Source organism: Streptomyces sp. MS06 (genome assembly GCF_047200655.1).
In the GTDB taxonomy this organism is placed as follows: Bacteria; Actinomycetota; Actinomycetes; order Streptomycetales; family Streptomycetaceae; genus Streptomyces.
Window position 1 is genome coordinate 1 of the sequence record NZ_JBJZOJ010000035.1, and the last position, 55,707, is coordinate 55,707.

Below are 55,707 nucleotides of genomic sequence, written 5' to 3' on the forward strand. Positions count from 1 at the left end.
ACAGAGGACAGGTTCTCCTTCCCTTCCCCTGGGGGACGGACCACGAGGGCCAGGACGAGGAGCATCCGGGCGGCCGTTCCGGCGGCCCCTACCTCTAGGCCCTGCGGGAAGTGCCCCTGCGGCTCTGCGGCCCTACGGCTCTGCGGAAGCCCTCTGCAGCCCCCTGCGGAGGTACCTGCATGCAGGCCCTCAGCGGAAGCCGCCCGATGCGGAAGGACCCGGCGCCGGACGCGAGCCGGCTTGGGTTCTAACGGTCCTCGCAACACCCGCGATCCGTGGGAGTTGCGAGGACCGTGGTCGTTGGACGCGGGCCGGGGTACGTCGGCGTGCCGGGCGTGAGCGTCCCGGTGTCCGTAGCGCGTGCGGGTGCCTGCCCGCGGGTGGTTGGACCGGTCGGTCAGGAGGGCGGGTTGCCCGTGGACACGCCGAGCTGGATCTTGACGTACTTGGGGTCGACCTCGGTGCCCGGGCTCGGGTACTGGTTGATGACGGCGCCGTCGCCGTAGGTGTTCTCGTCGACGTCCTTGACGTCGACCGTCCAGCCCGCGGCGTTCGCGCAGGCCTTGACGGACATCACGTACTTGAAACGGAAGTCCGGGACCTGGATCTTGTCGGGGTCGTTGTACCCCTCCTGGGGCTCGGTGCAGTCGCCGGTGTCGATGGTCCGCGTGGTGTCCGGTCCGCGGTAGCCGGACATGTGCCTCGCCGACGGGGACCCGCTGGCGGCGGTGTCCTGCGGGGTGTCGTTGCCGTTCTGGTTCGCGAGCAGTGCCGCGACGAGGACGATCACGGCGAGTGCGGACACCGCGACCGATCCGATGATCACGGGCTTGTTGCCCTTGCCGCCGCCGCTGCTGCCGGCCGTCGCGGGCTGCGGGCCGGGGTGGTACGGAGGAGGCGTGGACGCGCCGTGCTGCTGCGCGCCGTACGCGGCCGGGCCCGGGGTGGGGTAGCCGCCCTGCTGCGGGTAGCCGTAGGTGGGCTGCGGCGCGGCCGGGGCCGGTGCGGGAGCCGGGGCGGGCGGCGGCGCGGGGGTGCCGTACGGGTTCGGTGCCGGGTGGGGCTGGTAGGGCGTCTGGACGGCGTGCTGCTGGGGCGGGGCGGTCCGCGGGCCGGCCTGGTCGACCGGCGGGAACACCGCGGAGCCCACGCCGGAACCGCTGGCCGCCCGGTTGTCCGCGACGATGCTCGGCGGGGCGGCCTGGAAGGAAGCGGCGACCCGCAGGCACTCGTCGCGCATGGACTCGGCGGTCGGGAACCGCTCGTTCGGGTTCTTCTTCAGCGCGCGGGCGACGAGAGCGTCCACGGCCGGCGGCAGGGACCGGTTGATCGAGGAGGGCGCCGGCGGCTCCTCCTGAACGTGCGCGTACGCAATGGCCAGCGGCGAGTCGGCCTCGAACGGCAACCGGCCGGTGACCAGTTGGAACAGCATGATGCCGACCGAGTACAGGTCGGACCGGGCGTCGACAGCGCGGCCGAGCGCCTGCTCCGGCGACAGGTACTGCGGGGTGCCGACGACCATGCCGGTCTGCGTCATGGACGTCACGCCCGACTGCATGGCGCGGGCGATGCCGAAGTCCATCACCTTCACGACGCCGCGCTTGGTCGTCATCACGTTGCCGGGCTTGATGTCGCGGTGGACCAGGCCCATTTCGTGGCTGATCTCCAGCGCCGCGAGCACGTCCGCGGTGATCTTGAGTGCCTTGTCGGCGGGCATCGCGCCGTACTGCCGCACGTCCTCGTCGAGCACCGACCCGAGCGGGCGGCCCTCGACGTACTCCATGACGATGTACGGCATCGTCGCGCCGTCGACCTCGTCCTCACCGGTGTCGAACACCGAGACGATGTTGGTGTGGGTGAGCTTTGCCACGGCCTGCGCCTCGCGGCGGAACCGCTCGCGGAAGGCCTGCTCGCGGCCGAGTTCGGTGTGCAGCGTCTTGACGGCTACCTGGCGGTCGAGCACGGAGTCGTAGGCGAGGTGAACCGACGCCATGCCGCCTTGGCCGAGCAGGTCGCGCAGTTGGTAGCGGCCCGCGGCGACCGCCCGTCCCGCGTACCGGCCTTGTCCGCCGTCCTGGCTCATGTTCTGCGTCCCCCATCAGCGCCGGCGACAGTGAGCGGAAGCCGGTGATCCATGTGATCCAATGTGCTATTCCCGGCCAAGTCTGCCCCAGGGCCCCGAGACGTCAAGTTCGGTGCCCGTTCCGTGACCGTACGCGAAAGAAGCGTCGCGGAAGCGTTACGGCGGGCAGGAGACCGGTGTGGGACCACGCGCACCGGGGGTTTCCCCGGCGGTCGGCGGGCAGGTCCGTACCGTGACGGACCCGGTATCCGTCTCGGGTCGGCTGCCTGTCCGGAGGCTGTAGCGTGGCCGACGGAGACCGTGACAACACCGCGCGCACCGCGGGCAGAAACGACGGCGAGGACTGATGGCACAGCAGCAGCGCGCTCCGGGCCCGTCCGATCCGGAGGCCACCGGCGGCGGTACGTCGGACGCGCCGGAGTCGTGGGGCAACGGCGGGCTCGTCGGGGACGGCCGGTACCGGCTGACCCGCCGGCTCGGCCGGGGTGGCATGGCGGAGGTGTTCGCCGCCGAGGACGTGCGCCTCGGGCGCACCGTCGCGGTGAAGCTTCTGCGCTCCGACCTCGCCGAGGACCCGGTGTCCAAGGCCCGTTTCACCCGCGAGGCCCAGTCGGTGGCCGGGCTGAACCATCATGCGATCGTCGCCGTGTACGACTCGGGCGAGGACGTGGTGGGCGGTCAGAGCGTGCCGTACATCGTGATGGAGCTGGTCGAGGGCCGTACGATCCGCGATCTGCTGCTGAACGCGGAGGCGCCCGGGCCGGAGCAGGCGCTGATCATCGTGTCGGGTGTCCTGGAGGCGCTGGCCTACTCGCACCAGCACGGGATCGTGCACCGCGACATCAAGCCCGCGAACGTCATCATCACCCACAACGGTGCGGTGAAGGTGATGGACTTCGGCATCGCCCGCGCCCTGCACGGGGCGTCCACCACGATGACCCAGACCGGCATGGTGATGGGCACCCCGCAGTACCTCTCCCCGGAGCAGGCGCTCGGCAAGGCCGTCGACCACCGTTCCGACCTGTACGCGACGGGCTGCCTGCTGTACGAACTCCTGGCGTTGCGGCCCCCCTTCACGGGGGAGACGCCGCTGTCTGTGGTGTACCAGCATGTGCAGGACATCCCGACGCCCCCGTCCCATGCGGCCGGTGCCTGTCCGCCGGAACTGGACGGGCTGGTGATGCGTTCACTGGCAAAGGAGCCGGACGACCGCTTCCAGACGGCCGAGGAGATGCGCGGCCTCGTCCAGTACGCGCTCCAGATGCTCTACGAGGCGGGCGGGCACAGCGGCACCTGGAACACCGGCCCGGTCGCACACGAGGTGCGGCCCGCGGCGGCCGCGGGTTTCGCCGGCACCCAGGTGCTGCCGCATCCGCACGACGCTTCCGGCACCACGCAGATCCCGCAGCCGATCCTGCCGGCCGGCTACGGGGGCGGCGACGACGGCGGCTTCGAGGGGCACGGCAACCAGGGCGGCGGCCGGGGCAAGCTGTGGCTGCTGGCCGTCCTCGCGGTGATCGCCGTCGCGGCGGGTGTGGCGCTGGCGCTGAACAACGCCCGCTCGCCCGGCGGCAGTGGTCCGGGCACCACGACCTCGCCTTCGGCCACGCCGTCCCAGACCACGGAATCCCCGAGCGAGCAGCCGAGCGAGCAGCCGAGCGAGCAGCAGACGGACCGGTCGACGGACACCACGTCGGGTTCGGGCTCCGGCACGTACCCCAGCCCCTCGTACACGCCGTCGTACAGCCCGTCCCCGACCCCCACGGACCAGCCGAGCGACGCGCCGACCGGTCAGCCGAGCGACACCGGAGCCCCGTCGGGTGAGTCGTCGCCGTCGCAGCCGCAGCCGTCGGGCACCGGCGAGCCGACGAGCGGCGGTGGTGGCGGCGACGCGGGCAACGGCGGCCCGACGGCGACGCCGACGCCCTGACGCGCTCCCGCCCGCTTCCGCCCGCTCCGGCTGTGCGGGGCGGTCGGCGCCGCAGCTTCTGCCGCGTCCCGCACCTCCGTGCGCGGGAAGTGCGGGGCGCTCAGGCCGTGAACGCCCCGCACACCGCGTCGTACTCGCGGGTCCACCACACCGCCAGCGCCGAGGCGGCCGGGAACTGGCAGTCCGCGCGGGTGTCGCCGCGCTCGTAGTGCCAGCGCAGCATCCAGAAGTCGTTCAGCCGTTCCCACCACACGCGGTGCACGGCCGCGGCGAGCTCCGCGGGTGCGGCGCCGGCCGCGCGCCGGTACGCGCGGGCGTACGCCCGTACCTTCGGCAGGTCCAGCGTCCCCGAGGGGCGTACGAAGAAGATCGCTGCGCCCCGTACCGCCTCCTCGGCGCGGGGCTGCACGCCCAGGCGGTCCCAGTCGACGATGGCGGCGGGGGCGTCGTCGCGGTAGAGCAGGTTGAACGGGTGGAAGTCGCCGTGCACCCAGCCGACCGGCCCTCCGCGCGGCGGGCGCCGGTCCGCGTGCCGTTCCAGCAGCGCGCGGCGCTCCAGCAGCCGGTGCCGGGCCAGGTCGTCGAAGGCGTCGGCGGGGCGGTGGCGGCGCACCCGGGCGAGCAGGTCGTCGATGAGCGCCTGGGTGTCGGCCGGGTCGGCGCTCTCCACGGGATGGGGGCTTACGGCAGGGCGGGCGCGCCCCTTGGGCGGCATCACGCGTTCCAGGCAGGCGTGCACGGCGCCCAGCAGGGCGCCCAGGTGGGCGCACTCCCCCCGGGTGAGCTGTCCGCCGTGGCGGTGGCGGCCGTCGATCCACGGATGGAGGGCGTAGGCGTGGCCGCCGATGACGGCGACGGTGCGGCCGTCGCGGCCGGCCAGCGGCGGGACGACCGGGACTCCGAGCTCGGCGAGCCGCTGGGTGGCGCGGTTGCGGCGCTCGATCGCGGCCGGGTCGGCGGTGTCGGGGTCGAAATGGTGCTTGAGGAAGTAGCGGCCGCGGGTCGTGCGGAGGCGGTAGCCGCGGTTCAGCAGCCCCTGGTCGACCGGTTCGCAGGTGAGCGCGGAACCGGCGGTGTACCGGCGGAGAAGGGCACCTAACGGGGGCGCGTGAGATGCAGGGGGTGGTACACACTGTCGCGGCACGCGCCCGATGCTAGGGCACTGCGCCCGCCCCTGAACTGGGCGTTGTCACAGGCAGTCATAACCGGTCACAGAAAGTGCGCGAAGTGCCTCCCGTAGTGCCGTTCCCGTAGTCCGCTCCGTTTCCGGCGGCGCGAGATCCCCTGCCGGCGATTTCGGCGCGGACCGTCGCCTGGTGCGGCGTCCGGGCCGTTCGGGCAGGTCGGGGCGCCCGCACGGCCGCCTGGATCACTTGGGGTGATTTGCCCGATGCGGCGCGCGGACCCGGTCTCCGCCCGCAAACCCTTCCCGTGACCTGGGTGGCCGGGATAACGTGCCGTAGCTCCGGCCTCCTGCAAGGCTGTGACCAGCATGCTTCCCGCGCTGACCGATTTACTTGGAAATCCAAGCAAAATCGCAGGTCAGGAGGGGTTTCACAGAAATGTGGAGCACTGGGTACCGTGATTGTTGCAGGGCGCTCGCCGGGGCACCTGTCCCGCCTGTTCCCGGCCGAGTGGCACCCACCCCGTGCCCGGTGGTCGGAAACAGGTGAGCCGCACTGGCCCACCGGCAACCCCGGGGGCCGGACCGACGGAGGAGCACACGTGACCGTGGAGAGCACTGCCGCGCGCCAGCCGCGACGCAGCGCCGGAAGCAAGGCCGGGACCACCGGCGCGAAGGCCGCCGGCACCAAGGGCGCCACCGGCGCCGCCAAGAAGGGCGCTTCCCGGAGCAAGGCGGGCAGCACCGAGCCGGAGCTCGTGCAGCTGCTGACGCCCGAGGGCAAGCGCGTCAAGCACGCCGAGTACGACGCCTTCGTCGACGGCATCACCCCGGAGGAGCTCCGCGGCCTGTACCGCGACATGGTGCTCACCCGGCGCTTCGACGCCGAGGCGACCGCGCTGCAGCGCCAGGGCGAGCTGGGTCTGTGGGCCTCGCTGCTCGGCCAGGAGGCCGCGCAGATCGGCTCCGGCCGGGCCACCAGGGAGGACGACTACGTCTTCCCCACCTACCGCGAGCACGGCGTGGCCTGGTGCCGAGGCGTCGACCCGGCCAACCTGCTGGGCATGTTCCGCGGCGTGAACAACGGCGGCTGGGACCCCAACAGCAACAACTTCCACCTGTACACGATCGTCATCGGCTCCCAGGCGCTGCACGCCACCGGGTACGCCATGGGCGTGGCCAAGGACGGCGCGGACAGCGGCGTCATCGCCTACTTCGGCGACGGCGCGTCCAGCCAGGGCGACGTCAGCGAGGCGTTCAACTTCGCCGCGGTCTACAACGCCCCGGTGGTGTTCTTCTGCCAGAACAACCAGTGGGCTATCTCGGAGTCCAACGAGAAGCAGACCCGCGTGCCGCTGTACCAGCGCGCCCAGGGCTTCGGCTTCCCCGGCGTCCGCGTGGACGGCAACGACGTCCTGGCGTCCCTGGCGGTCACCCGCTGGGCGCTGGAGCGGGCCCGCCGCGGCGAGGGCCCGGCGCTGATCGAGGCCTGGACGTACCGCATGGGCGCCCACACCACCTCCGACGACCCCACCCGCTACCGCCACGACGACGAGCGGGCGGCCTGGGAGGCGAAGGACCCGATCCTGCGCCTGCGCCGCTTCCTGGAGGCCTCAAACCACGCGGACGAGGGATTCTTCGCGGAACTCGAGACCGAGTCCGAGGCGTTGGGAAGGCGAGTGCGTGAAGCGGTCCGTGCCATGCCGGACCCGGACCACTTCGCCATCTTCGAGAACGTGTACGCGGACGGGCACGCGCTCGTCGACGAGGAGCGCGCCCAGTTCGCCGCCTACCAGGCGTCGTTCGCGGACGTAGAGGGGGCCTGATCATGGCAGCGGAGAAGATGGCTCTGGCCAAGGCGATCAACGAGTCGCTGCGCCGCGCCCTGGACGCGGACCCGAAGGTCCTCGTCATGGGCGAGGACGTCGGGAAACTGGGCGGCGTCTTCCGCGTCACCGACGGCCTGCAGAAGGACTTCGGCGAGAGCCGGGTGATCGACACCCCGCTCGCGGAGTCCGGCATCGTCGGCACCGCGATCGGCCTGGCCCTGCGCGGCTACCGCCCCGTCGTCGAGATCCAGTTCGACGGCTTCGTCTTCCCGGCGTACGACCAGATCGTCACGCAGCTCGCGAAGATGCACGCCCGCTCGCTGGGCAAGGTCAAACTGCCGGTCGTGGTGCGCATCCCCTACGGCGGCGGCATCGGCGCGGTCGAGCACCACTCGGAGTCCCCCGAGTCGCTGTTCGCGCACGTCGCGGGCCTGAAGGTGGTGTCGCCGTCGAACGCCGCGGACGCCTACTGGATGATGCAGCAGGCCATCCAGAGCGACGACCCGGTGATCTTCTTCGAGCCGAAGCGGCGCTACTGGGACAAGGCCGAGGTCAACACCGAGGCGATCCCCGGCCCGCTGCACAGGGCGCAGGTGGTCCGCTCCGGCACCGACCTCACCCTCGCCGCCTACGGGCCGATGGTGAAGCTGTGCCAGGAGGTGGCGGACGCCGCCGCCGAGGAGGGCAGGTCCCTGGAGGTCCTCGACCTGCGGTCGGTGTCCCCGCTGGACTTCGACGCGATCCAGGCGTCGGTGGAGAGGACACGCCGACTTGTGGTGGTCCACGAGGCACCGGTGTTCTTCGGTTCGGGCGCGGAGATCGCCGCCCGCATCACGGAGCGCTGCTTCTACCACCTGGAGGCCCCGGTGCTGAGGGTCGGCGGCTACCACGCGCCGTACCCGCCGGCCCGCCTGGAGGAGGAGTACCTGCCCGGCCTGGACAGGGTGCTCGACGCCGTCGACCGCGCTCTGGCGTACTGAGGAGAGGGTCGTGACGACGATGACGGAAGCGTCCGTACGCGAGTTCAAGATGCCGGACGTCGGCGAGGGCCTGACCGAGGCGGAGATCCTCAAGTGGTACGTCCAGCCCGGCGACACGGTCACCGACGGGCAGGTGGTGTGCGAGGTCGAGACCGCCAAGGCGGCGGTGGAGCTGCCCATCCCCTATGACGGGGTGGTCCGCGAACTGCACTTCGACGAGGGCACCACGGTCGACGTGGGCACCGCGATCATCGCGGTGGCGGTGGGCGACGGCGAGGCCGCCGCCGCACCGCAGCAGGAGGTCCCGGCTGCCGCGGTACCGGCCCCCGCGGCCGCCCCGGAGCCGCGGCAGGCGGAGCAGTCCGCGGGCTCGGGCCGCCAGCCCGTCCTGGTGGGCTACGGCGTCGCCGCCTCGTCCACCAAGCGCCGCCCGCGCAAGGGCCCGCAGGTGGCGGTCCCGTCCGCCTCGGCCGCGCTCCAGTCGGAGCTCAACGGCCACGCCCCCGCCCCGGCGGCCGCACCCGCACCGGCCCCGGCGGCCGCCGCGGCTCCGACCGGCGAGCTGTCCCGCCCGCTGGCCAAGCCGCCGGTGCGCAAGCTCGCCAAGGACCTCGGCGTCGACCTCGCGACGGTGGTGCCGACCGGCCCGGACGGCATCATCACCCGCGACGACGTGCACGCGGCGGCCGCACCGCAGGCCCCCGCCGAGCAGCCGGCACCGCAGGCACCCGCCGCTCCGGCGCCGGTCGCGGCGGCACCCGCGCAGCAGGCGGCCCCCGCGGCGGTGTCCTTCGACGCCGCCCGGGAGACCCGCATCCCGGTGAAGGGGGTGCGCAAGGCGACGGCGGCGGCGATGGTCGGCTCGGCGTTCACCGCACCGCACGTCACCGAGTTCGTCACCGTCGACGTGACGCGCACGATGAAGCTGGTGGAGGAGCTCAAGCAGGACAAGGAGTTCGCGGGGCGCCGCGTCAACCCCCTGCTGCTCATCGCCAAGGCGTTCCTGGTCGCCATCAAGCGCAACCCGGACGTCAACGCCTCCTGGGACGAGGCCGCCCAGGAGATCGTGCGCAAGCACTACGTCAACCTGGGCATCGCGGCCGCCACCCCGCGCGGCCTGATCGTGCCGAACATCAAGGAGGCCCACGCCCAGACGCTGCCGCAGCTCGCCGACTCGCTCAGCGAGCTGGTGTCGACGGCCCGCGAGGGCAAGACGTCACCGGCCGCGATGCAGAACGGCACGGTGACCATCACCAACGTCGGCGTCTTCGGCGTCGACACCGGCACGCCCATTCTCAACCCGGGCGAGTCCGCGATCCTCGCGGTCGGCGCCATCAAGCTGCAGCCGTGGGTCCACAAGGGCAAGGTGAAGCCGCGCCACGTCACCACCCTCGCGCTGAGCTTCGACCACCGCCTGGTCGACGGGGAGCTGGGCTCCAAGGTCCTCGCCGACATCGCGGCGGTACTGGAGCAGCCAAAGCGGCTCATGACCTGGGCCTGAGCGGTCGCGCCGACAGGCGTGCCGGAGTCCCCGGCAGCAGAACGGGCACAGGTTCCAGTGATCACGGAGTTGCGACGCTCTGTGATCACTGGAGCACCTGTGCCCACGCGGCCAGCCGGCATTTTCAACACCGGGCAACGGCCCGGCGACGGCACTCGGCGCACGGACGACCGGCACCGATCACCTGGGAACATCAGTCGGCGAACATCGCACTTGCCGCACAACGGCATGAACAGGTGCCCGTCTCTTCTCTCGGGCGCGCGTCCCGTCGAATACAGCTCGTGACGATTGTTCAGATGTGTCTATGTGGCAGTCATGTTCGCTGTCACCGTGTCACGGCCACTCACCGTTGCCGACGGGGTTGCCACATGCGCGGCATGGACGTCTTGTGCGGCGTCCGTCCGTCCCTCGCCGAAGTCGACCCCCAGGCCCCTACTACTCCCTGGCGCTGGTCGGCGGCCGGCGGTATCCGGCCGGTACTGCCGGCACGCGGCTCGAGTGACCGTACACCGACGGACGTCGGGAGTGGCCGGGCGACCAGCCCGTCGAGCTGATCCGGCCGGTCGCGGTCGACACGCGCTGCCGTGAACGACGGCGCCCCGCTGGCGGGTGCCGCGGACAAGAGGGTCGTGCGGGATAGGTGGTCGACGGGGGTGGCGGATTCGGGCGCCTGCCGGGTGACCGCGCCCCGAAACCCTTGTGGCTCCGGTCCCGTGGCGGTGGGGGATGCCGGTGTGCCGGTTCCGCGACCGTGTCGACGGCGGCCGCCCGAGCGGGCGCGTGCCGGTCATCCGCCGGCAGCCGGTGCCTGCGCGGAGGGAACGGGGTCAGGAGGAGACGCGCAGCACGAGCTTGCCTCGGGTGCGGCCGGTTTCGCCCCGGGTGTGTGCCCGGGCGGCCTGCTCCAGCGGGTGGACGTCCTCCACCTCCGCACTCACCTCTCCCGAGTCGATGAGGCGAGCGATGCGGGCCAGGGCCGGGCCGTCGGGCTCGACCAGGAAAGGGCTGGTGCGCAGGTTCCTGGACCGGGCCGCCTGCTGGAGTTCGGGCGAGACGCCGGCCGGGACTGCGACGAGGAGTCCGCCGGGGCGCAGCACGTCGAGCGAGCGGGTGCCGGTGCTGTCGTGCGCGTCGCCGACGAGGTCGATGACGACGTCGATGTCCTCGGCGGCGTCCTCGAAGCGCACGGCGGTGTAGTCGATGAGTTCGTCGGCGCCGAGTGCGGTGAGCCAGTCGTGGCGGGGGCGGCTGGCGGTGCCGGTGACATGGGCGCCCAGGTGCTTGGCGAACTGGACGGCGAAGTGTCCGACGCCTCCGGCGGCGGCATGGACGAGCACCCGCTGGCCGGGGCGGACGCCAGCGGTGTCCACCAGGGCCTGCCAGGCGGTGAGTGCCGCCAGCGGTACGGCTGCGGCCTGCTCGTGACCGACGCTGGAGGGCTTGCGGGCGAACTGGCGGGCGGGGGCGGTCACGTACTCGGCGTAGCCGCCGGCCGCTCGGGGGAACCACGGCATCCCGTACACCTCGTCACCGGGCCCGAGGGTGGTCACACCGAAGCCGACTTCCTCCACGACCCCGGAGACGTCCCAGCCCAGGGTGAACGGCGGCTCACCCAGCACTCCCGCCATGCCGCCGCCGGCCCGGGTCTTCCAGTCGACCGGATTGATCCCCGCGGCATGGACCCGCACCAGGACCTCCGTCGGCAGCGGCACGGGCCTGGGCACCTCCTCCACCCGCAGAACGTCGGGGCCACCGAAGGCGTGCTGCACCACCGCGCGCATCGAAGACATACGTCAACTCCATGGCAAATACCTCGAAAGGCCGCTTATCGGCCGTCCATCCAGTGCGAGTGACCGTACGTGCAGGGAGGTGGTTACCATCAAGGGGACTTACTTCCCAATGGGAAGCATGCAGTTGAGGAGCGTTCCCGTGAGCACCGAATGCCGGACCGGCCAGCACGGCCGCCACGACGTCTACGCGGCCCAGTGCCCCTGCCGCGGCATGCTCGACCTGTTGGCCAACAAGTGGTCGGCCCTGGCCATCGGAGCCCTGGAGGGCGGCCCGCAGCGGTTCGGCGCTCTGCAGCGGCACCTGCAAGGGGTGAGCACCAAGGTGCTCACCCAGACCCTGCGACGCCTGGAGGGCGCCGGGCTCGTCGACCGCACCGTCTACCCCGCGGTACCCCTGCACGTCGAGTACGAGCTGACCGCCCTCGGCCGCAGCGCGGCCGTGCCGTTGCGTCTCCTGCGGACCTGGGTCGAGGAGAACGTCGACGACACCGCGCAAGGCAGGCCGAATCCGAATCCCCGCGGGTAGGGCACCCCGTCGGCCACCTGCGCGCGTTGTCCCGCTCCTCCTCCTCGGTCCGTGCCCGCTCCCCGGGATTCCCTCACCTTGATCGAGCCCATCCGCGAGGAGCTGTGAGCCGTGCCGTACCTCGAGTTCGCCAGGTCCAGTCACGGCAGCGGCAGCGGCAGCGGCAACGGGGAGGCGTGCGGGGTGCGCTGAGGTGGCGCCGGCACCTGACGGGGAGTAGTCGCGCAGGGCCGGTCCGTCCGGATGGCGGACGGGTCCCCTTATGCGTACGTGTTGTATCTATCCTGTCGGCATGCCGTCCGCCCCGCTTGCCCCCGACCGTCCCGCCGCCAAGCAACCGCCCGCCGCCGACCGCGTCTACACCCACGTCAAGCAGGGTGTCCTGGACCGCCGTTACGAGGGCGGCACGCTGCTCACCGAGGGCGAACTCGCCGAAGCGGTGGGGGTCTCCCGCACGCCGGTGCGGGAAGCGCTGCTGCGGCTGGAGGCCGAGGGGCTGATCAGGCTCTACCCGAAGAAGGGCGCGCTGGTCCTGCCGGTCTCCGCGCAGGAGATCGCGGACGTGGTCGAGACCCGGCTGCTGGTGGAGGAGCACGCCGCCCGCAAGGCGGTGCCCGCACCCGCCGGGCTCATCGCGCGGCTGGAGCAACTGCTGGCGAAGCAGAAGGCGCAGGCCGCCTCCGGTGATTTCGCCGCGGCGGCGGTCACCGACCGCTGCTTCCACGCCGAGATCGTGCGCAGCGGCGGCAACGAGATCCTGTCCCGGCTGTACGACCAGCTTCGCGACCGCCAGTTGCGGATGGGTGTCGCGGTGATGCACTCCCACCCCGACCGCATCGCCAAGACGCTCGCCGAGCACGGGGAGATCCTGGGGGCGCTGCGCTCCGGGGACGCGGAGGCCGCGGTGGCGGTCGTGCACCGGCACGTCGGCTGGTTCTCCCACCTGGCGCGGGGCGAGGTCCGATGAGTGCGCCGACCTCCTCCTCCACGTCACCGTGCGGGGCGCTGCCCGGGGATCCGCCCGGCGGGCGGCGGGCGGTGGCCGTCTGGGGCATCGGCGTCTCGGTCTACTTCGTGGCCGTCATCTTCCGCACCTCCCTGGGAGTGGCGGGTCTCGACGCGGCCGACCGGTTCCACGTCAACGCCTCCGCCCTGTCCACCTTCTCCATCCTCCAACTGCTGGTGTACGCCGGCATGCAGATACCCGTCGGCCTGCTCGTCGACCGGTTCGGCACCAAGAAGGTGCTGTCCATGGGCGTGGTGCTGTTCACGGCCGGGCAGCTCGGCTTCGCGTTCTCGCCCACGTACGGCATGGCGCTCGCCTCCCGGGCGCTGCTCGGCTGCGGTGACGCCATGACGTTCATCAGCGTGCTGCGGCTGGGCACCCGCTGGTTCCCGGTGCGCCGCGGACCGCTGGTGGCGCAGTTCGCCGGGCTGGTCGGGATGGCGGGCAACCTGGTCTCCACGCTGGTGCTGGCGCGGCTGCTGCACGGGCTCGGCTGGACGGCCGCCTTCGGCGGCAGCGCGCTCGCCGGCGTGCTGGTGCTGGTGCTGCTGCTCCTGTTCCTCAAGGACCACCCCGAGGGGTTCGAGCCCGAGCCCGTCCCGCACCGGGGTGCCGCCTACGTGCGGGGGCAGATCGCCGCCGCGTGGCGGGAGCCGGGGACGCGACTGGGGCTGTGGGTGCACTTCACCACCCAGTTCCCGGCGATGGTGTTCCTGCTGCTGTGGGGGCTGCCGTTCCTGGTCGAGGCGCAGGGACTGGACCGTGCCACGGCCGGTGAGCTGCTGACCCTGGTGGTGCTCTCCAACATGGTGGTCGGGCTGGTCTACGGGCAGATCATCGCCCGGCACCACGGCGCCCGGCTGCCGCTGGCGCTCGGCACGGTGGGGACGACGGCTCTGCTGTGGGCGACCACTCTCGCCTGGTCGGCGCTGGCCCCGGCGGGCCGGGCACCGATGGGGTTGCTGGTCGTGCTGTGCACGGTGCTGGGCGCCTGCGGCCCGGCCTCGATGATCGGCTTCGACTTCGCGCGGCCCGCCAATCCGCCGGAGCGGCAGGGCACGGCGTCCGGGATCACCAACATGGGCGGGTTCATCGCGTCGATGACCACTCTGTTCGCGGTCGGGGTGCTGCTGGACGCGACCGGCGGCGACTACACGGTCGCCTTCTGCGCGGTGTTCGTGCTCCAGGCCCTGGGCGTCGGCCAGATCCTGCGCCTGCGCCGGAGGGCGGCCCGCCGGGAGCGGGAGCGGCTGGTGGCCAGCCGGGTGGAGACGGTGCACGTGCCCGCCTGACGGGAGTACGCCCCGGGGCGTGGCCGCGGCGTGGCGGGGACGCGGCGTGGATGTGACGCGGTGACCGTGACACGGTGACCGTGACGCGGTGTGGATGGGACGCGCACGTGCCGCGGCGTGGAGTGACGCGGCGGCGGCGCGGGCAGTTGCGCCCGCGCGCCCGCGTCGCCCGTGTCCGCGGGAAGCCGCGCCGCTAGGGAGTCACCGTGAAGTTCTCCAGGATCGCCGCGGTCAGCTCCGCGTCCCCCTCCAGTTTGATCCGGTCCGCCACGGACTCCTGCGTCACCCGGCCGCAGGCCAGCCGGAAGTAGCTCTCCCAGTCGAGGCTGATGGTCGCGGCGGGGCCGAGCGCCGGAGCCGTCTCGACCGTCCCCCGGCCCTGGATGTCGACGCGGACCGTGCGCAGGAACTCCACCGGGCCGTGCACGTCGAAGACGACCGCCGAGCTGCGGGGTGCGTTCGCCCGGTCGGCGACGACCTCGGGCAGCAAGGAGAGCAGCACGTCCCGGGCGACCAGCGCGCCGGGGGAGTCGAGGTCGCCGGGCCGGCCGAGGGCGGTGCGCAGGTCCTGCTCGTGCACCCACACGTCGAAGGCGTGGGTGCGCATGGCCTCCTCGAGGGTGAACTCGGTGCCGAGCGGCCCGCGCACCTTCGTGCTCGGGTCGCGGGACTCGTTCCGGAGCTGGCGGTTGCGGCGGATGATCGAGTACTCCAGCTCGGAGGTCATCTCCGGCGCCGTGTGGTGGCGGCGTACGTCGACCTGCATCTCCGTGTAGCGCTGGTGGTCGTTGGTGACGTGGTAGAGGTCGCGGGGCAGGGTGTGGATGGGCCGCGGGTCGCCGAGCATCTCGCTGTCCAGCCCGATGACGTGGGAGACGACATCGCGTACCGACCAGCCCGGGCAGGGGGTGCGGCGGTTCCACTCCGCCTCCGCCAGCGGCTGCACCAGTTCGGATATCGCTTCGATGGAGTGGGTCCAGGCGTCGGCGTAGGGCTGGAGGGTGGGATGCAGACTCACGGGAACGGGACCCCTCGGCGGTCGGTACACGGGCAGGTGATGGCGGGTTTGCCAGCGGGAGGTGGCTGCACTGCGGCGGGTGTCTTGAAACGTTAAGTTACGCTGCTTGAAGGCACCCCGGCAGTGCTTTCGTGTGACGATCGTAGGGCGTGGGCGCACAGGTGGGGACGCCCAAGGGTAGGCCTTTGTGTACGGCTCGAACTCCAGGACGGTGGTAGTGTGCGCGCCTCTCTGCTCCAGATCGCCGTAAGCGAGGGCGAAACGGTGGAATCCCGGCGGCAGCGCGCGGCCTCGCTGGTGCGGGAGCAGGCCGGAGCCGCCGACCTGGTCGTTCTGCCCGAGTTGTGGACCACCGGCGCCTTCGCCTACCGGGATTTCGCCACGCAGGCGGAGCCCTTGCAGGGGCCGACCTTCGAGGCGATGGCCAAGGCCGCGAGTGACGCGGGCGTGTGGCTGCACGCCGGGTCGATCCCGGAGCGGGCCGCGTCGGCCGACGGCTCGACCGACGGCTCGACCGGCGGGCCGGCCGCAGGGCCGGGCGATGGGCAGCTCTACAACACCTCCCTCCTCGTCTCTCCCTCCGGTGAGCTGGCGGCCGCCTATCGCAAGATCCACCGTTTCGGCTTCGACAAGGGCGAGGCGGTGCTGATGGGCGCCGGGAGCGAGCTGGTGACGGCCCGTCTGCCGTGGACCACCGCGGGTCTGGCGACCTGCTACGACCTCCGGTTCCCCGAACTCTTCCGCGGCCTCGTCGACGCGGGCGCCGAGACGCTGGTGATTCCGGCGGGCTGGCCGGAGCGCCGCCGCGCGCACTGGACGCTGCTGGCCCGGGCGCGGGCGGTGGAGAACCAGGCGTTCGTGCTCGCCTGTGGAACGGCCGGGACGCACGCGGGGGTTCCCCAGGCCGGTCACTCGATCGTGGTCGATCCGTGGGGCGAGGTGCTGGCCGAGGCCGGACCGGGCGAGCAGGTGCTCACCGTCGACTTCGATCCCGGCAGGGTCGCGGTGACCCGGGAGGAGTTCCCGGCACTGAAGGACCGGGCGCTGGGCCTCCCGCCCCCGCGCCGCTGACCTCCGCCGGGCCCTCGGCAACTGCCCCCGCGGGCCGGCGGGCCGCCCCCGGCCCGGTCGCCGTCGTCAGTCGTCCTCCCGTTCCTTCTCCGCCAGGTGGATCACGCACACCGCCACGGCGATCAGCAGCGCCGGGTCCGCGTCCTCGCGCACCACGTCCACCCCGTAGGTGTCCCGCACGTGCAGCCACCGGCGGGAGACCACGGCGAGGAGTTCGCCGTCGTACTCGACGGCGAACTCCCGGTCGAAGATCTTGCCGCTGACGTCGAGGTCGGTGCCGTCCACCAGGGACACCCGGTAGTGGTTGCGCAGCAGCGACAGCCGCTTGCGGCGGATGGTGGCCAGCGGCTCGTCGTCCCGCTCGATCACCATCGTGTCCCGCAGGGAGAGCATCTTCTCGTGGATGTCGACGAGCACCCGCCCCTGCCTGTCCTTCAGCTCGAAGGTGTCCCGCAGCCGCATCGCCTTGCCGTCGACGAGGAACACCTTCTCGCCGCGGTCGTCCTCGATCCAGTAGTCCTCGCCGAAGCCGAGCAGCCGCTCGCGTACCAGGAATCTCATGCCGGAAGACCTTCCCCGGCGGGCGCTCCGCAACGCCGCCGCTGGGCCGACGGGCTGATAGGTCGGTGGCGCCGCTGACCCGTCGGATGCCGGTCGGCCCGGTCTGCGGGGCCGGCCGTCACAGCCTGCTCTCGGGCCGAGGCCGGATCCGGAGAGCGCGGCTGAGGCCGCGGTGGGGGTGCAGCGAGGCGCGCAGTCCGGACAGGGCCCGGTGCCGTGTCGGAGAACGCGTGCCCTGCCGCCGTGCCGGGTGGGTCGGGCTCCGGGGTGCGTGGCGGCGCGGCACGGAAGAGGTTTCCCGACGCGGCGCTACCGTCATGAGGGTGACAGGGAGCGATGCCGACCGGCGGTGGCCCGAATCCATGTCGGCGGCCTATGAGCAGTACCTCGTGCCGGTGGTCTTCCGGCCCTTCGCCGAGGACCTGACCACCCGGGCGGCTGCACTCCGTCCGCGGCGAATCCTCGAACTCGCCGGGGGAACGGGCGTGTTGACGGAGAAGCTGCTCGCGGCGGCACCATCGGCGGAGGTGACGGCCACCGACCTGAACGAGGCCATGGTCGCTTTCGGGTCGACCCGGGCCCCGGGCGCGGTGTGGCGGCAGGCCGACGCGCAGCGGCTGCCGTTCCCGGACGGAGGTTTCGACCTGGCCGTCTGCCAGTTCGGCGTGATGTTCTTTCCCGACCGCATCGAGGCCTTCACCGAGGTACGCCGGGTGCTGGCCCCGGGCGGCCGGTTCCTGTTCAGCACCTGGGGCCCGCTCGGGACGCACGCCTTCGAAGCCGCCCTGCAGGCCGGGCTGGAGCGGGCCTTTCCGCTCGATCCGCCACGGTTCCTCCGGGCGGTTCCGCACGGCTGCGCCGACCCCGCCGTCGTGACCGCAGATCTGGCGGCCGCCGGGTTCGCCGTCGAGGACGAGCAGGAACTGACGCTTCAGGGCCGGGCCGAGTCGACCGCCGACCTCGCCACCGGGTACCTCACCGGGACACCGGTGCGCGCTGCGGTTGAGGAGCGCGGCGGCGGGCCGGCCGTCCGGGCCACCGTCATCGAGGAGATGACGGCCCGGCTGGGCCCGGGGCCGGTCACCGCCCCGATGACGGCGTACGTGTTCCGAGCCGCGGTCTGAACGCAGGACGCGCGCGCACAGGACGCGCGCGCACAGGACGCGCGCACAGGACGGGCGCGCAGAGGACGGGCGCGCAGAGGACGGGCGCGCAGAGGACGGGCGCGCAGAGGACGCGCGCGCAGAGGACGGGCGTGAGTCGGTCTCGACGGGGCGCGTCGCACCGACGCCTGGTGCTCGTGTGCAGCGGGGATCAGGCCGCCCTGCTCCTGGCGGCCACCGGGCCGCCGATCGGGGCCGAGGGCGCGGGAACCGAGTATTCCCGCGCCCTCGTACCGTGCCGCGAGCGGAATGCTGATCCTCGGCCGGGAACTCCGCTCGCGCGTCAGATGCCGTACCCGTCGCGGACGTGGTGGTGGTCCTCCTCGACGACGGTCGTCGGCGGCACCACCATGCGGCGGCGCCGGTGGATGCCGCTGAACGTGGCGACGCCGATGAGGCCGACGATCATCAGGATGATGCCGACCAGGTCGAGGTTGACTCCTTCCATGTGCCAGTCGGTCGCGAACGTGAGAATTGCTCCCACGGCCATCAGGACGATGCAGCCGCCGAGGCCCATGAGTGTCGCCTCCCTGTCCGGACGAGGTCCGGTCGATTCCTGTCGGGGTCCGGTCGGGCCCGGTCGTCTCCGGCCGGAGGCCGGACCCCGGGTCGGGCGTCGGGCCGGAGATCGGTCCGGGTCCGGGCGTCCGGTGGACGCCGGGTAGCGGGTCCGGCCGGACGGCCGGCCCGCCGGTCCTGTCTGCCGCATCCGGGTACCCGGCCGCGCATCGTCCATTCCCCGCCGGGGAGTTGACAGACCGTGGACCGCACCCGGGCGCCCAGCCTCCTTGCCCGGCGCCTCTCCCGCCCCTGCCCTCCTGCCCGGCGCCTCTCCCGTCCCCGCAGTCCTGGCCCGGCGCCTCCCGTCCTTGCCCTCCTGCCCGGCGCCTCTCCCGTCCCCGCCGCCTGCTCCGACCGTTCCGTCACAGGCGGCGTGAGAAGACGACCCGGTCCTGTCCGGGTCCGTCGTAGTCGGCCACCGGCTCCGAGCAGGCGAAGCCCATGGCGGTGTGGAAGGCGATGGAGCGCGTGTTCTGCGGCGAGGTGATCGCCCTGACGACCGTGCGGCCGCCTCGGCGCGCGTCGGCGAAGAACCGCTCGTACAGCGACCTGGCGAGCCCGGTGCGCCGCATGTCCGGGGCGACCCCGGTGAAGTGGATGTAGGCCTCGTCCGGGCGGGACGGGGAGAGGAAACCGATGACGAAGCCGGCGAGATCGCCGCTCTCGCTCTCGGCGATCAGGCTGGTGGCGTGGAAGTGGTTCAGGTGGAGCCGGTTGAGCAGACCTGCCACCGGCTTTCCCCACCAGGTGTCGACCACGGCGATGATCGTGTCGTAGTCCTCGGGGCGTGCCGTGCGGGTCGCGATGCTGTTCGTCGCGGGTGAAGGAGCCATGGCGACAGCCTTGCATCGGCTGCTCGGTTCCCGTCCGGCTCCGGTGGTGCCTTCCGGCTCCCGGAAGGCACCACGGGGGCTTCCCGGGGCCGGGTGGCCTCCCGGCCCCGGCCCCGGATCGTGCCCCGGGCCTCCTCAGCCCTCCAGGAACGCGGCCAGCGCGTTCGCCAGCAGGTACGGGTCGTCGGCGCCGCACAGTTCGCGGGCGCTGTGCATCGACAGGATGGCGACGCCGATGTCCACGGTGCGGATGCCGTGGCGGGCCGCGGTGATCGGGCCGATGGTCGTGCCGCAGGGCATGGAGTTGTTCGACACGAACGTCTGGAGCGGCACGTCCGCCTTCTCGCAGGCCGCGGCGAACACGGCCCGGCCGGAACCGTCCGTGGCGTAGCGGTTGTTGACGTTCACCTTGAGGATGGGGCCGCCGTTGGCGCGCGGGTGGTGCGTGGGGTCGTGGCGCTCGGCGTAGTTGGGGTGCACGGCGTGGCCGGTGTCGGAGGAGAGGCAGACGCTGCCGGCGAGGGCGCGTGCCCGGTCCTCCAGGGAGCCGCCGCGGGCGAACACCGAGCGTTCCAGGACCGAGCCGAGCAGCGGTCCGTCGGCGCCGGTGTCGCTCTGCGAGCCGTTCTCCTCGTGGTCGAAGGCGGCCAGGACCGGGATGCAGGGCAGGTCGCGGCCGGCCGCGGCGGCCAGCGCGGCGGTGCCGGCGTGCACCGACAGCAGGTTGTCCATGCGCGGGCCGGCCAGCAGGTCCCGGTCCCGGCCCAGGTAGGCGGGCGGCTCCACGGAGTGCACCATCAGGTCCCAGCCGGCGACCTCGCCTGCGGTCAGGCCGGACTCCTGCTCCAGGAAGGCGATGAGGTCGCCGTCGCGTACGTCGTCGCCGAGGCCCCACACGGGTTGCAGGTGGCGCTGCTTGTCGAGCTTGAGGCCGTCCGTGGAGACCGAGCGGTCCAGGTGGATGGCGAGTTGCGGGACGCGCAGCAGCGGCCGGTCGACGTCGACCAGGCGGGTGGTCCCGTCGCGCAGGGTGAGGCGGCCGGCCAGGCCCAGGTCGCGGTCGAGCCAGGAGTTCAGCAGGGGTCCGCCGTAGACCTCGACCGCCACCTGTCGCCAGCCGTGCGCGCCGGTGTCGGGCCGCGGCTTGACCCGCAGGTTCGGGGAGTCGGTGTGGGCGCCGACGATGCGGAAGGGGGTGTGCGGCGCGGCGCCCTCGGGGACGTACCAGGCGATCAGCGCGCCGCCGCGCAGGACGTACTTGCCGCCGCTCGAGGCGTCCCAGGCGTCCGTCTCGTCGACCTGGGTGAAGCCCGCCTTCTCCAGCCGTTCGGCGGCGGTGGCCACGGCGTGGTACGGCGAGGGGCTCGCCGAGAGGAAGGCCATGAGGTCGTCGGTGTGACCCCGGTGGAAGGGTTGGGTGCGCGAAGCGCCCCGCGTAGGGGTGGCGGGGGACGGGCGGGAGGGTTCGCTCATGGGTTCACCTTAACGACGGACGAGGGCCCGCTTCCCGTTGCGGAAAGCGGGCCCTCGTGAGGACGGTGCCGAGGGCGGTTACGGCTGTCCCTTGCGTCCTAGAACGCGTCCTCGTCCAGGTCCATCAGGTCCAGTTCGACGCCCTCGGCGACCTTGCGGGCCAGGGTGACGCCGGGCAGGACGTTGGCCGCGAAGAACTTCGCCGCGGCGATCTTGCCGGTGTAGAAGGCCTTGTCCTTCGCCGTCGCCGTCGGGAGCTTCTCGGCGGCGACCGCGGCGCCCCTGAGCAGCAGGTAGCCGACGATCACGTCGCCGGAGGCCATCAGCAGGCGGGTGGTGTTGAGGCCGACCTTGTAGATGTTCCTGACGTCCTGCTCGGTGGCCGCGAGGTCGGTCAGCATCAGGCCGACGACGGCCTCCAGCTCGACGGCCGCCTTGGCCAGGTGCTCGCGGGCCGCGGCCAGGTCCTCGCCGCCCTCGCCCAGCGCGAGGAACTTCTTGATGTCCTCGGCGAGGGAGTTCAGCGCGGCGCCCTGGTTGCGGACGATCTTCCGGAAGAAGAAGTCCTGGCCCTGGATGGCGGTGGTGCCCTCGTACAGGGTGTCGATCTTGGAGTCCCGGATGTACTGCTCGATCGGGTACTCCTGGAGGAAGCCGGAGCCGCCGAAGGTCTGGAGCGACTGGGCGAGCTGCTCGTAGCCCTTCTCGGAGCCGTAGCCCTTGACGATCGGCAGGAGCAGGTCGTTGAGGGCGTGCTCGGTGGAGGTGTCCTCGCCGGCCGCCTCCTTGACCGCGATGCCGTCCTGGACGGACGCCGTGTAGAGGACGAGCGCGCGCATGCCCTCCGCGTACGCCTTCTGCGTCATGAGCGAGCGGCGCACGTCGGGGTGGTGGGTGATGGTGACCTTGGGAGCGGACTTGTCCATGAAGTTCGCCAGGTCGGGGCCCTGGACGCGCTCCTTGGCGTACTCCAGGGCGTTGAGGTAGCCCGTGGAGAGGGTGGAGATCGCCTTCGTGCCGACCATCATGCGGGCGAACTCGATGATGCGGAACATCTGGCGGATGCCGTCGTGCTTGTCGCCGATCAGCCAGCCCTTGGCGGGGTGCTGGTCGCCGAAGGTCATCTCGCAGGTGTTGGAGGCCTTGAGGCCCATCTTGTGCTCGACGTTGGTGGCGTAGGCGCCGTTGCGCTCGCCGAGCTCGCCGGTCTCGAAGTCGAACTCGTACTTCGGGACGAGGAAGAGGGACAGGCCCTTGGTGCCGGGGCCGGCGCCCTCGGGGCGGGCGAGGACGTAGTGGAGGATGTTCTCCGCCATGTCGTGCTCACCGGAGGTGATGAAGCGCTTCACGCCCTCGATGTGCCAGGAGCCGTCCTCCTGCCGGACCGCCTTGGTGCGGCCGGCGCCCACGTCCGAGCCGGCGTCCGGCTCGGTGAGGACCATGGTGGAGCCCCACTGCTTCTCGACGGCGATCTTCGCTATGTGCTTCTGGACCTCGTTGCCCTCCTCGTGGAGGATGCCCGCGAAGGCCGGGCCGGAGGAGTACATCCACACGGCCGGGTTGGCGCCCAGGACCAGTTCCGCGTACGACCAGATCAGCGACGGCGGCGCGGTGGTGCCGCCGATCGACTCGGGCAGGCCCAGCCGCCAGTACTCGGAGTCCATGAAGGCCTGGTAGCTCTTCTTGAAGGACTCGGGCACCGGGGCGGTGTTGGTCTTCGGGTCGAAGACCGGCGGGTTGCGGTCGGCGTCGGTGAAGGAGTCCGCCAGCTCGTTCTCCGCGAGGCGGGTCAGCTCCTCGAGGATGCTCTTGGCGGTGTCGGTGTCCATCTCCTCGAACGGGCCGGTGCCGTACAGCTTGTCGCGGCCCAGGACCTCGAAGAGGTTGAACTCGATGTCGCGGAGATTCGGCTTGTAGTGCCCCATGACGACGGCTCCGTAGGAAGAGATCGGCGAGGCACTGTCTCCTCGCGCTAGTTCACGTACCAACAAGTGACTCCGATGATGCTACCCGCCGGTAATAAGAAGCAACCCCGAGCCGCCCATCTGTGACTCGTTACTCTTTGGGGCATGTACGGATACGGCCAGCCCATGGACGGCGGCGGCGCCCAGCAGCAGTACGCCGCGCCCCAGCAGCCCATGTCCGGCGGGTACGGGCAGCAGCAGCCGCTGTACCCCGAGCCCTCCCCGCCCTCGCTCGCGGACGCCGTGCGCGCCTTCACCACGGGGCAGATGACCTCGGAGGACTTCCAGCAGATCTTCGCCACCTCGAAGGTCTACTGCCCGCGCGGCGACACCCCCGGCTTCCTCGCCCTGCACAACACCCAGCAGCCGGTGATCCCCATGTTCACCTCGCTGAAGCAGCTGCGCCGGTACGCGGGCAAGGAGTCCAAGTACTTCGTGATCACCGGCGCGGAGGTGATCGACCTGCTGCCGACCGGGTACGGGTTCGTCCTGGACATGGAGGGCGAGCACCGGATGGTGTTCGACGCGAAGGCGGTGGAGGAGATGGTCGACTTCGCGATGCGCCGGATGTACGGCTGAGTGCCGCGCCCGCGCCACGGGTCCGCGGTCCGGTCGAGGCCGGTCCGGAGCCGGTGGGCCGGTCGGGAGCGGTGGGTCGGTCGGGAGTCGGTGGGCCGGTCGGGAACGGTGGGCCGGTCTGGAGCCCGGAGGGAATGCCCTCCGGGCTCTTTCTGTTGTGGGTGGCAGGAAGTTCAACGCTCAACTAAAGTGGGCGTACCAAGGAGGTACCGACCATGCCTGCAGTGACCGTCGAGAACCCGCTGGCGCTTCCCCGCGTGACCGCTCCCGCCGATGCCGTCGCGCGTCCGGTGCTCGCGGTCACCACCGCGCCGAGCGGATTCGAGGGCGAGGGATTCCCGGTGCGCCGGGCGTTCGCCGGGATCAACTACCGCCACCTCGACCCGTTCATCATGATGGACCAGATGGGTGAGGTGGACTACGCGCCGGGCGAGCCGAAGGGCACCCCCTGGCACCCCCACCGCGGCTTCGAGACCGTCACCTACATCATCGACGGGATCTTCGACCACCAGGACTCCAACGGCGGCGGCGGCACCATCACCGACGGCGACACCCAGTGGATGACCGCCGGTGCGGGCCTGCTGCACATCGAGGCCCCGCCGGAGCACCTGGTGATGTCCGGCGGCCTCTTCCACGGGCTGCAGCTGTGGGTGAACCTGCCGGCCAGGGACAAGATGATGGCCCCCCGCTACCAGGACATCCGCGGCGGCCAGGTCCAGCTGCTCGCCTCCGCCGACGGCGGCGCGCTGCTCCGCGTCATCGCCGGTGAGCTGGACGGCCACCAGGGCCCCGGCATCACGCACACCCCGATCACGATGGTGCACGCCACGCTGGCACCGGGCGCGGAGATCACGCTGCCCTGGCGGGAGGACTTCAACGGCCTGGCCTACGTGCTGGCGGGCCGCGGCAGCGCGGGTGCCGAGCGCCGGCCGGTCCAGCTGGGGCAGACGGCCGTGTTCGGTGCCGGGTCCTCGCTCACCGTCCGCGCGGACGGTGAGCAGGACTCGCACACGCCGGAGCTGGAGGTCGTCCTGCTCGGCGGACAGCCGATCCGGGAGCCGATGGCGCACTACGGCCCGTTCGTGATGAACACCCGCGAGGAGCTGATGCAGGCCTTCGAGGACTTCCAGAAGGGCCGTCTGGGCACCGTGCCCGCGGTGCACGGGATGACCGAGGAGGGTCCGCAGGCCTGACCGGGTGCCGACCGGCACCGTCGCCGTCCGGGCCTCGGCCGCCTACAGGGTGTCGCCGAGGCCCAGGCACTTGGAGTGCTGCGGGATCCAGTCGACGGAGTCCGCGAGCGAGGCCAGGATGCCGCCGACGTTCTCCCGCGGCCCGGAGTAGTCGACCTCGACCGCGGGGGAGCGACCGTAGGTGCGCAGGACGCTCACCCCCTTCTCCTGCAGGGTCTTCTCGTCCAGCACCCAGTCCACGTCGTCGGCGGAGAGGCAGAGGTTGCCCGTCGGGCCCGGCTCGTTCACCCCGCAGCGCAGCACGAGCCGTCCGCCGCCCCAGGAGACGACGCCCCTGCCGATGGTCCAGTCGCGGGAGGCGGAGCGCACCGAGCCGGGAGCCCGGTCCACCACCTTCGCGCACCGGGGGTCGGCGGCGTGCGGGGCGGCGGCGACCCGGTGGTCGTTCACCACCAGCACCGCGGCGACGGCCAGCGCGAGCACGGCGGCGAGGACGACGATCAGCCGACGCGGCCTGCGGACGCCGCGCACCGCGCGGCGCAGACGGTCCGCGACGTTCGTCCTGCTCTCCATGACCACCGATGACCCTGAGGGGCGCGCGCCCCTGCCGGGTCGCCGCGCTGACTGCTGGCTGCCGCCTCCATCATGGCCCACGCGCCCCGGACCGCCGTCCGCACCCCCGGCGCCGACCTGCGTGCCCCGTCCCGCGGCCCGGGCGCCGTGCCCATGCCCGCCCGTTCCCATGCCGTCCGTGCCCATGTCCGTTCCCGGGCCCGGGGACGGGCCCGTCCCCATGCCGTCCGTGCCCGTCCCCCGTTCCCGTGTCCCCCGTGCCCGTGTCCCCCGTGCCCGTCCCCGGGCACGGGCCTTCGGCCGGTGTCCTCCTGCCCGGTCACCGGGCGTGTCTCCGGCCGCTCTCCGCTGCCCCGCCGGCGGGGGCTTCACCCTGACGGACCGATGCGGCCGTCCCCGGCGCGGCACCGGTCCGCGGTCCGTGATCGGCTGGGGAGGGTGCAGGCCTCCCCGCCCCCGCTGCTGCCCCGGCCGGTCCGCCGTCTCGGCGCCTGGTGCGCCGTGCTGCTGCTCGTCGCGGGTGTCGTCTGGGTGGGCGTCCGGCTGTGTGCGGAGTTCCGTACGGCCGTCACCCCGGTACTCCTCGCACTGCTCGGCACCGCGCTGCTCGGCCCCTTCCACCGGACGCTGGTCAGGGCCCGGCTGCCCCGGTCTCTGGCCGCCGGCCTGACCTGCGTCGCCGTGCTCGCCGTGGTCGGCGGTGCGGTCTACATCGTGGTGGCCGCGCTGGTCGAGACCGGGGACCAGATCCTCGCCTCGCTCAAGAGCGCGGCGAAGAGTGTCGCGGACCACTTCGGGGCGGCCGGAACCTCGCTGGACGACCTCGCCTCCAACGGCCGCGACCTGCTGTCCCGGTTCGGGGGCACGGCCGCCTCCAACGTGATCAGCGGGGTGAGCGTCGTCGGCCAGGCCGTCGCCATGGGCGTGCTCGCGCTGCTGCTGGTCTTCTTCTTCCTGCGCGACTCCGACAAGGCCGCCGACACCCTGCGCTCCCTCGCCCCGGGCGGCACCGCGGACACCGTGGAGGCCATGGCGCGGCGCGCCTTCCAGGCCGTCGAGGGCTTCATGCGGGGCACCACGCTCATCGCGCTCATCGACGCCGTGTGCATCACCGCGGGGCTGCTGGTGCTGCGCGTGCCCGGCGCCGTCGGGCTCGGCGCGCTGGTCTTCGTCGGGGCGTACATCCCCTACCTCGGCGCCTTCCTCTCCGGGACGATCTCGGTGCTGGTCGCGCTCGCGGACCGCGGCTTCGCCATCGCGCTGTGGGCGCTCGGTGTGGTGCTCGCCGTGCAGGTGCTGGAGGGGCACGTGCTCCAGCCGGCGATCCAGAGCAGGACGGTGCAGATGCATCCGGCGGTGGTGATGCTCGCGATCACCGCCGGGGCGTCGGTCGCCGGCATTCTCGGCATGCTGCTCGCCGTGCCGCTCACCGCGGCCGCCTTCGGGATCGTCCAGGAGCTGCGGGACGGCCGGGGCGGGCAGCAGCCCCCGGAGAGCACCGGCGGCGGAGAGAGCGGAGAGAACGGCGGCGGCGGACCGGAGGCCCCGGAGCCGGGAGCCTAGGTGCCGGGGGCCGGAGGACGTCCGAGGGCGACCGGCGACTGCGGGCTCCCACGGAGTGCCGTCGCTGCCGCTGCAGCTTCCGTGCGTCGGCCGACCCGGGTCCGCTCAGAACGCGTCCGCCGGGTCCATGTCCGCGACCGCCCCCTCCGGGTCCGCTGCCCGTGCGTCCTGCGGGCTCGCCGGTTCGGCGGCGGACGGTTCCCGCAGTTCGAACCAGATGCTCTTGCCCTCGCCGCGCGGGGCCACCCCCCAGGAGTCCGCCAGCAGTTCGATCAGTACCAGGCCCCGCCCGGAGGAGGCCAGCTCGCCAGGTCGGCGTTTGTGGGGCAGGTCGTCGCCCGCGTCGCCGACCTCCACGCGCATCATGCGGGCACCGGGGTCGCCGACGATCTCGGCGACGAGCAGCGCGTCGGAGTCGGTGTGCACCAGGACGTTGGTGAGCATCTCGGAGACCAGCAGCTCCGCCGAGTCCACCTGGTCCGGGCAGGGCCAGTCGTGCAGCAGCGCGCGCAGGTGCCGCCGGCCCACGGAGACGCACTCCGGCTCGGTCTGCGCCACCGTGAGCATGGTCCGCCGCACCGGGGGCCGTGCGGCGGCGGGCGTTCCGCAGCCGCACACCTCGCCGTCCCGGCACAGCAGGAGCAGCGCTATGTCGTCCTCGCGGCGGTCGGCCAGTGGGCCGGTGGTGTGGTGCGAGGAGGGCCCGTGCACGGCCTGGACCAGCGCGTCGGCCAGGGTCTCCATGTCGCCCTCGTGGCTCTCCATGATCTTGCGGATGCGGTGCCAGCCGGAGTCCAGGTCGTGGCCGCCGGTCTCGACCAGGCCGTCGGTGCACAGCAGCAGCGCCTCGCCCGGTTCCAGGGCGAGCCGGCTGGTCGGGTAGTCGCAGTCCGGGTCGATGCCGAGGGGGAGCCCGCCGGCCGTGCTGCGCACCAGCACCGTGCCGTCGGGCATCCGCACCGCCGGGTCCAGATGACCCGCCCGGGAGGTCTCCACTGTGCCGGTCGCCGGGTCGACCTCGATGTAGAGGCAGGTGGCGAAGCGCGGATCAGTGCCGGCGGCGCCGTCCGGCCCCTCGTCGGCGTGCGTGATGCCGTAGAAGAAGCGGGAGGCGCGGGAGAGCACCGCGTCCGGCCGGTGCCCTTCGGCGGCGTAGGCGCGCAGCGCGATGCGGAGCTGGCCCATCAGACTCGCCGCGCGCACATCGTGCCCCTGCACATCCCCGATGACCAGCGCGAACTTTCCGCCGGGCAGAGGGATCACGTCGTACCAGTCACCGCCGACCTGGAGTCCGCCGCCGGTGGGGACGTAGCGGGCGGCGATGCTCATACCGGGGATGCCGGGGCCGAGCAGGGGCAGCATCGAGCGTTGCAGCCCGTCGGTGAGCTCCCGCTCGGACTCGGCGGTTCCGGCCCGCGACAGGGCCTGCGCCAGCATCCGGGCCACGGTGGTGAGCACGCTGCGCTCGTCGGGGGTGAAGGCGACCGGGTAGGTGAACGCGGCCATCCAGGCGCCCATGGTGCGTCCGGCCACGGTCAGCGGCAGGAACGCCCAGGAGCGGCGGTTGAACCGCTGGGCGAGCGGCCAGGTCACCGGGTAGCGCAGGCGGTACTCCTCCGGCGAGGAGAGGTACACCGCGCGGCCGGTGCGCACCACCTCGGCGGCCGGGTAGTCGGTGGCCAGGGCCATCGCGGCGAAGGGGCCCTCGTCGCCGGACTGCTGCCCGTGGTGGCCGATGATCGTCAACCGGTCGCCCTCCGCGCCGAACACGGCCAGTCCGTCGGGTGAGAAGCCCGGCATGGACAGTCCGGCCGCGACCCGCAGCACTTCGGCGGTGGACCGGGCCTCGGCCAGTGCGCGGCCCGCGTCGAGCAGGAAGGCCTCCCGCGAGCGCCGCCAGTCGCCGGTGACCGCCCTGCGTCCGGCCGGGGTGCCCGGCAGCGGCTCGGTGACCTCCTGGAGGGTGCCGATCAGCTCGTAGGCCCTCCGCTGCGGGTCGAACGACGGCTTCGACCGGCTGCGGACGACGCGGACGACCCGGCCCCGTGCGTCCATGATCCGGATGCGTACCTCGGCCAGGGTGTCCTCGGCGACCGCGAGCTGCACGACCCCGGTGATCTCGTTCCAGTCGACGGGGTGGAGCCGGGACCGCACCTGCGCCTCGGTGAGGGTGGCCGGTTCGGTGGGCAGCCCGAGCAGACGTGCGGCCTCCGCGTCCACGGAGACCTCTCCTGTTGCCGTGTCCCAGCGCCACAGTCCGGTCGCGAGGGAGGCGAGGACCTCGCCCACGGTGGGGAGGGGCTCACCAGTGCGCATTGCCCCACTGTAAGAAGATGCGATCGAACGCTGCCACCGCTGACCCGGCGAGGAGCCCGGACCGCGGCGGCCTCCGCCCTCGCCGGGCCTCGCGAGCGGCCCCGTCCCCCGGCGCACCCCTTGCGAACCCGTGCGGCCGCGTGCAGCCCCGCGTGCAGCCCCGTGTGAGGCCCCGTGTGCGGCCCCGTGTGCGGCCCCGCGGAGGACCCGTTATAAGGGCGGGCGGCGATCTCGGGGCGGCCGGTACCCTGGGGTCGTCCGGGAAACGGTCCCCGGAAATTCCCGATCCGCGAAGGCTGGATGAACGACGATGCATCGGTACAGGTCCCACACCTGCGGCGAGCTCCGCGCCTCTGACGTCGGCAGCGACGTCCGGCTGAGCGGCTGGCTGCACAATCGGCGCGACCTGGGCGGCATCCTGTTCATCGATCTGCGTGATCACTACGGGATCACGCAGCTCGTGGCGCGCCCCGGAACCGAGGCCTACGAGACCCTGGACCGGCTCTCCAAGGAGACCGTGGTCCGCGTCGACGGCCGCGTTGTTTCACGTGGAACCGAGAACGTGAACCCGAACCTGCCCACCGGTGAGATCGAGGTCGAGGTCTCCACCGTCGAGGTGCTCGGCGAGGCCGGCCCGCTGCCGTTCACGATCAACACCGAGGACGGCGTCAACGAGGAGCTGCGGCTGGAGTACCGCTTCCTCGACCTGCGCCGCGAGCGCATGCACCGCAACATCATGCTGCGCACCCAGGTGATCTCCGCGATCCGGCAGAAGATGTCGGGGCTGGGCTTCAACGAGCTGGCCACGCCGATCCTGACCGCGACCTCCCCCGAGGGCGCCCGTGACTTCGTCGTGCCCTCCCGTCTGCACCCGGGCCGCTTCTACGCCCTGCCGCAGGCCCCGCAGCAGTTCAAGCAGCTGCTGATGATCTCCGGGTTCGACCGCTACTTCCAGATCGCGCCCTGCTTCCGTGACGAGGACGCCCGCGCCGACCGCTCGCCCGGCGAGTTCTACCAGCTCGACGTCGAGATGAGCTTCGTCGAGCAGGAGGACGTCTTCCAGCCGGTCGAGAAGCTGATGACCGAGCTGTTCGAGGAGTTCGGCAACGGCCGCCACGTCACCTCGCCGTTCCCGCGGATCCCGTTCCGCGAGGCGATGATGAAGTACGGCTCCGACAAGCCGGACCTGCGCGCCCAGCTCGAGCTCGTCGACATCACGGACGTCTTCGAGGGCTCGGAGTTCAAGGCGTTCGCCGGCAAGCACGTGCGCGCGCTGCCGGTCCCGGCGGTCCAGGACCAGCCCCGCAAGTTCTTCGACCAGCTCGGCGAGTACGCGGTCGAGCAGGGCGCGAAGGGCCTGGCCTGGGTGCGGGTCGGCGAGGGCGGTGCGCTCAGCGGCCCGATCGCCAAGTTCCTCACCGAGGAGAACGTCAAGGTCCTCACCGAGCGCCTGGGCCTGGAGCCCGGACACGCGGTGTTCTTCGGCGCGGGCGAGTTCGCCGAGGTCTCGAAGATCATGGGCGCGGTGCGGGTGGAGACCGCCAAGCGGGCCGGCCACTTCGAGGAGGACGTCTTCCGCTTCTGCTGGATCGTCGACTTCCCGATGTTCGAGAAGGACGAGGACACCGGAAAGATCGACTTCTCGCACAACCCGTTCTCCATGCCGCAGGGCGGTATGGACGCCCTGGAGAACCAGGACCCGCTCGACATCCTGGCCTGGCAGTACGACATCGTCTGCAACGGCGTCGAGCTGTCCTCCGGCGCGATCCGGAACCACGAGCCGGAGATCATGCTGAAGGCGTTCGAGATCGCGGGCTACGACCGCGAGGTCACCGAGCGCGAGTTCGCCGGCATGCTGCGCGCCTTCCGCTTCGGCGCCCCGCCGCACGGCGGCATCGCACCGGGCGTCGACCGCATCGTCATGCTGCTGGCCGACGAGCCCAACATCCGCGAGACCATCTCCTTCCCGCTCAACGGCAACGCCCAGGACCTGATGATGGGCGCGCCGACGGAGCTGGAGGAGTCCAGGCTGAAGGAGCTGCACCTCTCGGTGCACAAGCCGCAGCCCAAGTAGGTCGGGCGCCGTTTCAGGAGGCTCGGAGCCGTGACGGTTCCGAGCCTCTCGGCGTCGGCCGCCACCTGTTCCACTCGTCCGGCGGTGTGCGCACGTGGGGGCCCTGTCGCCGTCCCTCAGCGTTGCTCGCTGCCCTCGCTCCGGTAGAGCGGCAGATTGCGGGTCGAGACGGTCCAGTCGGCGATGGTGACGTCCTCGCCGTAGACGAAGTCCTTGCGGGTGGCGTAGCGGGGGCCGTCGTGGGTGGTGTGGATTTCGGTGAGGACGGCGCCCTCGCCCGTACGCGGGTCGAAGATCACGTAGATGGGGACGCCCATGAGGGGGTGGTCGCGCATCTTCGTGACCCAGTCGTTCTGCGGCGCATGATGCCCTCGGGCTCGTCCTCCACATCGGGTGTGCCGGTGTGGGCCGGCAACTCGTCCGGCATCAGCCTTTCCAGACGGCGGCTGATGTGTGCGGCCGTGACCTCGTGAGGCCCTCCCCGCGACATCGTGTCGTGGACGATCCCTTCCTTGGTGATCTCGAACGTCCCGGGCAGCGTGGCGTCCATGGACTGAACGAAGTCCCGCATGGCCTGGTACAGGTGGGAGGCGCCCTGCTGCGGGTTGTCCGGGGCGATGCTCATGGCGCTCGCTCCTCGTCGTCCGTGCCGAGGGGCAAGGATCGTCACGTTCATGCTAGGCGGCCCCCGGGAGACCGGTTCGGCAGTCGCGGCAGCGACCTGGTTCAGGCGCGCGGAAGGCGTGGTCGCAGCCCTCGCAGTTCTGGAGGGGGTGGCGTGGTTCGGGGGCCGGTGAGGCCGGGGCCCGGAACGGCGGCGGAGGCGGTAGCTGGGCGGTGAGGCGGTGCGCGAGGAGGGCGGCCGGGCGGACCAGGGGCTCGTTCGGCAGGTTCGAGGTCAGCGCGTGGCGTACGGCGGTGGGGGTGAGGTCGCGTTCCAGCCAGGCGGCGACGCCCGGGGCGAGGTGCTCGGCGTCGGTGGCGGAGAGGAGGAGGCGCGGGTCGTGGCGGCGGAGGCCGGCGAGGACGTCGACCGCCTTCTGGAGGAGTGCGGGGGCGGGAAACGCGGGCCGGGGTACGGCGGGGAGGCGCTTGCGTGGCGCGGGCTTGTCGGGGGGCGTGCGCCGGGTGGCGGACCTGGGGGTGGCCGTCTCCCGGGCGGCGCGGTGGCCGGGCCGGTTGCAGGAGACCGTGCGGGTGACGATCCGGCCGGTGTCCGTGCGTTCGCGGCTGCGGCGCAGGTAGCCGTGGGTTTCCAGCTCCCGCAGGGCGGCGGCGATGCGGGTGGGGCCCTCGGGGAAGCGGGCGGCGAGGGTCTTGATGTCCACGGCGGTGCCCGGCCGCACCGACTGGATGTAGCAGCCCAGTCCGATGGCGAGCAGGGACAGCTCCGGGTGCTGGGCCAGGTCGTTGCCGATCACCGTGAAGTTCTCGGTGTGGCGGACGTGGTCGTGGACGACGCCGGCGGTCCGCTGCCCGTCGGGGTGGTTTTTCCCCGCGATACGGGACTGGGCGCGCGAGGGCGCGCTAGGGTTTTGGGTGTCCATCGGGAAGCGTCCTCTTCCTCGGTGGTCAGGCCCTCGCACTGGGATGCCAGTCCCGGCGAGGGCCGTCGCATGTCTGGGGTTGTCCGTGTGCTGCTGGCGCTGAGCGTACGGCAGCAAACCGGGCCGAAAGCCAGCCCAATTGGGCATATTCACTCGCGGGAGTGAGTTTGCCCGGCGGGAGGGAGGGGTGGGGCTTGGCTGGGTTCTTTCTCCCCGGTGAGTAGTTCATAGGGAGCGCAGGTCCGGCCGGAGCGCAGGCCGTCGGGTGCCGGTGTTTGCGGGGCGGCGAAGGTGAGTTCGGCCCGGACCGTCTTGCGGGGCGGCAGGCCCGGGATCACACCCCAGCGGGCGGCCGGGGCGGACACGAGGGTGAGACCACGGCCGGATTCCTCGGTCGGTGCCGCGGGGCGGCGGTGCGGGAACCGGTCACGGCGGGTGTCCGTGACCCCGATGCGGAGAGTCGTGCCGGCCACGTGGAGCAGCAGCCGGAAGCTCCGGCCGGGGACGCGGCCGTGAGCTGCGGCGTTGCCGGCCGGTTGGGCCACGATGAGCTGCGTCGGGTCCAACGGGAAGCCCCACACCGGCAGTTGTGCGGTGGCGAGCGGGCGGGCGAGGCGGGCGCCTCGGGGCGTGGGGTACAGCAGGGCGCTGAAGTTGGGGATGTGGCCGTCGGGTTGGGGGAGTTTCCGGTTCACGTCACTCAGCGTGGCCGGATGTGCCTACCGTGAGAGTGACGTGCTGGTTGCGGACGGTCACTGTCCGGTCGTTGTCCGGTGGTGTCCGGGCTTGTCGGGGCGGCGCGTACGGGTAGGGCGTGGCTGGTACGAGGCGGTACGACGGAGGGGCGCGCATGTCGGTGGACGGCGAGGTTCGGCAGCTCAGGACCGAGGCTGACGAGCCGGGGTGGGAGGTGGACCCGGACGACGAGTGGGGTGTCGCGGTCGTGGCGACCGTGGGGCGGCAGTTGAAGCTCCGGCGGGAGGCCGTGGGCATGCGGGCCGGCGACTTCGGCAAGGCGGTGGGGTACGGCGAGGACCTCGTCTACAAGATCGAGAGCGGGAAGCGGATTCCTCGGCCGGAGTATCTGGACAGGGCGGACGAGGTGTTGGGGGCGGGTGGACTGCTCGCCGCGATGAAGGAGGACGTGGCGAAGGTCCGGTACCCGAAGAAGGTGCGGGACCTGGCACAGATGGAGGCGCGGGCGGTCGAGATCGCGGTGTACGTGTGCCATAGCATCAGCGGGTTGTTGCAGACACCTGAGCACGCCAGGGCAGCTTTCGAGTCACGGCAACCTCCGTACTCGGAGGAGGAGGTCGAGCGGATGGTCGCCGCACGCATGGCTCGGCAGTCGATCTACGATCGGGACCCTGCACCCGCCCTCAGCTTCGTCTTGGAAGAGGCGCCGCTCCGGAGGCCGCTCGGAGGCACAATGGTGTGGCAGCAGCAGCTCGAACGTCTGTTGGAGGTGGGGCGTTTGCGTAACGTCTCGCTCCAGGTGATGCCGACACACCGGGAGACTCATCCGGGCCTGGACGGCAAGATCGAGTTGCTGAAGTTCGAGGACGGAACGGCCGTGGGGCGCTCCGATGGTGCGTTCAGTGGACGGCCGATCTCCGACCCAAGGCACCTCCGCATCCTTGAGTTGCGGTATGGCACCATCCGGGCGCAGGCCCTCCCGCCGGGGGAGTCGCTGGCCTTCATCGAGCAACTGCTGGGAGAAACATGATCCGCAAGGCCTCCGCCGGGGACGCCTCCGAACTGGCTTGGTTCAAGAGCAGCTACAGCGACGGCAACGAAGGTGACTCCTGCGTCGAGGTCGCCAACACCCCCCGCGCCATCCACGTCCGCGACTCCAAGTACAGCGACACCGGCCCCCGCCTTGCCCTCGCGCCGGAGGCATGGGCGGACTTCGTGGCGTACGCGACCGGAGACTGATCCCTCGACTGACGTGCCCCGCTCCTGCATCTCGCCAGGCGCCGTCATGTCGCAGGTTCCGAGCCGTCCGTCGGGTCCGGTGAGGCGCCCTCCTCCAGGAGGCGTTCGGCGATGTCGTCGGACCAGCGCTGGGCCCAGGCGCGCAGTGCGGGGATGGACGGGGCGGGCAGACCGCGGGTGGTGAAGTCGCTGTCCGGGTACCAGTCGGTGCCGGTGAGGCGGGACTGGAGCGTGGGCAGGTCGAAGGGGTCGAGGGCGTGGCGGCGGCCCAGTTCCTCCAGGTCGGGGAAGCTGAAGCGGGCTGCGGCGGCCCGGGCGTCGATCAGGTCGACGGCGGCGCCGCGGTCGTAGAGGGCACGGATCTTGGTGCCGACCGCGTCCTCCAGGGACAGGGCCGGCCCGTATCCGGTGAGCACCGGCGGGTGCCGGAAGGACTCCCGGTGCAGGGAGAGGTCGCAGGGCGCGCCGGTCTCCGGGTCGGTGACGACGAGCTGTGCGGAGAGCGCGGTGAGGGCGCGGGTGCGGACCGCGTGGCCGCGGGACTCCAGGGCCGCGACCACCGCCGCGGTGATCTCCGTCATCGGTGCCGGGCTCTCCGTCGCCACGTCGACGTTCCCGTGCGGGCGGTCCAGCAGGCCGTGCGCCTGGAGGGCGTATCCGCCGGCCAGGACGAGAGGGTGCGGGGTGTCCGCGGCCAGGGTGTCGGCGAGCAGGCGCCGGTGCGGCTCGGGGGGCGTGGTGAGGGTGTCAGGTGGGCACCGTCCCAGGTTCCCACCTTCCCCCCGGCATCGCCTACTTCGCCACGTACTGGGTGAGGATGGCCTGCACCTCGTAGATGTCGACGCCCTTGGTGAACGTCTTCTCGATCGGGACCGAGTTGCCGGAGACCCAGATCTTCAGCTCGGCGTCCAGGTCGAGGTGGCCGGCGGTCTCCACCGCGAAGTGGGTGATGCTGCGGTAGGGGATGGAGTGGTACTCCACCTTCTTGCCGGTGATGCCCTGCTTGTCGACCAGGAGCAGTCGCCGGTCGGTGAGCATGATGGTGTCGCGGACCAGCAGGTACGCGGCATGCACCCGCTCGTCCGGTCCCAGCAGGCGGGCGTACTCGTTCTGGGCCTCGCCCGGGTCGACGGGATGTGCGTTGCCGAACAGCGCCATGGAAGGGACCCCCACTCGTCGGGCAACCGCGTGCCCCCGCGCCCCCGGCACTCCACCGGGGCTGCATGATCAACGCCAGGTATACCGCGCACGGGGGCATGCGTACAGTGGTGCGTCCGAAGAGGGGGAGGACATGACACGTTCACGGGGGCGGCGGCAGGCGTTGCGGAGCCTCGTCATCGCGGCGTTCTGGCTGGTCGTGCTCGCGGTGGTCTGCCTGCTCGTCAACGGCGCGGTCGCCGCCGAGCTGCCGGACCGGCCCGTCTGGGACCTGGGGGACAGCGGTCCCTGGGTCGCCTCCTACACGCACGCGGCGGCCGCCGGAAGCTGGGGGGCGGCACGGGTGTGCCTCGCCGCGGCCGCCCTGCTCCTCGTGCTGGAACTGCTGAGCCGGGTCGGGCATGCGCTCAGCCGGGTCGGGCACGCACTGCGCCGGCTGGTGCGGGGCGGTTGACCCGGCCGCCGTCCGGCCGCCCGTCCGGCCGCTGTCCGGCCGCTGTTCGGCCGTCGTCCGGTGGGCTCCGCGGGGCGCGACCGGGAGCGGCGCCGCGACGGCCCCGGGCCGGGCGGGCCTGCGCCTGCCGACGTGGTCGGCTGCTACCTTCCGGGGCCATGACCGACGGTGTGTACGTGGGCAATGCGGGCAGGGACGCGGCACTGGACCGGGGGTGGCTGCTGGGGCACTTCAAGGAGGCCTCCGATCCCCGGCACAGCGAGGACGTGGAGATCAAGTGGGGTGTCCACCCGCAGGGCGAGGAGCGGGCGCACTGGGTGACCGGTGAGGAGCGCACCGCCCTGCTGGTCCTCATCAGCGGGCGCTTCCGGGTGGAACTGCCCGGGCGCAGCGTCCTCCTGGCCGGGCAGGGCGACTACGTCGTGTGGGGTCGGGGCGTCGACCACTCCTGGATCGCGGAGGAGGAGTCCGTGGTGCTGACGGTCCGCTGGCCCTCCGTCCCCGGGTACCGGGTGAGCGAGGAGTACGACGGCGCCGGCGGGCGGAGCCGACCGGCCTCGGCGGTAGCGCGCTCGCACCGCCGACGCGAGTAGTACCGGTGGTGCCGGGTTTTCCGGCGTGACGTGACGGGGTCCGGACGTACGCCCCGGCCCTGGGTGGGGGTGCGAGAACTGCGACACTTCTCCCGAATCTGTCGCAGTTCTCCGCACCGACAGGTACCCGGGCCCCCGCGGGCGCCTGTGCCGTCCTGCCCTCCGGTCCCGTCCGCCGCTCCGCCTTGGCGTTCTCCGCCCGGCTCTCCGCGCGGTGCCCCGCTCTCCGCTGCGGTTACTCGGCCGGCTCGCCGCCGAAGCGCTCCTTGTAGGCGTCCAGGTCCTCGTCCGTGAGCTTGGCGAACAGCACCGGCGGGACGGTGAAGGGCGTGCCGGCCGGCACCGCGGTCAGTGCGCGGGCCCGGTCCGCGTCGACCCAGGCGGCCGTGTCGTCCGCCAGGGCGAAAGCCTCCCGCATCGTCCTCGCCGTCGCGGGGATGAAGGGCTCCGAGACCACCGCGTAGAGGTGGATCAGGTTCATCGCGGTGCGCAGGGTGAGCGCGGCGGCGTCCTTGTCGGTCTTGATCTCCAGCCAGGGGGCCTTCTCCTCCAGGTAGGAGTTGCCCGCCGACCACAGCGCCCGGAGCGCGGCGGCCGCCTTGCGGAACTGCAGGGCCTCCATGTGCTGCTCGTACTCGGCGAGCAGCGCCGCGATCTCCTCGCCGAGCCTCGCCTCCGCCTCGCCCGGTGCGCCGCCCGCGGGCACCTCGTCCCCGAAGCGCTTGCGGGAGAACGACAGCACCCGGTTGACGAAGTTGCCCAGGGTGTCGGCCAGGTCCTTGTTGACCGTGGCCGTGAAGTGCTCCCAGGTGAAGGAGGCGTCGTCGGACTCGGGGGCGTTGGCGATCAGGAAGTAGCGCCAGTAGTCCGCCGGAAGGATCTCCAGGGCCTGGTCGGTGAAGACGCCCCGCTTCTGCGAGGTGGAGAACTTGCCGCCGTAGTAGGTCAGCCAGTTGAACGCCTTGACGTAGTCGACCTTCTTCCACGGCTCCCGCACGCCCAGCTCGGTGGCCGGGAACATCACGGTGTGGAAGGGCACGTTGTCCTTCGCCATGAACTCGGTGTAGCGGACGGCGTCGTCCGCGTCGTACCACCAGGACTTCCAGTCGCGGTTCTCCGGGTCCTGGTCCGCCCACTCCTTCGTCGCGCCGATGTACTCGATCGGGGCGTCGAACCAGACGTAGAAGACCTTGCCCTCGGCCGCCAGCTCGGGCCAGGTGTCGGCCGGGACCGGGACGCCCCAGTCCAGGTCGCGGGTGATCGCACGGTCGTGGAGGCCCTCGTTCAGCCACTTGCGGGCGATCGAGGCGGCGAGGTGCGGCCAGTCCTCCTCGTGGCGGGCGACCCACTCCTCGACCTCGTGCTGCAGCTTCGACTGGAGCAGGAACAGGTGCTTGGTCTCGCGGACCTCCAGGTCCGTGGAGCCGGAGATCGCCGAACGCGGGTCGATCAGGTCGGTGGGGTCCAGGACCCGGGTGCAGTTCTCGCACTGGTCGCCGCGGGCCTTGTCGTAGCCGCAGTGCGGGCAGGTGCCCTCGACGTAGCGGTCCGGGAGGAAACGGCCGTCGGCGGGCGAGTACACCTGGCGGATCGCCCGCTCCTCGATGAAGCCGTTCTCGTTCAGCCGGCGGGCGAAGTGCTGGGTGATCTCGACGTTCTCGGGGCTGGAGCTGCGGCCGAAGTAGTCGAAGGCGAGCGCGAAGCCGTCGTAGACGGCCTTCTGAGCGTCGTGCGCCTGGGCGCAGAACTCGGCCACCGACAGCCCGGCCTCCTTGGCGGCCAGCTCGGCGGGGGTGCCGTGCTCGTCCGTCGCGCAGATGTAGAGGACGTCGTGGCCGCGCAGGCGCAGGTAGCGGGAGTACACGTCCGCCGGGAGCATGGACCCCACCATGTTGCCCAGGTGCTTGATCCCGTTGATGTACGGAAGGGCGCTGGTGATGAGGTGTCGAGCCATCGCGGGCTGCTCCCAGGTCGGGTCGTCTACGAACCTTGAAATCGTAGCCGAGACGGGTGGGCCGCCCGCTTCCCGTTCTGAGGGGTGGGAAGGGGCGGCCCGACCGTGAGGTGCCGGACACACCGGGTGACCGACCGGGGGGTGTCCTGCTGCGGCTACGGGCGCCAGGCGGCGAGGACGCCCTCGTACAGCTCGGTGTCCGTCAGCTCCCGGGGCGCGGGGCCGGCGTGGAAGAAGGACGTGTTGCCGGTCTTCAGCTTGCGCAGGTAGTCGAAGGCCTTGTTGTCGTGCTCGCCGAAGGCGACGAAGGAGAAGAACACGGAGGGGTGCTTCTCCGCGGCCTCGGCGAGGGACTTGGTGGCGGGCGTCTTCGCGTCCGGGGCGCCGTCCGTCTGGAAGACGACCAGGGCCGGGGCGGCCGGGTCGGCGGACCTGCCGTGCTCCGCGAGGACCTCGGCGACGGCCGCGTGGTAGCTGGTGCGGCCCATCCGGCCGAGCGAGGCGTGCAGCTCGTCGATCCTGTTCTCGTGGCCGGACAGGGTCAGCTCGCCGGTGCCGTCCAGCTCCGTGGAGAAGAAGGTCACGTGGACCGCGGCGTCGGCGTCCAGGTGGGCGGCGAGGGCGAGGGTCTGCTCGCCGAGGGCCTGGGCGGAGCCGTCCTTGTAGTACGGGCGCATCGAGGCGGACCGGTCGAGGACCAGGTACACCTTGGCGCGGGCCGAGGCCAGCCCCTGCTTCTCCAGGACGTCGCCGGCCGCCTGGAAGGCGGAGGCGAGCGCACCGAGGCCCTCGGGGACCGCGCGGCCCGCCGGAGCGGCGGGCTCCGTCTCGGTTCCGGTTCCGGTCTCGGCGGCGGTCTCGGCGGCGGGCTCCGCTTCGGCCTCGGGCTCGGTGCCGACCTTGGCAGCGGGGGTCTCCGTCTCGGTTCCGGTTCCGGTCTTGGCGGCGGGTTCGGGGGTGGGCTCCGCTTCGGCCTCGGGCTCGGTGCCGGTCTTGGTAGCGGGGGTCTCCGTCTCGGTTTCGGTTCCGGTCTTGGCGGCGGGTTCGGGGGTGGGCTCCGCTTCGGCCTCGGGCTCGGTGCCGGTCTCGGCGGCGGCGGGCTCCGTCTCGGTTCCGGTTCCGGTTCCGGTCTCGGCGGAGGTCTCGGCGGCGGGCTCCGCTTCGGGTGCGGCCTCGGCATCCGCCTCGGGGCGGGCGGGCTCCGCGGCCGCGTCCTGCGCCTGTCCGGGCGCGGGCTCCGGCTCCGGCGCGGGCTCCGGCTCCTTCTCCGCCGTCGTCCCGGTGGCGGGCTCCGCGGCCGGTTCCGCCGCCGGGGTAGCCTCCTCGGCGGCCGGCTCGGGCGTAGCGGCGGTCTCGGTCCCGGGCACGTCGCCGGTGGCGGTCCCGGCAGCCGACTCGGGCTCCGGCAGGGAAGCCGCGGGGGCCTCCGGGGCCTCCTCGGCGACCACGTCCGCGGCCGGTTCCGGCTCCGCCGGCGCGGCCGGCTCGACGGCGCTCCCCTCCCCGTCGGCTCCGGCGTCAGCGTCAGCGTCGGCGTCGGTCTCGGCTCCGGCGTTCGCGTCAGCGTCGGCCTCGGCGTCGGCCTCGGTCTTGGTCCCGGCGCCCGCGTCAGCCTCGGCCTCGGCTCCAGAGTCGGTCTTGGCTCCGGCCCCCGCGGACTCCGCCGCGGTCGCCGCCTCCGCCTCGCCCGCGGGCGCGTGCTCGGGCTCGGTCCGGGGTTCGGTTTCGGCCTCCCCGGCGGAGTCCGCGGGGGCCGGGACGGCGGCCTCCGCACCGGACTCCGCGGCGGCGTCCGCGCTCGACCCCTCGGCGGGGGCGGCCGGCGCGGGCACCCCGGAGGCCGGCTCGGACTCCTCCGGCGCCGCTGCCTCCGCTTCCGGTTCCTCCTCTTCCTCCCCGGCGGTCCCGTCCGGGGCCGCCTCGGAGGTGCCGGGCCGGTCGAAGGCGGCCGACACCAGTTCATGCTCGTCATCGCGGTCGGTGGAGCCGCTGCGCGGCTCCGGTACCTGGGCCGCGACCGGGGTCTCGGCCTCGGTCGGCGCCTCGGCCGGCGCCTCGGCCCGGGCGGCGACCGCCGCGGGCTCCGGTTCCGGCGACGGGGACGGAACCGTCGGCTCCGGCCCCTGGGCAGGAGTCGTAGCCGCACTCTCTGCTTCGGCGGCACCACCCTTGCGTGACCGACCGAACGCGTTCCGCAGGAGAGTGAGAATGCCCATGTGCGCAACCCTTCGCGTGAGTTGAAGCCCGTCAAACCCTGGCCAGGACGGACACGTAAGGTTAGCGGCCCGAAGCCGTGATCTTGGGGAGGGGTGAGTGGCGGAAAGTCGCCCCTGTCAACACCCCTACAGGTGGAAGGCGTTCACTTCCCGGGCCGGTCGATGCCGGCAGGGGTGCTACAGATGATCATGCGGCTGCGGGCCGCCGTCGGAGCGGTGGCCGCCGGGGCGGGCGGGGTGCTCAGGGGAGGGCCGGGATCCGCGCCGCCACGCCGTCGCGTTCCAGCCACTCCCGGTACGCCGGCGCCTGCCGGGCGGTCTCCCGGTACGCCTCCTCCAGCGCAGGCCCGACACCGTCCAGGTCGGTCTCGGTGCGGGCCGCGAGCAGCAGCCGCACCCCCAGCGGGTCACCGTGCAGGCGGCGTACCGCCATGTCCGGCCGGGACAGGCAGGTCGGCTGGCAGACGGTGACGACCTCGCCGGTCGCGACCAGCGCGGCAGCCGTGTGATAGTCGCCGTGCAGGACGTGCGGGTTGATCCCGGCCGACCGGAACATGCGCTGCACGGCGTCCCACTCGCCGTCCACCGTCGGATCGATCATCCAGCGGTCCTCGGCCAGCTCGGCGACGTCGACCACCGGACGCACCACCGCCGGGTGGTCGGCGGGCAGCGACACGCACTGCGGCTCGCGCTCGACCAGCACCCGCAGCCGCAGGCCGTCCGGGACCCGCAGCGGGCTGCCCTCGACCTCGTGCACGAAGGCGACGTCGAGCTGACCGTCGGCGACCATGCGCAGCAGCGCGTTCGCGGAGACGTTCATGTGCAGCGTCGGGTCCTGCCCCCGCCCGCGCAGGCGGCGCAGCCAGCCGGGCAGTGCCCTGCTGGCGGTGGAGCCGATGCGCAGCGGCCCGTCCGCCGCCGCGGCACGCGCCTCCGTGACCAGGGACCGCATCTCGGCCACCAGCGGCCGGGCCCGGCTCAGCACCAGCCGGCCCAGCGGGGTGGGGCGGCAGCCGGTGCGGGTCCGCAGGAACAGCGTGCCGCCCAGCGCCTGCTCGATCCTGCGCAGCTGGGTGCTCAGCGAAGGCTGCGCGACGCCGAGTTGGCGTGCGGCCCGGTGCAGGCTGCCGGTGTCGGCTATGACGCACAGCGCGCGGAGATGCCTCACCTCGAGCTCCATGGACTGGGAGGGTAAGGCGGAACAACGTGGTGCACCAGACGCGCAAACCCCGTCTGAAACACGCGTAAGGGGCAGGTGATAGCGGCGTCCTATCGCCGGTTGCCATCATCACAGCGGCCCCCGGCGGCGCCCAGACTCACCGATGACGACGACTCACCCCCCACCTCAGGAGTCATCGATGCGTCTTTCCATGCCCCTTTCCTCGGCGACGTCCGTCCTGGCGGCGTCGGCCCTCGCCCTGGGCGCCTTCGCCCTCGCACCGGCGGCCTCCGCGGCTCCCGCCGCCCCCGCGGCGCACGCGGCGTTCGCCGGGTACACCGGTTCGACCGCAGACGAACAGGCGAATCAGGCCTTCTTCGACGCCGTGGTGCGCTCGGTCGCCGAGAAGCGCGCCGCGCAGCCGTACAGCACGTCGGCCGTCACGGTCGTCTACGACGCCTCCAACGCCCCCTCGTTCAGCGCGGAGATAGCCCGCAGCGCCCAGATCTGGAACAGCTCCGTGTCGAACGTGCGGCTCGTGCAGGGCTACAACGCCGACTTCGCCTACTACGAGGGCAACGACTCGCGCGGTTCCTACGCCTCCACCGACGGGCACGGCCGCGGGTACATCTTCCTCGACTACCGGCAGAACCAGCAGTACGACTCCACCCGGGTGGCCGCCCACGAGACCGGCCACGTCCTCGGCCTGCCCGACGACTACTCGGGTCCGTGCAGCGAGCTGATGTCCGGCGGCGGCCCCGGCCCGTCCTGCACCAACCCCTACCCGGACGCCAACGAGCGGGCGAGCGTGAACCGGATGTGGGCCTACGGCTTCACCGCGGCCCTGGACAAGGCGCTGCAGAAGACCGCCGTCACCGTCCGCTGAGCACGCCCGGCCGAGTAGTGCTCGGCCGGCTGAGCACCACCCCCCACATGGCGCGGGCCGCCCTCCCTGCACAGGGCGGCCCGCGCCGCGTACGTGCCGGTGCCACCCGCCGGCGGGCCCGCCTTCTGGTGCCACCCGCCCCGGCAGGCCGGCTATCCGGCGGAGTCCACCCGGGCGAGGAACCCGGCCAGCGCCGCGTTGAACTCCTCCGGGCGTTCCAGGTTCGGCAGATGTGCCGCGCCCTCGACGACGTGCAGCGCGGAGTCGGGAAGCAGCGCGTCCAGCAGGCGGGCGTCCTGCACCGTGGTGTAGGTGTCGTCCTCGCCGACCACGACCAGCGCGGGAACCGCGAGCCGGGCCAGCGCGGCCCGGTAGTCGGGTCGTTCGGCACGGCCGCGCAGGGCGGCGGCGGCACCTTCGGGCGGTGCCGCGGCCATCATCCGGTGGACGTGGTCGCGGACCTCGGCGGGGGCGTACGGGGCGACCATGCGCTCCAGCACCTCGTCGGCGTACCCGCGCATGCCCTCGCGCAGCAGCCGGTCCGCCATGGCCCTGCGGGCGGCTCTGCCCGCCGGGGTCTCCGGTGTCGGCACGGTGTCGGCGAGGACCAGCCCGCGGACGCGGTCGCCGAGGCGGGCGCAGCACTCCATGGCGATCTGGCCGCCCATCGACAGGCCCACCAGGACGAAGCCGTCCACGGCCAGTTCGTCGAGCAGGGCCTCGATGTCCGCGGCGAAGACGGAGAGCGGGGTGGCTCCGGGAACGACCGGGGAGGCGCCGTAACCGCGCAGGTCGGGGGCCACGACCCGGCGCTCCGGGGAGAAGGCGTCCACCTGGGGGGTCCACATCGTGCGGTCGAAGGGGTGGCCGTGGACGAGGACGAGAGGCAACCGCGGGGAGGCGGCCGAACCGCTGTCCTCGCAGGCGAGGAAGGGGGTCATGGGCCGACCCTAGGCACGCCCGACTCCTCGGTGCAATGAGATCTTTGCCCTCGGTGCAATCGTGGGCGGGCGTCGGTGCGCGTCTCTCCGGCGGGGTCGAGGCTCCTGGGGTTGACGGCCTCGCCGAGGAAGCGGAGGATCGAGTTCCGATTCGGATCGTTGCACTGTGCAAAAATGGAGAGGGTCCCGCCGAACGTGCGGTTTTCAGGAGGTGGACCATGCACACCGATCATGTGCGACGCGCCTACTCGTTCGTGTGCCTCGACTGCGGGCACGGCTGGGAGGCCACGTACGACATCGACGTGAGCGAGGACGGACGGGGCGGGGTCCTCGCGACCTACCACCTCGGCGGCAGGCTCGTGCGCTCGCCGCTGCAGCACCCGCGCTGCCCCGACTGCGAGGGCCGCAAGGTCCGCATCATGCGGCCCGGGCGCGTCGCCGGCGCCCACCTCCACGAACGCTGACGCGTTCCGCGCGTACCCTGTCGCGAACGCCGCTCTCCGCCTCCGCGGGCCGGGGACGGCAGTCCGGCGCATGGCCGGTCCGGGCGGGCGGACGACCCGCCGGTCCGCTTCGCGGGCGACGGTGAGAGGAGCCGGCCGTGGTGGACGACTTCCGGCGGATCGCGGACCGCATCGCCGAGGACATCGCCTCGGGGCGGCTCCCGCCGGGCCGGCGGCTGCCCCCGCAGCGGTTGTTCGCCCGGCGCCGGGGCATCGCCGGGTCCACCGCCGGACGTGTCTACGGCGAACTCGTCCGCCGCGGACTGGTGGTGGGGGAGGTCGGGCGCGGGACGTTCGTACGGGCGGCCGCCCCGGCACCCGGGGGCCGCGCGCTGGTCGAGCAGAGCGGTGCCGACGTCAACCTGGAGCTCAACTACCCCTCCGCGCCCGGTCAGTCGGAGCTGCTCGCCCCCGCTCTCGCGCCGCTGACCCGGCCCGACGTGCTGACCGGAGCGCTGCGTCCGGCAGCCGCCGACGGGACCGCCGAGGCCCGCGAGGCGGCCGCCGGCCTGCTGGCCGCCGGCGGCTGGAGTCCCGATCCGGAGCGGCTGCTGTTCGCCGGCAACGCACGTCAGGCCGTCGCCGCCGCGCTCGCCTCGCTGGCCCGCCCGGGCGACCGGGTCGGCGTCGAGGAGCTGACGTACCCCCTGGTCAAGGAGATCGCGGAGCGGCTGGGGCTCGTTCTGGTGCCGCTCGCCGCCGACGCGGGCGGACTGCGGCCCGAGGCCCTCGCCGAGGCCCACCGCGGCGCTCCCCTGTCCGCCCTGTACGTGCAGCCCGCACTGCACAATCCGACCTCGGCGACGTGCACGGCGGAGCGGCGGGCGCAGCTCGCGGACACCGTTCTCCGACTGGGCGTCCCCGTCGTCGAGGACCGCATCTGGTCGTTCCTGCGCGCCGAGCCGCCGCTCGCCGCGCTGGCGCCGCACCTCACCCACGTCGTCGACGGGCTCTCCAAGCGGGTCGCGCCGGGGCTGACCGTCGGTTTCCTCGTGGTACCGCCGGACCGGGGCGAGGCCGTGCGCGGCGCGCTGCGCTCGGGCGGGTGGACGGCCGGGCGGTTCGCGCTGGAAGCGGCCGTGCGGTGGATCGGGGACGGGACCGTGGCGCGGCTGGTGGCCGCGAAACGCGAGGACGCGGCGCGGCGGCAGCGGATCGTGCGGCGGGAACTGGCCGGCTGCACGGTACGGGCCGATCCGGGCGCCTACTTCGCCTGGTGGGAGCTGCCCGCGCCGTGGCGCGCCGACACCTTCACCGCGGCCGCCGCCGCGCACGGCATCGCCGTGACTCCGGGCACCGCCTTCGCCGTCGACCCGCGCCGCACCCCGGACGCCGTCCGGCTCGGCCTCGCGACGGCGCCCGAGCCGGACCTGGAGCGGGCACTGCGGACGCTGGCCGACCTCGTCCGCCACCCCGGCCCCGGCGACACCGCCAGGTGAGGCGCCGGGACCGGTCTGCTGCGGGACCGGTCTGCTGCGGGACCGGTACGCGGTGTGTGGTCGGTGGCGGCCGCGGTCCGGTCGCCAGGGGCCCGGTGCCGGGTCCGCCGCGCTCAGCCCGGGGCGGGCGGACGGCGTCCGGGCAGGCGGTGCCGGTAGCGGCCGGTGAGCCAGGTGGTGAGGGCCACCGTCACACCCAGGGCGAGGAGCAGCCAGGACGTGGTGCGCAGGGTCGCCGTCAACGCGTCGTAGACCGCACCCGCGGCCGGTTCGGAGACGTCCTCGGGCAGGTCGCGCAGGGTGAGGTGGCGGCCGAGCGCCACGGCCAGACCGAGCAGCGCTCCGCCCAGCGCGGTGCCGAGGGCGGTCGCGGTGAGCGCCCTGCGCCGGCCCGCGGCCAGCGCGATACCGGCTCCGGCGAGCGCGACGGCCGTGACGGGCAGCCAGAAGCCGGCGACTTCGAGCACGTCGTATCCCTTTCTGAGACGGTCCACCTGCCGGGCCGGCAGCAGCGCCACCTCGGTGCGGCGGACCGGGATGCGCCGGGCGAACGGCACGCCCTGGGTGAGCAGGCGGCTCCGCACCTGGGCGGCGACGGGCGCCAGGTCGACGGTGACGGGGCGGTGCCGGCCGTCCCGCAGGGAGTGCAGGACGGCGTCGTGCGCGGCGCGGTTGGCCGCGTTCCAGGCGGTGCCGAAGGCCTCGGTGCGGGTGAAGGAGCGCACCGCGTCGTGCACGAACGGTTTCAGCGCCGCGTCGTCCGGGTCCGCTCCGAGCTCGCGCAGGATGCCGGTGCCCAACGTGTCCGCGATCTGGTTCTGCACGGCCGGGTCGCCGGCGAGGGGTGCCATGGCGGTGACGTAGTTCCCGGTGTCCGCCACGTCGTACGCGACCCAGGCCGCGAGGGCACCGAACGGCACCAGCAGGCAGGCCACGGTGAGGAGCACGGCCGACAGGGCGGCTCGGAGACGTCGGGACACCCCTCAAGGCAAGCGGGTGCGCGCGGTGCGCGCGAGCGGGTGCGGGCCGTCCGAGTGAGGTGCGGAACCCGCTTCGGGAGCATGCCGTTCGAGACAGGGACGGGCCCGCGGACCCCGGTCCGGGAGGCGGGGCGCTCCTCCGGTGGAGCGCTCACCCGAACGGGTGTTTCCTGGTGTTGGGGACCGAGGAGGCCGAGCATCGGCATCCGGCTCCGCGAGCCTCGCCGGCTCCGGCGGCCGTTGAGCCTCCGGGTCCTCTGCGGGCGGTTCGGGTCGCCTTCCCACCGCCCGATGAGTGGAGGGATGAGGGAGAAGAGCGCGGGCCCCGGCAGGAAGCGCCGGGGCCCGCGCCCGAGAAGTGCCGGGGTCCGCGCCCGAGAAGTGCCGGGGTCCGCGCCCGAGAAGTGCCGGGGTCCGCGCCCGAGCGGGGCGCCCGAGCGGGGAGGACGAGCGGCCCTCGGGCCCGCGCCGGGCGGTCGGGCAGCCTCAGGGGAGGCGATGGCCCGCCGCGTCCTCGTGCGTGTAGTAGCGGTAGAAGAGCACGAGGAAGACGCCCGCCGCCAGGGCCAGGGACAGCCCCACCGACCGCAGCACGCTCCCGTTGCTCTGGCTGAAGAGGAACCCGACGGCGCAACCGGTGAACGCCGCCCAGCTCACCGCCCGCACCTCCCGCCGCAGTCGCGGGGCGAGGGCGTGCAACCCGGCGAACAGCACCGCGAAAACGGCCGCGGTCACGAAGCCGAACAGCACGTTCCAGCCGGTGATCTCGCCGCCGTACCGGCGGTTGGCCGCCGCCCAGTAGCCGTACACCAGCCCCAGGGCGACGGCCGTCCCGGCCCATGCCAAGGTCCGGCCGCGGGAACGCCCGGGACCGATCATCGGGGTGGAACCGCGCCCGACCGGCGCGGGTGCCGCGTGAGCCATGGCAGCACTCCTCTCTCCGGTTCCCCGCCTTCCAGGTCACACCCCCCGGACCGGCGCGGCAAGTCGGCACCGCCCGCGCGGGCCGCCGCACGGCCGCCGCCCCTCCCGGAAGGGGTGGGGAATAGATGCGGGCCGTGCGGCCCCGTGTTTCGCTGGGCCGGTGAGCGGTGGCAGAGGGCACGGGCGACCCGACCCCTACCCCCGGGTCGGGCGGCGGGACGTGCTGCACCCGGAGCGGCTTTACCGGCAGCAACTCCTGCGGGTACGCGGCTACAGCGTCGCCTGGCTGCCTCCGCTGGTGCTGCTCGGCGCCATCACCCTGCTGGACTTCAACACGACCGGCAGCTTCCGCATACTGTCCTGGTGCGTACTGGTACCGGGCGTCGCCGCCGCGATCTGCGGGGTGTGGACCACGGCCGGCCTGGCACTGCTCGCCCTGGTCACCTACGTGCTCGCCGACAGCGCCTGGCCCAACCAGTACCGGGCCGGCCTCGCCGACTTCATCCTCGTCCTGGTCGGCGGCATGCTGGCCACCCTCGCCTCCGGCGTCCGCCTGCGCGGCGAGCAGCGGATGGTGCACATGATGGACATCGCCGAGACCATCCGCCGTACGGTGCTGCGCCCGCTGCCGCCGGTCTGGGGAGGCCTCGACCACGCCGCCGTGTACCTCGCCGCCGACACCGACGCCCGTGTCGGCGGCGACTTCTACGACATCCAGCCCGGGCCGCACGGCACCCGCGTCCTCCTCGGCGACGTCCAGGGCAAGGGACTGCGCGCGGTCGAGACGGCGGCCGCGCTGCTCGGCACCTTCCGCGAGGCCGGGTACCACGAGACCGGCCTCGCGACCGTCGCCACCCGCCTGGAGAGCCGCATGGTCCGCCACCGCGGTCACACCACCGCTCTCGGCCGGCCCGACGGCGACCGCTTCGCCACCGCCGTGCTGCTGGGCTTCCCGGCGGACCGGCCGGACGCCGTCGACGTCGTCAACTTCGGTCACGAACCGCCGCTGATCGTCGGCCCGGCGGGAGTCCGGTCCATGCCCGGCGGCGACGGCCTCCCGCTCGGCCTGGGCGAACTCACCGAGCAGCGGCCCACGGTCCGGCGGGTGGCCCTCGCGCCCGGCGAGACCGTGCTGCTGGTGACCGACGGGGTGACCGAGGCGCGCGACGCGGAGGGGCGGTTCTACCCGCTGCCCGACGAGGTGGCGCGGGCGGCGGCGGCCGACCCCGGCATCGCCGAACCCCGGCGGCTGGTGGCGTTCGTCCGCGAGGGCACGCTGCGGCACTGCGGCAGCCACCTCGACGACGACACCACGGTGTTCGCGGTGCGGCGGCGGACGGCCGGGTCGCGGACCGCCGCGACGGCCCCGGCGGCGAGGGCCGGCGCGGGACCGCCTCCCTGAGGCGCGCTTTCGCACCCGGAGCGGATACGGTGCTCGGACGGTGAGGAACGGGAAACGGGACGTGTCCGGGGGAGAGGCCGATGGTCGGAACGGTGCTGCTGCTCGCCGCCTCGCCGGTGGGCCGGAGCCGCCTGGTGGACGCGGCGTCCGTGCTCCCCGTCCTCGCGGCGGTGCCGCCCGCCGTGCTGTCCGGCACCGGCACCGCGAACGTGGTCGAGCTGGCCGACCCGCTGGAACCGCAGGCGGTGCTGACCCGGCTGCGGGCCGCCGCGGCGGCACCCGGACCGCTGACCCTGTACGTCACCGGACAGCTCCACCTCGACCGGCGGGAGCGGCTGCCCCATCTCGCGCTGGCCCGCACCACCCCCGCCACCGTCCGCTACACCGGCCTCCCGTGGCACTGGGTGCGCGAGGAGCTGCGGCTCCGGCAGCCCGGCACCACGGCGCTGGTACTCGACCTGCACGCGGACCAGGAGAGCTGGGCGCGGCTGCGCGGGGCACCCCTCGACTGCGGGACGGACCACACCGTCCACGGCCGCATCGCCCCCTCACCGGGACGGCGGGCGGTGGCCGCACCCTCGTACATGAAGGCCGTCGCGACACTGCTGCGCAGCGGCCGGCGGCCGCCGATGGCGGAACTGCACCAGCGGGCGCTGACCCGGCTGGGCAGTGAGACGTACGGAGACCTGCTGCTGGCGTCCCGGCCTGCCGCGGCGCCCGCCCCGCAGACTGCGTCCCCCGTCCCGCAGACTGCGCCACCCGTCCCGCATCCCGCGGACGTCGCCCCGCAGCCCGAGCCGTCCGGTGGTGCACCGGTCGGCTCGGCGAGCGCCCCGGTGCCGGTGTCCCCCGGTGCGCCCCGGCTGCCGGAGCAGGGCGCCGACCCGCACCTCCGGCTCACCGAGGCCGTCCGGGCCGGGCGGCACGCCGAGGCCGAGGCGCTCGCCGCGCGGCTGGAGCAGGAGGCCCTGCGGGCGCACGGTGCCGGTTCCGGACCGGCGCTGCACTGGACGGAGGTCCGGGCCGACCTGGCGATGTTCGCGGGGGACGCGGTGCGGAGCTGCCGGACCTGGCTGGAGGTGGCCGGGGCGCGGCTGGCCGCCGGGCAGCCCTCCGACGCACCGGCGGTGGAGTCGGCGGTGGACCGCGCGCACCACCAGTGGGGCGAGATCAGGGACGTCGCGGCCGCGCGCGAACTGGGCGCGGCGCTGGCCGCGCTGCGGGCACGGGTGCCCGGCCGCCGCCGGGGCGCGGTCGAACACGTGCGGCGCCAGCTCGGGCAGTTGCAGACGCAGGACTGAGGCGGGGGGCGGCCCGGAGCCGGCCGCCTACCAGACCAGCAGCGGGATGATCCCCACCCCCAGGGCGACGGCTGCGATGATCACCACGATCAACCCGACGGGCATCTCCTCGTACTCGTAGCCCTCGCGGTGACGCGCGTTCTGCCGTGCTATCCACGGCCGGATGACTGCCACGACCAGCGCCAGTAGCAGTGCTCCGAGGGTGTAGACGGCCAGTGCCGCAGGCTTCGTGTAGTCCTCGCCCATGCTCCTGCCCCCGACGACGACCAGCCCGGCGAGGGGCAAGGACAGGGCCGAGGCCAGCTTTCTCCGCACGGTGTAGGCCGGGTCGAGCGCGCTGAACACCACGCCCATGAGAACGGCACTGGTCGCTATCGCGGCGATCCACCACTGCGCAGTGGACAACAGGGGAGTGAGCATGAACTGGGACTCCAGGAACTGCTGACGAGGACTCGTTCGAGCCTGTGCAGGCACACCCGGGCTCCCCCGGGAATGCGCTGCCACAAGACGTCACGACTCGTCAGGGCATCACGATTCGTCAGGGCATCACGATCGGTCGGCGCCGTGCCGGAAAGCGGGCGGGCTGAGGAGCCGATTCCATGGCGGCAGGCAGGTCGGACCGCTCAAGATGCATGTGCTCCCCCGTGGCGAATGACTCATGGACGGGGCGGTGCACCAGACACATGGTGATGGTTCTCCCCGACCGGCATCGTGTGCCGACGACGCCACGGAAGGGTCAGTTCCCCGGGTCGTCGATGCACCACCTTAGGCATGACTGGTGACTGCCGGGCAAGTCCTGTCGCGTCCGGCATGCCGCCCCACCTGCCTCACCCTCTCTTCCCCCGTCTCCTCGGAGCGGCGCCCCGGCCGCCCCCGGGGTCACGGGATGCGGCGTCCGGCACGCGGGGTGCGCGGGGCCGTGCTGCGGGCGGGCCGTCCGCCGCCGGTGCGGGTTTCAGCCGCGGGGTGCGGCGGTCTCCGGTGCCGGTGCGGGCCGGGACGCGGTGTCGAGGCTGCGCCAGGGCAGCAGGACGGGGGTGGCCGCGAGCAGCAGCCCGGCGGCGGCGATCGCGGTGCGCGGGCCGGTGAGCCCGGCCAGCACGCCCCACAGGGCGGTCAGGGCCGCGAGGGCGGCCCGGCTCGTCACCGTCCAGGCCGTCAGGGTGCGGGCGACGCGCGCGGTGTCGGTCTGCTCCAGCCGGTAGGCGGCGAACACCGGATTGAACACCCCCATGCAGGTGATCAGGGCCAGCTCGACCGCGACGACCAGCAGCAGCCCGCTCGTGCCGGGCCCGACGAAGGCGAGGCCGAGCGAGAAGCAGGCACGGAGCGTCCCCGCGGTCAGCAGCACCCGCCGCCGCCCGTACCGGCCGACCAGCGGCCGGGACAGCCGGGCGCCGACCAGCCCGCCGACGCAGGGGGCGCCGAACGCGAGTCCGTACTGCCACGGTGAGAAACCGAGGTCGCCCAGCATCAGCACGACCAGCAGCGGAGCGGGTGCCAGGATCAGGCCGCCGACCAGCACGGTGTTGAGGAACAGCGGCCGCAGAGCGGCGTGGTCCAGGATGTACCGCCAGCCGTCCAGCAGCTCGCCGCCGCGGGACCGCGAACCGTCCGGGCGGGCCGGGCGGGCCGGGGGCGGTGCCTCCCGCCCGCCGACGGCCCGGATGCCGAGCGCCGACAGCAGGTAGCTGACCGCGTCCGCCAGCACGGTCGGCACCGGTCCGAACAGCCCGACCAGGGCCCCGCCGAGCGGTGGACCGACCAGGGTCGCGGTCCAGGTCGTGGACTCCAGGCGGGAGCCGGCGGCGAGCAGCGAGCCGGGCGGGACCAGCGTCTTCAGGAAGGCGCCGTTCGCGGACCGGAAGGCGATCTGGGCGCCGGAGACGACGACGGACACCAGCAGGAGCTGCGCGAAGCCGAGCCGGCCGCACGCGTAGGCGATCGGCACGCTCAGCAGCGCCGCGCACCGCAGCAGGTCCGCGCCGATCATCACGGGCCGCTTGCGCCGGAACTCCACCCACGGTCCCAGCGGCACGGCGGCCACCGCGCCGACGGCCGGACCGGCGGCCGCCAGCAGCGACACCTGGGCCGCGGCCGAGTGCAGCACCAGCACCGCGGTCAGGGGGAGCGCGTCGAAGGCCAGCCAGGTCCCGAACGTACTGACGGCGTACGCCGCCCACAGCCATCCGAAGGGCCGCCCCAGCGGCCGCGCGCCCACCCGTTCCACCGCAGGGACTCTACGTCCCCCCGAAGGTCCCCGGCCCGGACCGCGGGAGTCCCGGGCCGGACCGCGGGAGTCCGGGCCCCGGCCCGGGGAGTCCCGGGTCCCGGGCAGCCTGCCACGTCGCCGCCCCGCCGGTCGCCGCCCCGCGGGTGGGGTGGCGACCGGCGGCCCGCCGGTGGGGTGGCGACCGGCGGCCCGCTCTACTCCGTGGCGGCCGGTGCGGAGCGGACGGCCGGATCCGCACCGGCGCCGGCCGCCGCGCCCCCGCGTCCGCCCGCGGCCGCGAGGGCCAGGGTGACGGTGACCGAGCAGGCCGCCATCAGCGTCATCGCCGCAGCCGGCGACGTCAGCTCGGCGAGCGTGCCGGCGAGGGCGGCGCCGACGCCCTGCATCGCGACCATCCCGGTGCCGTGCAGGCCGAGCGCCTGGCCCGCGAGGTCGTCCGGGGTGAGCGACATCAGCCGCTCCTGCAGCACCAGGCTCGCCGCGAAGCCCACGGAGGCGAGAGTCACCGCCACCGCCGACAGGGCCACCCCCGGCCGGAGTACGAAGAACAGGTACGGGACCGCCAGCAGCAGCCGCAGCGGTGTCGCCAGCCGGCGGCGCACCGCGGGCGGCACCAGGCGGCCCACCGTCAGGTCCCCCGCGAACATGCCGAGGGCCCCGCACGCGTACAGCGTCCCGGCGGCCCGGGGCGCGTAGGAGACGTAGAGCGAGTCGCCGCCGACGACCAGGCCGTTGGGGACCCACAGGCCCAGGTACGCCAGGCGGCGGGGGCGCGACGACCACAGGAGGGCGTTGGTGCGCCAGGTCGCCGAGACCGACGGGCGGCCGGACGCGCGGGCGGGGCGCGCCGACAGGCCGACACGCGCGGCGAGCGCCGACAGCAGGTACAGGCCCGCAGCGAGCAGCAGGCAGGCCCGCGGGGTCAGCAGCGACAGCAGCGCGCCGCCGGTCGCGAAACCGGTCACCTGGGTCAGGCCCCAGAGCATGTTGTACACGGACCGGCCGAGGACGTAGCCGTCCTTCGGCAGGATCTCGTTCAGCAGTCCCCCGCGCACTCCGCCGCCCAGCGAGGCGACCAGGCCCTGGAAGAGCACGACGGCGAGCACCGCCCGCACCGGCAGGCCGGGCAGCGACGCCGCCGCCGTGCAGGCCGCGAAGGCCAGGGGGAGGCCGGACAGGATCGCGCGCGGGGGCAGGCGGTCGGCGGCCGACAGCAGGAACGCCGCCCCCAGCAACTGCGCGAGCTGCGGTCCGAACATGCTCAACGCGGTCAGCAGCGGGGAGCCGGTGGCCCGGTACACCAGGGTGCCGAGGGCCAGACCGCCGATCGTCTGGGCGGCGGCGGACACCGTGAAGGAGAGCAGGAACGGGGTGAACTCCGGGGTGCGGAACAGGGAGCGGTAGCTGCGCATGCGCTGAAGTCTCGCCCCCGGCCCGGGGGTTGTGCCCGGGCTTTTCGCGGAGGCCCCCGGAGGGCGGGTCCGGGCCCGCGTACGCCGCGGGGTCAGCGCGGTGCGACGGCCTGCTGCGCCGGGCGGTTGTCGTCGGACGCGCGCGCCGGTCCCGCGTTGGCCGCCGCGACCAGGGCGGCGACGGCCAGCACGGCCGCGGCCAGCGCCCTGAGGTGGCGCGTCGAACGGCGTCCGTTCTCTGCGGAGGGGGGTCCGGTCACGGGAACCTCGCAACGGCGACGGCGGGCAACGACAGGCGGACCGGCGACGGGTGTGCCGGGACGCGGCGGGCGGTCCGCCGTGCGGACCGCGAACCGGGTCGCCGAGCGGGTCACCGGCGGGATCACCGACCGGAGCACCAAGCGGCGGCAAAGCGGTTAAGCACGCTTAATCCGCCGTTTAACCTAGGGGTCGGTGGTGGGCAACGGCAAGAGGGCCCAGCGGACTTGGGGAGACGCGCGGAGTGGGTGAACGGGACGAGCCCGAGGTCATCGGGCGCCGGGTGCAGCGGCTGCGCGGCGAGCAGGGCATGACCCAGCGGCAGTTGGCGGAACCGACGTACACGCCCGCCTACATCTCCACCCTGGAGGCGGGCCGGGTGCGGCCCTCGGACGCGGCGCTCCGGCACATCGCCACCCGGCTCGGGGTCGCCTTCGACGAGCTGGCGACCGGGCGGCCCGCCCACCTGGTGACCGGGTTGCGGCTGCGGCTCACCGAGGCCCAGCGCACTCTCGCCACCGGGGAGGCCGAGCAGGCCTGCGGGCAGTACGCGGCCCTGCTCGCCGAGGCCGAGTCGCTGGACGTGGCCGAGGTGCGCGCCGCGGCGCTGCTCGGGCTCGGCGAGTGCGCCCTGGACACCGGTGAACTCAGCGACGCCCGGGGCCGCTTCGAGCAGGCCGAGCGGATGCTCCGGGACGAGCCGCTGCCCGCGCGGGTCCCCGCACTGCGCGGCCGCGCGGTGTCCCACTACCTCGCCGGCGAGCTGCGGTACGCCGTCTACCTGCTGGAGTCGACCCTCGACGAACTCAACCGGGGCGGTCTGCACGACCCGGACGCGCTGCTGCTGCTCTACGCCTCCGTGATCGGCCCCTACATGGACATGGGCGCCCACGCCCGGGCCGCGCAGGCCGCCGAGTTCGCGCTGGCCCTCGCCCCCAGCGTCGCGGACCCCGCGCTGGTGGCCCGCATGCACCGCTCGGTCGCCCGCACCCTGCTCGCCGAGGGCCGGACCGCCGAGGCCGACGCCTCGCTGGCCAAGGCGGCCGAGCTGTACCGCCAGCTCCAGATCCGCACCGAACTCGCCAACTGCCACTGGATGCGCGGCTACGTCTGCGCCCAGAACGGGCGGCTGGAGCAGGCGGAGGCCGAGCTGCGCCAGGCCCAGGCCATGCTCACCGCCGGGCGGTCCGCCCTCTACAGCAGCCAGGTCGCCGTCGAGCTGGCCGACGTGCTGCACCGGCGCGGCAAGTCGGAGGACGCCGCCGCGCTGCTGCACGGCGTGCTCGGCGAGCTGTCCTCGGAGCGGGGCGCGGTGCACGCCGCCGCCGCGCACCGGCTGCTCGGCATCATCGCGGAGGACGCCCGGAGCAACGAGACCGCCGAGGAGCACTACGTACGCGCCCTGAGCCT

At 73.1% G+C, this 55,707-nt stretch carries 48 protein-coding genes and 1 pseudogene (1 of these 49 only partly in view); 23 read left to right on the top strand and 26 right to left on the bottom strand.

Features of this window, described 5'->3' with window-relative positions; translation table 11 throughout:
* Positions 1–397: 397 nt before the first annotated feature.
* On the bottom strand, positions 398–2,083 hold the full coding sequence (locus ACL02U_RS19690) for a protein kinase domain-containing protein (RefSeq protein ID WP_412792163.1): 1,686 nt from the start codon (positions 2,081–2,083) through the stop codon (positions 398–400).
* Between the two features lie 346 nt (positions 2,084–2,429).
* On the opposite strand from ACL02U_RS19690, the gene ACL02U_RS19695 reads away from it, so the two are divergent.
* Positions 2,430–4,013 carry a protein kinase domain-containing protein gene (locus tag ACL02U_RS19695; RefSeq protein WP_412792164.1) on the top strand — a complete coding sequence of 528 codons (1,584 nt, stop codon included), beginning with the start codon at positions 2,430–2,432 and terminating at the stop codon, positions 4,011–4,013.
* Positions 4,014–4,113: 100 nt separating this feature from the next.
* Here the strand turns inward: ACL02U_RS19695 and ACL02U_RS19700 are convergent, their stop codons facing one another.
* The gene (locus tag ACL02U_RS19700; protein ID WP_412792165.1) at positions 4,114–5,157 is read right to left on the bottom strand and encodes a phosphotransferase; all 1,044 of its coding nucleotides are present in this window, start codon (positions 5,155–5,157) and stop codon (positions 4,114–4,116) included.
* Between the two features lie 581 nt (positions 5,158–5,738).
* On the opposite strand from ACL02U_RS19700, the gene pdhA reads away from it, so the two are divergent.
* The 3 genes from pdhA to ACL02U_RS19715 are packed head-to-tail and all read left to right on the top strand — an operon-like array spanning position 5,739 to position 9,446.
* Positions 5,739–6,962, top strand: coding sequence for a pyruvate dehydrogenase (acetyl-transferring) E1 component subunit alpha (gene pdhA, locus ACL02U_RS19705; protein WP_412792166.1), 1,224 nt, complete (start codon positions 5,739–5,741; stop codon positions 6,960–6,962).
* Between the two features lie 2 nt (positions 6,963–6,964).
* The gene (locus tag ACL02U_RS19710; RefSeq protein WP_412792167.1) at positions 6,965–7,945 is read left to right on the top strand and encodes an alpha-ketoacid dehydrogenase subunit beta; all 981 of its coding nucleotides are present in this window, start codon (positions 6,965–6,967) and stop codon (positions 7,943–7,945) included.
* 10 nt (positions 7,946–7,955) lie between these two features.
* The gene (locus tag ACL02U_RS19715; protein ID WP_412792168.1) at positions 7,956–9,446 is read left to right on the top strand and encodes a dihydrolipoamide acetyltransferase family protein; all 1,491 of its coding nucleotides are present in this window, start codon (positions 7,956–7,958) and stop codon (positions 9,444–9,446) included.
* An 827-nt stretch (positions 9,447–10,273) separates the two neighbouring features.
* On the opposite strand, the gene ACL02U_RS19720 is transcribed toward ACL02U_RS19715, so the two are convergent.
* On the bottom strand, positions 10,274–11,227 hold the full coding sequence (locus ACL02U_RS19720) for an NADP-dependent oxidoreductase (protein WP_412792221.1): 954 nt from the start codon (positions 11,225–11,227) through the stop codon (positions 10,274–10,276).
* A 148-nt stretch (positions 11,228–11,375) separates the two neighbouring features.
* Between ACL02U_RS19720 and ACL02U_RS19725 the strand changes: the two genes are divergently transcribed.
* The 3 genes from ACL02U_RS19725 (at position 11,376) to ACL02U_RS19735 (ending at position 14,060) form a co-directional block, all read left to right on the top strand.
* Positions 11,376–11,762, top strand: coding sequence for a winged helix-turn-helix transcriptional regulator (locus tag ACL02U_RS19725; RefSeq protein WP_412792169.1), 387 nt, complete (start codon positions 11,376–11,378; stop codon positions 11,760–11,762).
* Between the two features lie 292 nt (positions 11,763–12,054).
* Positions 12,055–12,729, top strand: coding sequence for a GntR family transcriptional regulator (locus ACL02U_RS19730; RefSeq protein ID WP_412792170.1), 675 nt, complete (start codon positions 12,055–12,057; stop codon positions 12,727–12,729).
* Positions 12,726–14,060: an MFS transporter gene (locus tag ACL02U_RS19735; protein ID WP_412792171.1), complete on the top strand. Its 1,335-nt coding sequence runs from the start codon at positions 12,726–12,728 to the stop codon at positions 14,058–14,060. The genes ACL02U_RS19730 and ACL02U_RS19735 overlap by 4 nt, the downstream gene beginning before the upstream one ends.
* Positions 14,061–14,253: 193 nt before the next feature.
* On the opposite strand, the gene ACL02U_RS19740 is transcribed toward ACL02U_RS19735, so the two are convergent.
* Positions 14,254–15,078: a maleylpyruvate isomerase family mycothiol-dependent enzyme gene (locus tag ACL02U_RS19740; protein WP_412792172.1), complete on the bottom strand. Its 825-nt coding sequence runs from the start codon at positions 15,076–15,078 to the stop codon at positions 14,254–14,256.
* A gap of 219 nt (positions 15,079–15,297) precedes the next feature.
* Between ACL02U_RS19740 and ACL02U_RS19745 the strand changes: the two genes are divergently transcribed.
* Entirely contained in the window at positions 15,298–16,149 is an 852-nt protein-coding gene (locus ACL02U_RS19745; protein ID WP_412792173.1) for a carbon-nitrogen family hydrolase, read from the top strand.
* A gap of 66 nt (positions 16,150–16,215) precedes the next feature.
* Here the strand turns inward: ACL02U_RS19745 and ACL02U_RS19750 are convergent, their stop codons facing one another.
* Positions 16,216–16,710, bottom strand: a complete 495-nt coding sequence (locus ACL02U_RS19750; RefSeq protein ID WP_412792174.1) for an LURP-one-related/scramblase family protein — start codon at positions 16,708–16,710, stop codon at positions 16,216–16,218.
* 317 nt (positions 16,711–17,027) lie between these two features.
* On the opposite strand from ACL02U_RS19750, the gene ACL02U_RS19755 reads away from it, so the two are divergent.
* A complete protein-coding gene (locus ACL02U_RS19755) occupies positions 17,028–17,834 on the top strand; it encodes a class I SAM-dependent methyltransferase (protein WP_412792175.1) in 807 nt (268 codons plus the stop codon).
* 322 nt (positions 17,835–18,156) lie between these two features.
* Here the strand turns inward: ACL02U_RS19755 and ACL02U_RS19760 are convergent, their stop codons facing one another.
* The 4 genes from ACL02U_RS19760 to ACL02U_RS19775 all read right to left on the bottom strand — a co-directional run bounded on the left by ACL02U_RS19760 (position 18,157) and on the right by ACL02U_RS19775 (position 22,665).
* Positions 18,157–18,390 carry a DUF6458 family protein gene (locus ACL02U_RS19760; RefSeq protein ID WP_412792176.1) on the bottom strand — a complete coding sequence of 78 codons (234 nt, stop codon included), beginning with the start codon at positions 18,388–18,390 and terminating at the stop codon, positions 18,157–18,159.
* A 406-nt stretch (positions 18,391–18,796) separates the two neighbouring features.
* Positions 18,797–19,267, bottom strand: a complete 471-nt coding sequence (locus tag ACL02U_RS19765) for an N-acetyltransferase family protein (RefSeq protein ID WP_412792177.1) — start codon at positions 19,265–19,267, stop codon at positions 18,797–18,799.
* Positions 19,268–19,402: 135 nt separating this feature from the next.
* Positions 19,403–20,740 (bottom strand): M18 family aminopeptidase, encoded by a 1,338-nt coding sequence (locus tag ACL02U_RS19770; protein WP_412792178.1) that lies wholly within the window; start codon positions 20,738–20,740, stop codon positions 19,403–19,405.
* A 98-nt stretch (positions 20,741–20,838) separates the two neighbouring features.
* The gene (locus tag ACL02U_RS19775) at positions 20,839–22,665 is read right to left on the bottom strand and encodes an acyl-CoA dehydrogenase (RefSeq protein ID WP_412792179.1); all 1,827 of its coding nucleotides are present in this window, start codon (positions 22,663–22,665) and stop codon (positions 20,839–20,841) included.
* Between the two features lie 144 nt (positions 22,666–22,809).
* Here ACL02U_RS19775 and ACL02U_RS19780 point away from each other — a divergent pair, with 144 nt between their 5' ends.
* Positions 22,810–23,283, top strand: coding sequence for an SseB family protein (locus ACL02U_RS19780; protein ID WP_412792180.1), 474 nt, complete (start codon positions 22,810–22,812; stop codon positions 23,281–23,283).
* A gap of 215 nt (positions 23,284–23,498) precedes the next feature.
* Positions 23,499–24,476: a pirin family protein gene (locus tag ACL02U_RS19785; protein WP_412792181.1), complete on the top strand. Its 978-nt coding sequence runs from the start codon at positions 23,499–23,501 to the stop codon at positions 24,474–24,476.
* A gap of 42 nt (positions 24,477–24,518) precedes the next feature.
* On the opposite strand, the gene ACL02U_RS19790 is transcribed toward ACL02U_RS19785, so the two are convergent.
* Complete coding sequence (locus ACL02U_RS19790) at positions 24,519–25,049, bottom strand: DUF3515 family protein (protein WP_412792182.1); 531 nt, start codon at positions 25,047–25,049, stop codon at positions 24,519–24,521.
* A 438-nt stretch (positions 25,050–25,487) separates the two neighbouring features.
* Here ACL02U_RS19790 and ACL02U_RS19795 point away from each other — a divergent pair, with 438 nt between their 5' ends.
* Positions 25,488–26,612 (top strand): AI-2E family transporter, encoded by a 1,125-nt coding sequence (locus ACL02U_RS19795; protein WP_412792183.1) that lies wholly within the window; start codon positions 25,488–25,490, stop codon positions 26,610–26,612.
* A gap of 105 nt (positions 26,613–26,717) precedes the next feature.
* Here ACL02U_RS19795 and ACL02U_RS19800 read toward each other — a convergent pair whose 3' ends face one another.
* Positions 26,718–28,928: a SpoIIE family protein phosphatase gene (locus tag ACL02U_RS19800; protein WP_412792184.1), complete on the bottom strand. Its 2,211-nt coding sequence runs from the start codon at positions 28,926–28,928 to the stop codon at positions 26,718–26,720.
* A 310-nt stretch (positions 28,929–29,238) separates the two neighbouring features.
* Between ACL02U_RS19800 and aspS the strand changes: the two genes are divergently transcribed.
* A complete protein-coding gene (gene aspS, locus ACL02U_RS19805) occupies positions 29,239–31,002 on the top strand; it encodes an aspartate--tRNA ligase (RefSeq protein ID WP_412792185.1) in 1,764 nt (587 codons plus the stop codon).
* Between the two features lie 116 nt (positions 31,003–31,118).
* Here the strand turns inward: aspS and ACL02U_RS19810 are convergent.
* From ACL02U_RS19810 to ACL02U_RS19820, 3 genes and pseudogenes are all read right to left on the bottom strand, one after another.
* Positions 31,119–31,627, bottom strand: a pseudogene (locus tag ACL02U_RS19810) (Uma2 family endonuclease).
* Between the two features lie 52 nt (positions 31,628–31,679).
* Entirely contained in the window at positions 31,680–32,549 is an 870-nt protein-coding gene (locus ACL02U_RS19815; RefSeq protein WP_412792186.1) for a helix-turn-helix domain-containing protein, read from the bottom strand.
* 149 nt (positions 32,550–32,698) lie between these two features.
* Positions 32,699–33,244, bottom strand: a complete 546-nt coding sequence (locus tag ACL02U_RS19820; protein ID WP_412792187.1) for an ATP-binding protein — start codon at positions 33,242–33,244, stop codon at positions 32,699–32,701.
* A gap of 155 nt (positions 33,245–33,399) precedes the next feature.
* Between ACL02U_RS19820 and ACL02U_RS19825 the strand changes: the two genes are divergently transcribed.
* Both ACL02U_RS19825 and ACL02U_RS19830 read left to right on the top strand, forming a co-directional pair.
* Positions 33,400–34,275 (top strand): helix-turn-helix domain-containing protein, encoded by an 876-nt coding sequence (locus ACL02U_RS19825; RefSeq protein ID WP_412792188.1) that lies wholly within the window; start codon positions 33,400–33,402, stop codon positions 34,273–34,275.
* Entirely contained in the window at positions 34,272–34,484 is a 213-nt protein-coding gene (locus ACL02U_RS19830; protein ID WP_412792189.1) for a DUF397 domain-containing protein, read from the top strand. The genes ACL02U_RS19825 and ACL02U_RS19830 overlap by 4 nt, the downstream gene beginning before the upstream one ends.
* Before the next feature lie 44 nt (positions 34,485–34,528).
* On the opposite strand, the gene ACL02U_RS19835 is transcribed toward ACL02U_RS19830, so the two are convergent.
* Both ACL02U_RS19835 and ACL02U_RS19840 read right to left on the bottom strand, forming a co-directional pair.
* Positions 34,529–35,251 carry a hypothetical protein gene (locus ACL02U_RS19835; RefSeq protein ID WP_412792222.1) on the bottom strand — a complete coding sequence of 241 codons (723 nt, stop codon included), beginning with the start codon at positions 35,249–35,251 and terminating at the stop codon, positions 34,529–34,531.
* 25 nt (positions 35,252–35,276) lie between these two features.
* On the bottom strand, positions 35,277–35,642 hold the full coding sequence (locus tag ACL02U_RS19840; protein ID WP_412792190.1) for a PH domain-containing protein: 366 nt from the start codon (positions 35,640–35,642) through the stop codon (positions 35,277–35,279).
* A gap of 133 nt (positions 35,643–35,775) precedes the next feature.
* On the opposite strand from ACL02U_RS19840, the gene ACL02U_RS19845 reads away from it, so the two are divergent.
* Positions 35,776–36,096, top strand: a complete 321-nt coding sequence (locus ACL02U_RS19845; RefSeq protein ID WP_412792191.1) for a hypothetical protein — start codon at positions 35,776–35,778, stop codon at positions 36,094–36,096.
* 158 nt (positions 36,097–36,254) lie between these two features.
* Positions 36,255–36,689, top strand: a complete 435-nt coding sequence (locus ACL02U_RS19850; protein ID WP_412792192.1) for a signal peptidase I — start codon at positions 36,255–36,257, stop codon at positions 36,687–36,689.
* Positions 36,690–36,924: 235 nt separating this feature from the next.
* On the opposite strand, the gene metG is transcribed toward ACL02U_RS19850, so the two are convergent.
* The 3 genes from metG to ACL02U_RS19865 all read right to left on the bottom strand — a co-directional run bounded on the left by metG (position 36,925) and on the right by ACL02U_RS19865 (position 42,039).
* The gene (metG, locus tag ACL02U_RS19855; protein WP_412792193.1) at positions 36,925–38,643 is read right to left on the bottom strand and encodes a methionine--tRNA ligase; all 1,719 of its coding nucleotides are present in this window, start codon (positions 38,641–38,643) and stop codon (positions 36,925–36,927) included.
* Positions 38,644–38,798: 155 nt separating this feature from the next.
* Positions 38,799–40,859: a VWA domain-containing protein gene (locus ACL02U_RS19860; protein WP_412792194.1), complete on the bottom strand. Its 2,061-nt coding sequence runs from the start codon at positions 40,857–40,859 to the stop codon at positions 38,799–38,801.
* A gap of 241 nt (positions 40,860–41,100) precedes the next feature.
* Positions 41,101–42,039 carry a LysR substrate-binding domain-containing protein gene (locus tag ACL02U_RS19865; protein WP_412792195.1) on the bottom strand — a complete coding sequence of 313 codons (939 nt, stop codon included), beginning with the start codon at positions 42,037–42,039 and terminating at the stop codon, positions 41,101–41,103.
* 178 nt (positions 42,040–42,217) lie between these two features.
* Between ACL02U_RS19865 and snpA the strand changes: the two genes are divergently transcribed.
* A complete protein-coding gene (gene snpA / locus ACL02U_RS19870; RefSeq protein WP_412792196.1) occupies positions 42,218–42,904 on the top strand; it encodes a snapalysin in 687 nt (228 codons plus the stop codon).
* A gap of 152 nt (positions 42,905–43,056) precedes the next feature.
* On the opposite strand, the gene ACL02U_RS19875 is transcribed toward snpA, so the two are convergent.
* Positions 43,057–43,845: an alpha/beta fold hydrolase gene (locus ACL02U_RS19875; RefSeq protein ID WP_412792197.1), complete on the bottom strand. Its 789-nt coding sequence runs from the start codon at positions 43,843–43,845 to the stop codon at positions 43,057–43,059.
* Positions 43,846–44,063: 218 nt separating this feature from the next.
* On the opposite strand from ACL02U_RS19875, the gene ACL02U_RS19880 reads away from it, so the two are divergent.
* Positions 44,064–44,309 carry a hypothetical protein gene (locus ACL02U_RS19880; RefSeq protein ID WP_412792198.1) on the top strand — a complete coding sequence of 82 codons (246 nt, stop codon included), beginning with the start codon at positions 44,064–44,066 and terminating at the stop codon, positions 44,307–44,309.
* 140 nt (positions 44,310–44,449) lie between these two features.
* Positions 44,450–45,787 carry a PLP-dependent aminotransferase family protein gene (locus ACL02U_RS19885; protein ID WP_412792223.1) on the top strand — a complete coding sequence of 446 codons (1,338 nt, stop codon included), beginning with the start codon at positions 44,450–44,452 and terminating at the stop codon, positions 45,785–45,787.
* Positions 45,788–45,900: 113 nt separating this feature from the next.
* On the opposite strand, the gene ACL02U_RS19890 is transcribed toward ACL02U_RS19885, so the two are convergent.
* Both ACL02U_RS19890 and ACL02U_RS19895 read right to left on the bottom strand, forming a co-directional pair.
* Positions 45,901–46,767, bottom strand: a complete 867-nt coding sequence (locus tag ACL02U_RS19890) for a hypothetical protein (protein WP_412792199.1) — start codon at positions 46,765–46,767, stop codon at positions 45,901–45,903.
* 486 nt (positions 46,768–47,253) lie between these two features.
* A complete protein-coding gene (locus ACL02U_RS19895) occupies positions 47,254–47,691 on the bottom strand; it encodes a hypothetical protein (protein WP_412792200.1) in 438 nt (145 codons plus the stop codon).
* A gap of 220 nt (positions 47,692–47,911) precedes the next feature.
* Between ACL02U_RS19895 and ACL02U_RS19900 the strand changes: the two genes are divergently transcribed.
* Complete coding sequence (locus ACL02U_RS19900) at positions 47,912–49,093, top strand: PP2C family protein-serine/threonine phosphatase (RefSeq protein ID WP_412792224.1); 1,182 nt, start codon at positions 47,912–47,914, stop codon at positions 49,091–49,093.
* Between the two features lie 80 nt (positions 49,094–49,173).
* Entirely contained in the window at positions 49,174–50,394 is a 1,221-nt protein-coding gene (locus ACL02U_RS19905) for a hypothetical protein (RefSeq protein ID WP_412792201.1), read from the top strand.
* Between the two features lie 27 nt (positions 50,395–50,421).
* On the opposite strand, the gene ACL02U_RS19910 is transcribed toward ACL02U_RS19905, so the two are convergent.
* The 4 genes from ACL02U_RS19910 to ACL02U_RS19925 all read right to left on the bottom strand — a co-directional run bounded on the left by ACL02U_RS19910 (position 50,422) and on the right by ACL02U_RS19925 (position 54,299).
* The gene (locus ACL02U_RS19910; protein WP_412792202.1) at positions 50,422–50,814 is read right to left on the bottom strand and encodes a hypothetical protein; all 393 of its coding nucleotides are present in this window, start codon (positions 50,812–50,814) and stop codon (positions 50,422–50,424) included.
* A gap of 535 nt (positions 50,815–51,349) precedes the next feature.
* The gene (locus ACL02U_RS19915; protein ID WP_412792203.1) at positions 51,350–52,624 is read right to left on the bottom strand and encodes an MFS transporter; all 1,275 of its coding nucleotides are present in this window, start codon (positions 52,622–52,624) and stop codon (positions 51,350–51,352) included.
* Positions 52,625–52,821: 197 nt separating this feature from the next.
* A complete protein-coding gene (locus ACL02U_RS19920; protein ID WP_412792204.1) occupies positions 52,822–54,039 on the bottom strand; it encodes an MFS transporter in 1,218 nt (405 codons plus the stop codon).
* Positions 54,040–54,131: 92 nt separating this feature from the next.
* The gene (locus ACL02U_RS19925; protein WP_412792205.1) at positions 54,132–54,299 is read right to left on the bottom strand and encodes a hypothetical protein; all 168 of its coding nucleotides are present in this window, start codon (positions 54,297–54,299) and stop codon (positions 54,132–54,134) included.
* Positions 54,300–54,541: 242 nt separating this feature from the next.
* Between ACL02U_RS19925 and ACL02U_RS19930 the strand changes: the two genes are divergently transcribed.
* A protein-coding gene (locus tag ACL02U_RS19930) for a tetratricopeptide repeat protein (protein ID WP_412792206.1) crosses the window boundary here: on the top strand, positions 54,542–55,707 show its 5' portion. It continues 178 nt past the right edge of the window; 1,166 of the gene's 1,344 nt are visible here — the first part of the coding sequence; the start codon lies at positions 54,542–54,544; its stop codon lies off the right edge, out of view.

What these genes read in the sequence shown, in the direction of transcription:
- ACL02U_RS19815 (WP_412792186.1), bottom strand. Translation starts at nt 32,549, where the DNA reads ATGGACACCCAAAACCCTAGCGCGCCCTCGCGCGCCCAGTCCCGTATC.
- ACL02U_RS19765 (WP_412792177.1), bottom strand. Translation starts at nt 19,267, where the DNA reads ATGGCTCCTTCACCCGCGACGAACAGCATCGCGACCCGCACGGCACGC.
- ACL02U_RS19750 (WP_412792174.1), bottom strand. Translation starts at nt 16,710, where the DNA reads ATGAGATTCCTGGTACGCGAGCGGCTGCTCGGCTTCGGCGAGGACTAC.
- ACL02U_RS19760 (WP_412792176.1), bottom strand. Translation starts at nt 18,390, where the DNA reads ATGGGCCTCGGCGGCTGCATCGTCCTGATGGCCGTGGGAGCAATTCTC.
- ACL02U_RS19830 (WP_412792189.1), top strand. Translation starts at nt 34,272, where the DNA reads ATGATCCGCAAGGCCTCCGCCGGGGACGCCTCCGAACTGGCTTGGTTC.
- ACL02U_RS19755 (WP_412792175.1), top strand. Translation starts at nt 17,028, where the DNA reads ATGAGGGTGACAGGGAGCGATGCCGACCGGCGGTGGCCCGAATCCATG.
- ACL02U_RS19775 (WP_412792179.1), bottom strand. Translation starts at nt 22,665, where the DNA reads ATGGGGCACTACAAGCCGAATCTCCGCGACATCGAGTTCAACCTCTTC.
- ACL02U_RS19695 (WP_412792164.1), top strand. Translation starts at nt 2,430, where the DNA reads ATGGCACAGCAGCAGCGCGCTCCGGGCCCGTCCGATCCGGAGGCCACC.
- ACL02U_RS19895 (WP_412792200.1), bottom strand. Translation starts at nt 47,691, where the DNA reads ATGGCTCACGCGGCACCCGCGCCGGTCGGGCGCGGTTCCACCCCGATG.
- aspS (WP_412792185.1), top strand. Translation starts at nt 29,239, where the DNA reads ATGCATCGGTACAGGTCCCACACCTGCGGCGAGCTCCGCGCCTCTGAC.
- ACL02U_RS19710 (WP_412792167.1), top strand. Translation starts at nt 6,965, where the DNA reads ATGGCAGCGGAGAAGATGGCTCTGGCCAAGGCGATCAACGAGTCGCTG.
- snpA (WP_412792196.1), top strand. Translation starts at nt 42,218, where the DNA reads ATGCGTCTTTCCATGCCCCTTTCCTCGGCGACGTCCGTCCTGGCGGCG.
- ACL02U_RS19920 (WP_412792204.1), bottom strand. Translation starts at nt 54,039, where the DNA reads ATGCGCAGCTACCGCTCCCTGTTCCGCACCCCGGAGTTCACCCCGTTC.
- ACL02U_RS19770 (WP_412792178.1), bottom strand. Translation starts at nt 20,740, where the DNA reads ATGAGCGAACCCTCCCGCCCGTCCCCCGCCACCCCTACGCGGGGCGCT.
- ACL02U_RS19730 (WP_412792170.1), top strand. Translation starts at nt 12,055, where the DNA reads ATGCCGTCCGCCCCGCTTGCCCCCGACCGTCCCGCCGCCAAGCAACCG.
- ACL02U_RS19690 (WP_412792163.1), bottom strand. Translation starts at nt 2,083, where the DNA reads ATGAGCCAGGACGGCGGACAAGGCCGGTACGCGGGACGGGCGGTCGCC.
- ACL02U_RS19800 (WP_412792184.1), bottom strand. Translation starts at nt 28,928, where the DNA reads ATGCGCACTGGTGAGCCCCTCCCCACCGTGGGCGAGGTCCTCGCCTCC.
- ACL02U_RS19790 (WP_412792182.1), bottom strand. Translation starts at nt 25,049, where the DNA reads ATGGAGAGCAGGACGAACGTCGCGGACCGTCTGCGCCGCGCGGTGCGC.
- ACL02U_RS19865 (WP_412792195.1), bottom strand. Translation starts at nt 42,039, where the DNA reads ATGGAGCTCGAGGTGAGGCATCTCCGCGCGCTGTGCGTCATAGCCGAC.
- ACL02U_RS19785 (WP_412792181.1), top strand. Translation starts at nt 23,499, where the DNA reads ATGCCTGCAGTGACCGTCGAGAACCCGCTGGCGCTTCCCCGCGTGACC.
- ACL02U_RS19825 (WP_412792188.1), top strand. Translation starts at nt 33,400, where the DNA reads ATGTCGGTGGACGGCGAGGTTCGGCAGCTCAGGACCGAGGCTGACGAG.
- ACL02U_RS19735 (WP_412792171.1), top strand. Translation starts at nt 12,726, where the DNA reads ATGAGTGCGCCGACCTCCTCCTCCACGTCACCGTGCGGGGCGCTGCCC.
- metG (WP_412792193.1), bottom strand. Translation starts at nt 38,643, where the DNA reads ATGGCTCGACACCTCATCACCAGCGCCCTTCCGTACATCAACGGGATC.
- ACL02U_RS19720 (WP_412792221.1), bottom strand. Translation starts at nt 11,227, where the DNA reads ATGCGCGCGGTGGTGCAGCACGCCTTCGGTGGCCCCGACGTTCTGCGG.
- ACL02U_RS19880 (WP_412792198.1), top strand. Translation starts at nt 44,064, where the DNA reads ATGCACACCGATCATGTGCGACGCGCCTACTCGTTCGTGTGCCTCGAC.
- ACL02U_RS19875 (WP_412792197.1), bottom strand. Translation starts at nt 43,845, where the DNA reads ATGACCCCCTTCCTCGCCTGCGAGGACAGCGGTTCGGCCGCCTCCCCG.
- ACL02U_RS19845 (WP_412792191.1), top strand. Translation starts at nt 35,776, where the DNA reads ATGACACGTTCACGGGGGCGGCGGCAGGCGTTGCGGAGCCTCGTCATC.
- ACL02U_RS19910 (WP_412792202.1), bottom strand. Translation starts at nt 50,814, where the DNA reads ATGCTCACTCCCCTGTTGTCCACTGCGCAGTGGTGGATCGCCGCGATA.
- ACL02U_RS19850 (WP_412792192.1), top strand. Translation starts at nt 36,255, where the DNA reads ATGACCGACGGTGTGTACGTGGGCAATGCGGGCAGGGACGCGGCACTG.
- ACL02U_RS19840 (WP_412792190.1), bottom strand. Translation starts at nt 35,642, where the DNA reads ATGGCGCTGTTCGGCAACGCACATCCCGTCGACCCGGGCGAGGCCCAG.
- ACL02U_RS19780 (WP_412792180.1), top strand. Translation starts at nt 22,810, where the DNA reads ATGTACGGATACGGCCAGCCCATGGACGGCGGCGGCGCCCAGCAGCAG.
- ACL02U_RS19860 (WP_412792194.1), bottom strand. Translation starts at nt 40,859, where the DNA reads ATGGGCATTCTCACTCTCCTGCGGAACGCGTTCGGTCGGTCACGCAAG.
- ACL02U_RS19905 (WP_412792201.1), top strand. Translation starts at nt 49,174, where the DNA reads ATGGTCGGAACGGTGCTGCTGCTCGCCGCCTCGCCGGTGGGCCGGAGC.